General features: G+C 71.9%; 51 protein-coding genes (1 of these 51 cut by a window edge). 22 read left to right on the top strand and 29 right to left on the bottom strand.

Annotated features, from left to right (window positions below; genetic code table 11):
* Positions 1 to 909: the 5' portion of a lipid-transfer protein gene (locus tag ABH928_RS22990; RefSeq protein WP_370069455.1), read on the bottom strand. It extends 285 nt beyond the left edge of the window; only the first 909 of its 1194 coding nucleotides appear in the window; the start codon lies at positions 907 to 909; its stop codon lies beyond the left edge, outside the window.
* The gene (locus tag ABH928_RS22985) at positions 906 to 3176 is read right to left on the bottom strand and encodes an acyl-CoA dehydrogenase family protein (protein WP_370069453.1); all 2271 of its coding nucleotides are present in this window, start codon (positions 3174 to 3176) and stop codon (positions 906 to 908) included. The genes ABH928_RS22990 and ABH928_RS22985 overlap by 4 nt, the downstream gene beginning before the upstream one ends.
* 129 nt (positions 3177 to 3305) lie before the next feature.
* Here ABH928_RS22985 and ABH928_RS22980 point away from each other — a divergent pair, with 129 nt between their 5' ends.
* The 6 genes from ABH928_RS22980 to ABH928_RS22955 all read left to right on the top strand — a co-directional run bounded on the left by ABH928_RS22980 (position 3306) and on the right by ABH928_RS22955 (position 10280).
* Positions 3306 to 4664 (top strand): M48 family metallopeptidase, encoded by a 1359-nt coding sequence (locus ABH928_RS22980; protein WP_370069451.1) that lies wholly within the window; start codon positions 3306 to 3308, stop codon positions 4662 to 4664.
* Positions 4665 to 4881: 217 nt separating this feature from the next.
* Positions 4882 to 5457 carry a class I SAM-dependent methyltransferase gene (locus tag ABH928_RS22975; RefSeq protein WP_370069632.1) on the top strand — a complete coding sequence of 192 codons (576 nt, stop codon included), beginning with the start codon at positions 4882 to 4884 and terminating at the stop codon, positions 5455 to 5457.
* A 206-nt stretch (positions 5458 to 5663) separates the two neighbouring features.
* Positions 5664 to 6926, top strand: a complete 1263-nt coding sequence (locus tag ABH928_RS22970) for a hypothetical protein (protein ID WP_370069449.1) — start codon at positions 5664 to 5666, stop codon at positions 6924 to 6926.
* On the top strand, positions 6916 to 7896 hold the full coding sequence (locus ABH928_RS22965) for an N-acetylmuramoyl-L-alanine amidase (RefSeq protein ID WP_370069447.1): 981 nt from the start codon (positions 6916 to 6918) through the stop codon (positions 7894 to 7896). Before ABH928_RS22970 ends, ABH928_RS22965 begins: the two co-directional genes overlap by 11 nt.
* An 84-nt stretch (positions 7897 to 7980) precedes the next feature.
* Positions 7981 to 9168 carry a hypothetical protein gene (locus tag ABH928_RS22960; RefSeq protein ID WP_370069445.1) on the top strand — a complete coding sequence of 396 codons (1188 nt, stop codon included), beginning with the start codon at positions 7981 to 7983 and terminating at the stop codon, positions 9166 to 9168.
* A gap of 101 nt (positions 9169 to 9269) precedes the next feature.
* Complete coding sequence (locus tag ABH928_RS22955; protein ID WP_370069443.1) at positions 9270 to 10280, top strand: LLM class F420-dependent oxidoreductase; 1011 nt, start codon at positions 9270 to 9272, stop codon at positions 10278 to 10280.
* A 17-nt stretch (positions 10281 to 10297) separates the two neighbouring features.
* On the opposite strand, the gene ABH928_RS22950 is transcribed toward ABH928_RS22955, so the two are convergent.
* The 4 genes from ABH928_RS22950 to ABH928_RS22935 form a co-directional block, all read right to left on the bottom strand.
* Positions 10298 to 11077 (bottom strand): maleylpyruvate isomerase family mycothiol-dependent enzyme, encoded by a 780-nt coding sequence (locus ABH928_RS22950; RefSeq protein WP_370069441.1) that lies wholly within the window; start codon positions 11075 to 11077, stop codon positions 10298 to 10300.
* A gap of 104 nt (positions 11078 to 11181) precedes the next feature.
* Positions 11182 to 12216, bottom strand: coding sequence for a prenyltransferase (locus tag ABH928_RS22945; protein ID WP_370069630.1), 1035 nt, complete (start codon positions 12214 to 12216; stop codon positions 11182 to 11184).
* A 20-nt stretch (positions 12217 to 12236) separates the two neighbouring features.
* On the bottom strand, positions 12237 to 12992 hold the full coding sequence (locus ABH928_RS22940) for a methyltransferase domain-containing protein (RefSeq protein WP_370069439.1): 756 nt from the start codon (positions 12990 to 12992) through the stop codon (positions 12237 to 12239).
* A 119-nt stretch (positions 12993 to 13111) separates the two neighbouring features.
* Positions 13112 to 14437, bottom strand: a complete 1326-nt coding sequence (locus ABH928_RS22935) for a glycosyltransferase family 4 protein (protein WP_370069437.1) — start codon at positions 14435 to 14437, stop codon at positions 13112 to 13114.
* Positions 14438 to 14658: 221 nt separating this feature from the next.
* Between ABH928_RS22935 and ABH928_RS22930 the strand changes: the two genes are divergently transcribed.
* Complete coding sequence (locus ABH928_RS22930; protein ID WP_196198070.1) at positions 14659 to 15255, top strand: TetR family transcriptional regulator; 597 nt, start codon at positions 14659 to 14661, stop codon at positions 15253 to 15255.
* A 79-nt stretch (positions 15256 to 15334) separates the two neighbouring features.
* Here the strand turns inward: ABH928_RS22930 and ABH928_RS22925 are convergent, their stop codons facing one another.
* Positions 15335 to 15562 carry a ferredoxin gene (locus ABH928_RS22925; RefSeq protein WP_370069435.1) on the bottom strand — a complete coding sequence of 76 codons (228 nt, stop codon included), beginning with the start codon at positions 15560 to 15562 and terminating at the stop codon, positions 15335 to 15337.
* A 6-nt stretch (positions 15563 to 15568) separates the two neighbouring features.
* Complete coding sequence (locus ABH928_RS22920; RefSeq protein WP_370069433.1) at positions 15569 to 17056, bottom strand: aldehyde dehydrogenase; 1488 nt, start codon at positions 17054 to 17056, stop codon at positions 15569 to 15571.
* Between the two features lie 171 nt (positions 17057 to 17227).
* Between ABH928_RS22920 and ABH928_RS22915 the strand changes: the two genes are divergently transcribed.
* Both ABH928_RS22915 and ABH928_RS22910 read left to right on the top strand, forming a co-directional pair.
* Positions 17228 to 18304, top strand: a complete 1077-nt coding sequence (locus tag ABH928_RS22915) for an MBL fold metallo-hydrolase (RefSeq protein WP_370069432.1) — start codon at positions 17228 to 17230, stop codon at positions 18302 to 18304.
* A gap of 79 nt (positions 18305 to 18383) precedes the next feature.
* Positions 18384 to 18794 (top strand): hypothetical protein, encoded by a 411-nt coding sequence (locus ABH928_RS22910; RefSeq protein ID WP_370069430.1) that lies wholly within the window; start codon positions 18384 to 18386, stop codon positions 18792 to 18794.
* A gap of 4 nt (positions 18795 to 18798) precedes the next feature.
* Here ABH928_RS22910 and ABH928_RS22905 read toward each other — a convergent pair whose 3' ends face one another.
* From ABH928_RS22905 to ABH928_RS22870, 8 genes are all read right to left on the bottom strand, one after another.
* The gene (locus ABH928_RS22905) at positions 18799 to 19347 is read right to left on the bottom strand and encodes a Uma2 family endonuclease (RefSeq protein ID WP_370069428.1); all 549 of its coding nucleotides are present in this window, start codon (positions 19345 to 19347) and stop codon (positions 18799 to 18801) included.
* A gap of 14 nt (positions 19348 to 19361) precedes the next feature.
* A complete protein-coding gene (locus tag ABH928_RS22900) occupies positions 19362 to 19934 on the bottom strand; it encodes a Uma2 family endonuclease (RefSeq protein WP_370069426.1) in 573 nt (190 codons plus the stop codon).
* A gap of 80 nt (positions 19935 to 20014) precedes the next feature.
* Positions 20015 to 20662, bottom strand: a complete 648-nt coding sequence (locus ABH928_RS22895) for a TetR/AcrR family transcriptional regulator (protein ID WP_370069424.1) — start codon at positions 20660 to 20662, stop codon at positions 20015 to 20017.
* 110 nt (positions 20663 to 20772) lie between these two features.
* On the bottom strand, positions 20773 to 21957 hold the full coding sequence (locus ABH928_RS22890) for an acyl-CoA dehydrogenase family protein (RefSeq protein WP_370069422.1): 1185 nt from the start codon (positions 21955 to 21957) through the stop codon (positions 20773 to 20775).
* Positions 21954 to 23993, bottom strand: a complete 2040-nt coding sequence (locus ABH928_RS22885) for a biotin carboxylase N-terminal domain-containing protein (protein WP_370069628.1) — start codon at positions 23991 to 23993, stop codon at positions 21954 to 21956. Before ABH928_RS22885 ends, ABH928_RS22890 begins: the two co-directional genes overlap by 4 nt.
* A 56-nt stretch (positions 23994 to 24049) precedes the next feature.
* Positions 24050 to 25672 (bottom strand): acyl-CoA carboxylase subunit beta, encoded by a 1623-nt coding sequence (locus tag ABH928_RS22880; RefSeq protein WP_370069420.1) that lies wholly within the window; start codon positions 25670 to 25672, stop codon positions 24050 to 24052.
* Entirely contained in the window at positions 25669 to 27408 is a 1740-nt protein-coding gene (locus ABH928_RS22875; RefSeq protein WP_370069418.1) for an acyclic terpene utilization AtuA family protein, read from the bottom strand. The genes ABH928_RS22880 and ABH928_RS22875 overlap by 4 nt, the downstream gene beginning before the upstream one ends.
* A 214-nt stretch (positions 27409 to 27622) precedes the next feature.
* Positions 27623 to 28792 carry a steroid 3-ketoacyl-CoA thiolase gene (locus tag ABH928_RS22870; protein WP_370069416.1) on the bottom strand — a complete coding sequence of 390 codons (1170 nt, stop codon included), beginning with the start codon at positions 28790 to 28792 and terminating at the stop codon, positions 27623 to 27625.
* 249 nt (positions 28793 to 29041) lie between these two features.
* Here ABH928_RS22870 and ABH928_RS22865 point away from each other — a divergent pair, with 249 nt between their 5' ends.
* From ABH928_RS22865 to ABH928_RS22855, 3 genes are all read left to right on the top strand, one after another.
* On the top strand, positions 29042 to 30274 hold the full coding sequence (locus tag ABH928_RS22865; protein WP_370069414.1) for a cytochrome P450: 1233 nt from the start codon (positions 29042 to 29044) through the stop codon (positions 30272 to 30274).
* A 148-nt stretch (positions 30275 to 30422) separates the two neighbouring features.
* Positions 30423 to 32453, top strand: a complete 2031-nt coding sequence (locus ABH928_RS22860; protein ID WP_370069412.1) for an MFS transporter — start codon at positions 30423 to 30425, stop codon at positions 32451 to 32453.
* Between the two features lie 174 nt (positions 32454 to 32627).
* On the top strand, positions 32628 to 33494 hold the full coding sequence (locus ABH928_RS22855) for a peptidoglycan-binding protein (protein WP_370069410.1): 867 nt from the start codon (positions 32628 to 32630) through the stop codon (positions 33492 to 33494).
* A 4-nt stretch (positions 33495 to 33498) separates the two neighbouring features.
* On the opposite strand, the gene ABH928_RS22850 is transcribed toward ABH928_RS22855, so the two are convergent.
* A complete protein-coding gene (locus ABH928_RS22850) occupies positions 33499 to 34086 on the bottom strand; it encodes a TMEM165/GDT1 family protein (RefSeq protein WP_370069408.1) in 588 nt (195 codons plus the stop codon).
* 341 nt (positions 34087 to 34427) lie between these two features.
* Here ABH928_RS22850 and ABH928_RS22845 point away from each other — a divergent pair, with 341 nt between their 5' ends.
* The 3 genes from ABH928_RS22845 (at position 34428) to ABH928_RS22835 (ending at position 36531) form a co-directional block, all read left to right on the top strand.
* A complete protein-coding gene (locus tag ABH928_RS22845) occupies positions 34428 to 34835 on the top strand; it encodes a hypothetical protein (protein WP_370069406.1) in 408 nt (135 codons plus the stop codon).
* A 90-nt stretch (positions 34836 to 34925) separates the two neighbouring features.
* On the top strand, positions 34926 to 35918 hold the full coding sequence (locus ABH928_RS22840; protein ID WP_370069404.1) for an aldo/keto reductase: 993 nt from the start codon (positions 34926 to 34928) through the stop codon (positions 35916 to 35918).
* A 49-nt stretch (positions 35919 to 35967) separates the two neighbouring features.
* Complete coding sequence (locus tag ABH928_RS22835; RefSeq protein WP_370069402.1) at positions 35968 to 36531, top strand: DUF1697 domain-containing protein; 564 nt, start codon at positions 35968 to 35970, stop codon at positions 36529 to 36531.
* Between the two features lie 4 nt (positions 36532 to 36535).
* On the opposite strand, the gene ABH928_RS22830 is transcribed toward ABH928_RS22835, so the two are convergent.
* From ABH928_RS22830 to ABH928_RS22820, 3 genes are read right to left on the bottom strand one after another with little or no spacing between them, the layout of a single operon-like run.
* Positions 36536 to 37078: a methylated-DNA--[protein]-cysteine S-methyltransferase gene (locus ABH928_RS22830; protein ID WP_370069400.1), complete on the bottom strand. Its 543-nt coding sequence runs from the start codon at positions 37076 to 37078 to the stop codon at positions 36536 to 36538.
* Between the two features lie 51 nt (positions 37079 to 37129).
* Entirely contained in the window at positions 37130 to 38077 is a 948-nt protein-coding gene (locus ABH928_RS22825) for an ROK family protein (RefSeq protein WP_370069398.1), read from the bottom strand.
* Positions 38078 to 38117: 40 nt separating this feature from the next.
* Positions 38118 to 38930 (bottom strand): class I SAM-dependent methyltransferase, encoded by an 813-nt coding sequence (locus tag ABH928_RS22820; protein ID WP_370069396.1) that lies wholly within the window; start codon positions 38928 to 38930, stop codon positions 38118 to 38120.
* Positions 38931 to 39136: 206 nt separating this feature from the next.
* On the opposite strand from ABH928_RS22820, the gene ABH928_RS22815 reads away from it, so the two are divergent.
* Complete coding sequence (locus ABH928_RS22815; protein ID WP_370069394.1) at positions 39137 to 39835, top strand: NADPH-dependent F420 reductase; 699 nt, start codon at positions 39137 to 39139, stop codon at positions 39833 to 39835.
* Position 39836: 1 nt separating this feature from the next.
* Here the strand turns inward: ABH928_RS22815 and ABH928_RS22810 are convergent, their stop codons facing one another.
* The 6 genes from ABH928_RS22810 to ABH928_RS22785 form a co-directional block, all read right to left on the bottom strand.
* A complete protein-coding gene (locus ABH928_RS22810; RefSeq protein ID WP_370069392.1) occupies positions 39837 to 40403 on the bottom strand; it encodes a PadR family transcriptional regulator in 567 nt (188 codons plus the stop codon).
* A gap of 89 nt (positions 40404 to 40492) precedes the next feature.
* Positions 40493 to 42748: an RICIN domain-containing protein gene (locus tag ABH928_RS22805; protein WP_370069390.1), complete on the bottom strand. Its 2256-nt coding sequence runs from the start codon at positions 42746 to 42748 to the stop codon at positions 40493 to 40495.
* A gap of 32 nt (positions 42749 to 42780) precedes the next feature.
* Entirely contained in the window at positions 42781 to 44850 is a 2070-nt protein-coding gene (locus ABH928_RS22800; protein ID WP_370069388.1) for a hypothetical protein, read from the bottom strand.
* A gap of 11 nt (positions 44851 to 44861) precedes the next feature.
* Complete coding sequence (locus tag ABH928_RS22795; protein ID WP_370069386.1) at positions 44862 to 45782, bottom strand: carbohydrate ABC transporter permease; 921 nt, start codon at positions 45780 to 45782, stop codon at positions 44862 to 44864.
* The gene (locus ABH928_RS22790; RefSeq protein WP_370069384.1) at positions 45779 to 46702 is read right to left on the bottom strand and encodes a carbohydrate ABC transporter permease; all 924 of its coding nucleotides are present in this window, start codon (positions 46700 to 46702) and stop codon (positions 45779 to 45781) included. The genes ABH928_RS22795 and ABH928_RS22790 overlap by 4 nt, the downstream gene beginning before the upstream one ends.
* Positions 46699 to 48009 (bottom strand): sugar ABC transporter substrate-binding protein, encoded by a 1311-nt coding sequence (locus tag ABH928_RS22785; protein ID WP_370069382.1) that lies wholly within the window; start codon positions 48007 to 48009, stop codon positions 46699 to 46701. Before ABH928_RS22785 ends, ABH928_RS22790 begins: the two co-directional genes overlap by 4 nt.
* 177 nt (positions 48010 to 48186) lie before the next feature.
* On the opposite strand from ABH928_RS22785, the gene ABH928_RS22780 reads away from it, so the two are divergent.
* Both ABH928_RS22780 and ABH928_RS22775 read left to right on the top strand, forming a co-directional pair.
* Positions 48187 to 49467: an ROK family protein gene (locus ABH928_RS22780; protein WP_370069380.1), complete on the top strand. Its 1281-nt coding sequence runs from the start codon at positions 48187 to 48189 to the stop codon at positions 49465 to 49467.
* Between the two features lie 64 nt (positions 49468 to 49531).
* Positions 49532 to 50245 carry a response regulator gene (locus tag ABH928_RS22775; protein ID WP_370069378.1) on the top strand — a complete coding sequence of 238 codons (714 nt, stop codon included), beginning with the start codon at positions 49532 to 49534 and terminating at the stop codon, positions 50243 to 50245.
* A gap of 43 nt (positions 50246 to 50288) precedes the next feature.
* On the opposite strand, the gene ligD (ABH928_RS22770) is transcribed toward ABH928_RS22775, so the two are convergent.
* Together ligD (ABH928_RS22770) and ABH928_RS22765 are read right to left on the bottom strand one after the other, a co-directional pair.
* Positions 50289 to 51281 (bottom strand): non-homologous end-joining DNA ligase, encoded by a 993-nt coding sequence (gene ligD, locus ABH928_RS22770; RefSeq protein ID WP_370069376.1) that lies wholly within the window; start codon positions 51279 to 51281, stop codon positions 50289 to 50291.
* A gap of 16 nt (positions 51282 to 51297) precedes the next feature.
* On the bottom strand, positions 51298 to 52368 hold the full coding sequence (locus ABH928_RS22765; RefSeq protein ID WP_370069374.1) for a Ku protein: 1071 nt from the start codon (positions 52366 to 52368) through the stop codon (positions 51298 to 51300).
* A gap of 32 nt (positions 52369 to 52400) precedes the next feature.
* On the opposite strand from ABH928_RS22765, the gene ligD (ABH928_RS22760) reads away from it, so the two are divergent.
* Both ligD (ABH928_RS22760) and ABH928_RS22755 read left to right on the top strand, forming a co-directional pair.
* The gene (ligD, locus tag ABH928_RS22760; protein ID WP_370069372.1) at positions 52401 to 53300 is read left to right on the top strand and encodes a non-homologous end-joining DNA ligase; all 900 of its coding nucleotides are present in this window, start codon (positions 52401 to 52403) and stop codon (positions 53298 to 53300) included.
* Positions 53301 to 53466: 166 nt separating this feature from the next.
* Complete coding sequence (locus ABH928_RS22755) at positions 53467 to 53859, top strand: hypothetical protein (RefSeq protein WP_370069370.1); 393 nt, start codon at positions 53467 to 53469, stop codon at positions 53857 to 53859.
* Here the strand turns inward: ABH928_RS22755 and ABH928_RS22750 are convergent, their stop codons facing one another.
* Positions 53860 to 54585: a FadR/GntR family transcriptional regulator gene (locus ABH928_RS22750; RefSeq protein ID WP_370069368.1), complete on the bottom strand. Its 726-nt coding sequence runs from the start codon at positions 54583 to 54585 to the stop codon at positions 53860 to 53862. It lies immediately after the preceding gene.
* Positions 54586 to 54888: 303 nt separating this feature from the next.
* On the opposite strand from ABH928_RS22750, the gene ABH928_RS22745 reads away from it, so the two are divergent.
* Both ABH928_RS22745 and ABH928_RS22740 read left to right on the top strand, forming a co-directional pair.
* Entirely contained in the window at positions 54889 to 55161 is a 273-nt protein-coding gene (locus tag ABH928_RS22745) for a hypothetical protein (RefSeq protein WP_370069366.1), read from the top strand.
* Positions 55162 to 55336: 175 nt separating this feature from the next.
* Positions 55337 to 56755, top strand: a complete 1419-nt coding sequence (locus tag ABH928_RS22740) for an SdrD B-like domain-containing protein (RefSeq protein ID WP_370069364.1) — start codon at positions 55337 to 55339, stop codon at positions 56753 to 56755.
* The last annotated feature ends 102 nt before the right edge of the window (positions 56756 to 56857 follow it).

Genomic DNA, 56857 nt, shown 5'->3' with positions numbered 1-56857 from the left:
GTTGACGGAGAAGCAGTCGTGCAGCTCGATCACGTCGACGTCCTCGATCCCGAGGCCCGACTGCTCGAAGACGGCCCGGCCCGCCTCCCGCGACATCGGCTTGCCGACCACGTCGATGCAGGAGCCGGAGGCGAAACTCTCCTCGGTGTCGGTGGTCATCGCCTGGGCGACGATCTCCACGGCCCGGTCCTCCAGTCCGTGCTCGCGCACGAACCGCCCGCTGGCCACGACGGCCGCGGCGGAGCCGTCGGAGGTCGGCGAGCACTGGTACTTGGTCAGCGGCTCGTGGATGGTGCGCGCCTCCAGCACCTGCTCCAGCGAGTAGGCGTCGCGGAACTGGGCGCGTGGATTGGCCGTCGAGTGACGGTGGTTCTTCACCCCGACCAGGGCGAGCTGTTCGGCGGTCGTGCCGTAGCGCTCCATGTGTTCGCGCGCGGCGTTACCGAAGATCTGCGCGGTGGGCGGAGTCCGCTCGAAGCCGTGCTTGGCGGCCATGATGCCGTAGTGCCGGGCGACCGGACTGACCGCGAAGCCGTCCGCGCCGCTGCCGCCGCCGAGCGCGCCCTTGCTCATCTTCTCGAAGCCGAGCGCCAGCACGCAGTCGTTGAGGCCGCCCGCCACGAACTGACGCGCCATCATCAGCGCGGTCGAGCCGGTGGCGCAGTTGTTGTTGACGTTGTAGACCGGGATACCGGTCAACCCCACCTCGTAGACAGCCCGTTGTCCGGCCGTGGACTGCTGGTGGCAGTAGCCGACGGCGGCCTGCTCGACCAGGTCGTAGCCGATGCCGGCGTCCGCGAGCGCGGCCTCGCCGGCCTCCTTGGCCATGTCCCAGTACTGCCAGTCCCGGGTCTCCGGTTTCTCGAAACGGGTCATGCCGACGCCGACGAGGAACACCTTCTCGGTCATGCGCCACTCCTGTTCTGGGAGACGTGGTGCGTGGGTGCGGGCCTGGGTGCCGGTGCCGGTGCGGATGCGGATGCGGGCACGGATGCGGGCACGGATACCGGTTCCGGGTCGCGTGGCAGGCCGAGGATCCGCTCGGCCACCACGTTGAGCTGGACCTGCGTGGTGCCGCCCGCGATGGTGAGGCAGCGCGCCATCAGCACCGCGTGCCCGGCCTCACGTCCGAGACCCTCGTACACGGCCCCCGACGCCCCGCACAGTTCCAGCGCGCACGCGGCGACGCGCTGCGCGTGCGGGGCCGACACCAGCTTGCGGACGCTGCCACCCGCGCCGGGGTCGAGGCCGTCCAGCGCGGTGAGCGCGGTCCGCAGGTCGATGCAGGTCAGCACGTGCTCGTCGGCGGCGATCCGACCGAGCGCGACCGGATCGGCGACCAGGTCGCCGCCGTGGGCGTGCAGCAGTCGCCGGACGGCGGGCCCGGTGGGGCTGGAGTCGGCCATGTGGACCCGCTCGTTGCCGAGCGTGTGCCGGGCGACCTTCCACCCCTCGTCGACCGCACCGACCACGGCGTCGGCGGGCAGCCGGACGTCGTCGAGGAAGATCTCGTTGAAGACCGCGTCGCCGGTCAGTTCGCGCAGCGGGCGGATCTCGATGCCCTGGGTACGGCGCAGGTCCACCACGAAGTAGGTGAGACCCTTGTGCTTCGGCTTCTCCGGCGAGGTACGGGCCAGCAGGATGCCGTAGTCGGCCGTGCGGGCGCTGGAGGTCCACACCTTCTGCCCGTCCACACGCCAACTCCCGTCCTCCTGGCGGACGGCGCGGGTGCGCAGCGAGGCGAGGTCGGATCCGGCCTCGGGTTCGGAGAAGAGCTGACACCAGGTGATGTCACCACGCAGGGTCGGCATCAGCAGGCGCTCGCGCTGGGCCTCGGTGCCGTGGGCGACGAGGGAGGGGACGATCCAGTTGCCGATGGTCAGGTCCGGCAGCCGGACGTCGGCCGCGCGCAGCTCCTGTTCGACGACGAGTTGGCGCAGCGGGCTCGCGCCGAGGCCGTAGGGCTGCGGCAGATGGGCCGCGGCCCAGCCTCCGGGGGCGAGGCGGCGGCGCTGCTCGGCCGGTTCGAGGCCCGCCACGGAGGCTGCGGCGGCGCGGGCCTCGGCGCGGAACTCCTCGGCCTCGGCCGGAAGTTCCAGCTCCGGCCGCCACTCCCCCGGCTGCGCTGCCCCAGCCTCGGTGACCGCTCGCCACAGCGCCGATTCGCCGCCCTGTAGTTGACGAAGCGTCAGAGCGCGACGCAGGCGCAGGTGGGCGTCGTGCTCCCAGGTGAAGCCGATACCGCCCAGGATCTGGATGCAGTCCTCGGCGTTGGCGCAGGCCGCGTCGACGGCGAGGGCGAGCGCCACGGCGGCGGTGAGCGGCGAGGGTTCGCGCGCCGCGGCCCAGGTCGCGGCGGCGGCCTTCTCGGCGCGGACCAGCAGCCCCGCACAGAGGTGCTTGACCGCCTGGAACTGGCCGATCGGGCGCCCGAACTGCTCACGCACCTTGGCATGTTCGACGGCGGTCTCCACCGCCCAGCGGGCCAGCCCGCAGGCCTCGGCGGCGAACAGGACGGACGCGACCGCGTCGGAGGCAACCGCGTCGGGCGCGACCACGTCGGAGGCAGCGGCGCCGGAGCCGTCGCCCACCGCCGCCACAGGCTCGGCGGCGGCGCCCTCGAAGTCCACCCGGGCCAGGCCGCGGGTGAGGTCGAGCGCCGTCAGCGGGGTGATCCGGACCTCGTCCGCATCGACCGTGTACCAGCCGCCCCCGGCACGGACGAGCAGCAGGTCGGCCTCCGCCGCGCCCAGCACGGGCGTGGCCGTGCCGCTGATCCGGCCGTCGGCCACGCGGAGCGGACCACCGCGGACCACGGCTGCGGTGAGCCCGCCTTCGGCAAGGGAGGCAAGGCGGGCGTCACCCGACGGGGCCAGCAGTGCGGACGCCAGCACGGTGGGCAGATACGCGCCGGGCAGCACCGCCCGGCCCGTCTCCTCCACCACGACCGCCAGGTCGAGCAGGCCGCCTCCACCTCCGCCGACCGACTCGGCGAGGTGGAGACCGAGCATCCCCTGCTCGGCCAACCCCTTCCACCACAAGGGCCGAACGGTCCCCACCGCACCCGGCCCCTCCGCCAGCGCGCCCCTGACCACCTCACCGGAGACATCCCGCTCCAGTCGGCGACGCACCGAGGCCCGTAGCTCCCGGTGCTCCTCGCTGATCCCGATGGCCATCCACGCCCCTTCCCGGAACTGACGTGCCGTCAGATTAGAACCTGTTCCAGTAATTGGGAAGAGCAGAGCGGGAAGGCTCCAGGGAGACCTCTTTCGCGCGGCCGTCGGCCTACGGCATGATCTGCCGCCGTGACCACCCCTGTGACCAGCACCGCTGCCGCCTGCCCGGACTGCGGCGGCACGCTCACCGACGACGAGCGGTTCACCCGCTGGTGTCCCGCCTGCCGCTGGAACGCCCTGCCGAGCACTGGGCAGCCCAAAGCCTCCGACGCTGCTCCGAGCAGTCGTCGGCGACTCACCGGCCGGCTCGACCGCAACGCGGAGGAACGGCTCTTCACCGAGGTCGGCACAGCCGCCGCCGAAGGCAGGACGCTGCGGCCCACCATGTCCGCAAACTGGTGCGCCGCCGCGGTGTTGGCCCTACCCGTACACCTGGTCACCTTCGCCCTGCTCGCCCTTGGTTGCTGGCTGCTGACCTTCGGCACCTGGATCGCCGACGCCTTCGGCGTCGCGGTGGTCCTGATCGCGGTCTTCCTCCGCCCCAGACTGGGCCGCTTCTCCCGCGTGCTGAAGAGCGCGCCGACGCCGGGCCGCGAACGGGCCCCGGAGCTCTGGGCGTTGGCCGACTCCGTCGCCGACCGGCTCGGAACACGGCGCGCCGACGCGATCCTGCTCAACGCCTCCTTCAACGCGAGCTACCGCCGCGCCGGGCTGCGACGCCGGGTGGTGCTGACGATCGGAGTGCCGCTCTGGTACTCGCTCGAACCGCAGGAGCGCGTCGCACTGTTGGCCCACGAGTTCGGCCACGGGGCCAACGGCGATGCCACCAGCGGATTCTGGCTCGGCACCGCGCTGGTCTCCCTCGCACAGTGGTACGAGATGCTGCTGCCCGGACGCCGGTTGAGCGGTGGCCGCAGCGCGGGAGGCGGTCTCGCCGTGGCCGGCGAGGCGCTCGCCCAGGTGGTGATGTTCGCGGTCCGCGGCCTGGTCGTGCTCTGGTTCCGGCTGCTGGAACGGTTCACCCTCGCGGACAGCCGCCGGGCGGAGTACCTGGCGGACGGCTTCGCGGTCCGCCTCGCCGGAGCGGACGGAGCAGCGGGACTGCTCGGGGCGCTCACGCTGCAGTCGGCGTACTGGCACGTCGTCCATCAGCGCACGGTCGCGGCTCGGTGGGTACCGAGTGGACGCGGCGCGAAGGCCCCGGCGAAGACGGAGACGCAGGAGGGCCCGGAGACCCTCTGGGCCGAACTCCAGGAGTACGTCCGGTCGATCCCCGAGACGGAGCGCACCCGGCGGATCGTCGCCGACGAGCTGAGCGACACCGTCGCGGACGGCAGCCACCCGCCGACCCACCTCCGGGTCGGGTACGTGCGCGCCTTCCCCGACGCTCCGGCAGAGCTGGCGCCGTCGGCCGAGACCTGGGACGCGATCGCGAGCGAGTTGCGGCCTTTTGCGAACCGGTTGGCCGCCCACGTCCTCGACAGCTGAGCTCGACCGCCGAGCAGGCCAACGCTGCGCACCGCCCGTATCCGGCGGAAGTGACCCGCCGGTAAGGTGACCCGCTATGGACGCGACCTCGCAGGCCACAGAGATGGCGCAGACGTCAACGACGGCCCCGACGGCGCCGCAGCTCGACCCGGCGCGGCCGATTGAGGCGGTGCCGGATGAGGCGGTGCTCGCCGCGTTCGAGGCGGCCACCGGGTTCATGCCGGTCGACGAGGGCCTCGCCCTCTACGCGGCGGCGGTGGACGCGGTGACCCGGACCGGGCTGCCGCTGCTGGAGGTCGGCACCTACTGCGGCCGGTCGACGATCCTGCTCGCCGAGGCGGCGCGGCTAGGGGGCGGCGTGGCCGTCACCGTCGACCATCACCGCGGGTCCGAGGAGCAGCAGCCGGGTTGGGAGTACCACGACGCGACGCTGGTCGACCCGGAGATCGGCCTGATGGACACCCTGCCCCGGTTCCGCCGCACCCTGCACGCGGCCGGGCTGGAGCCGTACGTCGTGGCCCTGGTCGGGCGGTCGCCGCAGCTGGCCGCGCTCTGGGGCAGGCCGCTCGGGCTGGTCTTCGTCGACGGCGGACACACCGACGAGCACGCGACCGGCGACTACGACGGGTGGGTCCCGCACCTGGCACCCGAGGGCCTGCTGGTGATCCACGACATCTTCCCGGACCCGGCCGACGGCGGTCAGGCGCCGTACCGGATCTACCTGCGCGCTCTTGCCGACGGCTTCGAGGAGATCTCCGTCACCGGCTCACTGCGCGTGCTGCGACGCGGCTGACAGGCCGAACCGGCTGGAGCGGCTGGATCGGCCGCACCGACCACGCACGCCACCCGGACAGAACGCCCTAAAGCGCACGGACCGTTCTGTTCCGGCGGACCCGTCCGGACCGGCCCAGAACGGGACCACGACCGTCGGGAAGATCCGCCGCGCCCACGAACCGGTTCGATACGGTGGCCGCCATCGAACCGGGAACGAGGTGGCGCGTGAGCGAGCAGGACAACCCCGCACCCGCGGTGTGGGACCCGACAGCGCGGGGCGGAGCGGGCGGCTGGGTCCGCCGCGGCAACGGCGGAACCGCACCGACGCAGCAACCCCAGCAGCCACCTCAGCCGTCCCAGCCTCCCCAGCCTCCCCAGCCACGTCAGCCGTCCCAGCCCCAGCAGTCCCCACTGCCGCCCCGGCCGCAGACGGCTGCCGCGAGCTCCTCGGCGGACGAGGAACCGACCGAACTGCTGCCGCCCGTTCGGGAGCTGGACCAGCCGATGGTCCGCCCCTACGCGCCGACCGCGGCCCCGTCGTACCCGCCGCCTCCACCCCAGGACCCGCCCCAGAACCCGGACCCGGGCGCGCATCCGGCGCCCCCGTCGTACCCGCCGCCCTACCCGCCTCAGCCCGCACAGCCGCCCACGTACCCGCCGTCCTACCCGACGACAGCGCCTCAGCAGCCGTACGCGCAGCACCACCAGCCCTTTCAGTCCCCCTACCGCCAGCCTGACCGCCGGCCCCACGACCCGCCGGGCTTCGAGCCCTACGGGACGACGGCCACCGACGACGGTCCCGCTCCCCGGTCGCGCATGCCGCTGCTGGTCGCGGCGGTCATCGTCGGCGCCGCCGTGCTCGGCGTCGGCGCGGTGTGGGCGCTCGGGCTCGGCTCGTCGTCGGGATCGAGCAGCCGGGCCGCCGGGTCCGCCTCGTCGGCCACGCCCGCCGGTTCCGGCCCGGCCGCCACCGGCGGGTCCGGGGCGGCGTCGCCGTCAGGAAGCGCCTCCGCGAGCGCGAGCGGGAACGCCCGGACGCAGGCGCAGGCCGTGGACGGGCTGTTGAACGAGAGCAACTCCGACCGCAACCAGGTGGTCTCCGCCGTGCAGTCGGTGGCGGCCTGCAGCAGCCCGGCGTCCGTCGCCGCCGCGCAGTCCTCGCTCCAGCAGGCCGCCGCCGACCGGCAGAACCTGATCAGCAAGCTCGGGCAGCTCAACGTCTCCGCCCTCCCCAACGGGACCGCGTTGCAGCAGCTGCTCACCAAGGCCGAGAACGAGTCGCTCAGCGCGGACCAGGGCTACGCCTCCTGGGCCGGCGCGATGGCCAATGGCGGCTGCCAGCCCAACAAGGTGACGCAGACCTCGGACTATCAGGCCGCGGGCGCCAGCAGCGCCCAGGCCACGACCGACAAGAAGGCGTTCGTGTTGCAATGGGACCCGATCGCCAGCCAGTACGGACTCCACCCCTGGACCGAGAATGAACTCTGACCATCACGACGACGACCCCGCGCCGCTCCGGCGGCGCTCCAAGGCCACCACGCTCGTGCTGGTGCTCTCCGCACTGGTGCCGCTCTGCTTCGCGGGGTGGCTGGGATGGCAGGCCGTCGCCGGGGAGCGCGGCACCGCTGCCACGTCCGGAGCGAAGCCGACGGCGGGCGCGAACGGCGGGAAGCCGTCCAGCGACGGGGCCACGAAGAGCAGTTCCTCCTCCCCGACTTCCACCTCGGCAGGAACCGCGGCGTCCACCGCGGCAGGCAGCACGGGCAAGCCGCTGGCCGGCAAGGTGATCGTGATCGACCCGGGCCACAACCCGAACAACGTGAACCACCCCGACGAGATCAACAGCCTGGTCTTCGTGGGCAACGGCAGCAAGGCCTGCGACACCACCGGCGCCTCGACGGACGCGGGCTACCCCGAGGCGGACTTCACCCTCGACGTGGCCCGCCGGGTCCGCACGCTGCTGGAGGCCGAGGGCGCCAAGGTGATCTTCACCCAGGACGGGAACACCCCGTGGGGCCCGTGCGTGACGCAGCGTGCCGCCGTCGGCAACCAGGCGCACGCGAACGCGGCCATCTCGATCCACGCGGACGGCGCGGGACCGACCGACTACGGCTTCCACGTGATCATGCCCGCCCCGGTCGACCAGGGCAGCGTGGACAACCAGGCCATCGTCGCGCCGTCGCACACCCTGGGCATGGACGTCCGTTCGGCGTTCGCTACGGCGACCGGCGAGCACTACGCCACCTACATCAACGGTGGTCAGGGCTATGACATCCGCAGCGACCTCGGCGGCCTCAACCTCTCCACCGTGCCGAAGGTCTTCATCGAGTGCGCGAACATGCGGGACGCCGCCGACGCCGCCAAGGTCACCTCGGCGAGTTGGCGTCAGCTGGCCGCTCAGGGCATCGCCGACGGACTCAGCGAGTTCGTCCTGCACGAAGGCAACACGTCGGGCTGATACGGTCCTAAACGGTCATGGGTGGTCCGCCCGTATCATCCGTTCGCCGCACCGTACTCGACGACTCACGAGAGGCCTGACTCGGTGAATCTGCGAAGCGTCACCCGGGGAGATGCCGCGCTGGCGGCCTCGGCGCTGCTGCTGTTCGTCTCCTCCTTCTTCACCTTCTACAAGGCGGACGCAGGGCTGTGCCAGACGGCGCCCGGGGGCGGTGGCGTTTGCTCCACCAACGCCTGGAGCGTCGCGCTCTTCCCGCTGCTCCCCAGCGTCTTCCTGCTCGGCGTGGGCGGCGCGGTGCTGGTCCTGTTGGACCGTCTGATCGCGCAGCCGCCACAGGTGTTGAACATTCCGCTGCGCGTCTGGGGCACGGTGCTGACGGTGGCGTCGGCCTGGTCCGCGCTCTGGGCGCTGTTCGGCGGCCCGACGGGCGCGCTGTGGGGGGAGCCGGCGGCGACGTCCGGCCCGCAGCTCGGCGCGTTCCTCGCGCTGCTCTTCTCGCTGCTCACGGTGGTCTTCGCGGTCTCCGGTCCGGTGCTGCCGGCGCTGGTCGTTCCGCTGCTGCCCGAGGCGAAGCCGACGACGCCGGGCGCACCGGGCGCGCCTGGTGCCCCGGGCATGCAGGGCTACGGCGCCCAGCAGCCGCACCTGGGCCACTTCGGCGGCCAGCCGGTCCAGCAGGCCCACCCGGGACAGCCGTTCCACGGCCCGGAGGCGACGCCGGGGCAGACCCCGCCGGCCGGCGCCGGGTACCCGTACGCGCAGCAGCAGCCCCCCGCGCCCTCGCCGCAGCCGGCGACGCTCCGCGAGGCCGCCCCGCACGACGCACCGCCGCCCCGTGAGCGCGGTGGCCGCACCTTCCGCCTCAAGCCGGAACCGGGCGCGCTCAAGCCGGAGCAGGGAGCGCAGGCCCAACCCGGCCCGCAGGGCCAGGCGTCCACCCCGGCACCGGCAGCCTCTGCTGCGCAGGCGCCCGGGCAGACGTCCGGGCAGGCGCACGGACAGGTCGGGGCTCCCGCTGCTGCCGCCGCCCCGGCGGGTGCTGTCGCCGCCGCCGCGACGCCTGCGCCGCCGTCCTTCTCGCCGTTCTGGTTCGCGGTCCCGGCTGCGCGTCCGCTGGCTCCCGAAGACCACCCGAGCGGCCCGTCGGTCGGCGAACTGGTGCCCGGCACCTGGTACCTGGCCATCGCCCAGCGCGGCGAGGCGCTGCTGACGCAGACCCAGGAGGGCAAGCGCGGCCTGCTCAAGGACACCTCGGGCATCCAGCGCGGCTGATCCCGGAGACCCGACCAGGGGCTGACAACTCAGCGCCCATTGTCACCTGCGGACCCCCACGTTAATCTGACGCTCCGTCAGTTTACCGTGGGGGTTTCGTCATGCGCCTCGGTCTGGTCCTCGGCTACTGGGGCGCAGCGCCCACGCCGGGCTTCGTCGAACTGGCCCAGGAGGCCGAACGGCTCGGCTTCGACTCGGTGTGGACCGCGGAGTCCTGGGGCTCGGACGTGTTCACCCCGCTCACCTGGATCGCCGCGCACACCAGCCGGATCCGGCTCGGCACCGGCATCGCCCAACTCGCCGCGCGCACGCCCACGGCCACCGCGATGCACGCGATGACCCTGGACCACCTCTCCGGCGGCCGGATGCTGCTCGGACTCGGCCTCTCCGGCCCGCAGGTCGTCGAGGGCTGGTACGGACGGCCGTTCCCGCGTTCGCCGCTCACGGCGGTGCGCGAGTACGTGGACGTGATCCGCCAAGTCCTGCGCCGCGAGAGGCCGGTGACGCTGGAGGGCCGCTACCACGCCCACCCCTACGCGGGCCCGGACGGCACCGGGCTGGGCAAGCCGCTCAAGCCGATCCTGCACCCGCTGCGGGCCGAACTCCTCATCCTGCTGGGCGCGGAGGGCCCCAAGAACATCGCCCAGACGGCCAGGATCGCCGACGGCTGGCTGCCGCTGTACTGGTCCCCCGAGCGCGCCGACCTCTACGCCGAGCCGCTGGCCGCGGCGCGGCCCGGTTTCATGGTGGCGCCGATGGTCCACGCACGCGTCTGCGAGGACGTCGAGGAGGGCCTGGCGCCGATCCGGGCCATGCTGGCCTTCTACGTCGGCGGGATGGGCGCGCAGTCGCGCAACTTCCATGCCGACCTGATGGCCCGGATGGGCTTCGAGGCGGAGGCCCGGCGGATCCAGGAGCTGTTCCTCTCGGGCCGCCGCGACGAGGCGATCGCGGCGGTCCCGACCGCGTTCGCGGACGAGATCAGCCTGGTCGGCCCGCGCGAGCGGATCGCCGACCGCCTCGCCGCTTGGCACGCCTCCCCGGTCACCGACCTGCTGGTCACCTCACGCGACCCGCTGACGCTGCGCACCCTGGCCGAACTGCTCCTCTGAACCTGAACCGCAGTGCGTCAGTCGAGCGTCAGGCCGGTGCGCCAGAGGGCGTGGACGCGCGGGTCGCCGAACCGTTCCGGGCCCGGAGTACCTTGCGGCAGACGGCCGTTGAGCCAGAGCATCACGTCCAGCGCGGTACCGCGGACGGCGGCGTCGGCCTTGGCGTGGCCGTGTTCGACGGTGAACCCCTCGGGCGTGCGCAGCAGTTGCCACTCCCCCGGCACGTCCGTGCAGTGCAGATGCAGGCTGTCGCCCTCCCCGCCCAGCGCCTCCCGGCCCTTGGCGGCGAGCACGGCGGGCGTGCCGGCGTTGGCGAGCAGCTCGTCGATGTTGTCGGCGGCCAGCTCCGGCTCGGCGACCGGGAGTTCGCCGACCGCCAGCTGGCCGTCGATGCCGTGCACCAGCGACTCGTGCGCGATCCGGCGGCCCCACCAGCAGGTGCTGCCGTTGCCTGCCCAGCCCCACAGCTCCACGCCCGGACCGGCGTCGCGCAGCCGGCCGACGCCGAGCTCGACGGCTGCGAGCAGCCACTGCGCCGCGGCGTCGTCCGACATCTCCCGGTCCGGGACCTCGCGCATCCGCACCGGTTCCTGGGCCTTGCGGCCGACGATCTCGCCGATCCAGCGGTAGACCATGCCCGTATGGAAGGCCAGGTCGCGCAGGGTCCACTCGGGGCAACTCGGCACGGGCGCGGTCAGCCCGTCCGGCCCGACGCGGGTGACGATCTCGGCCAGCCGACGGCCGTTGTCCTCGGCGGCGTCGAGGTAGCGCTCATGTGACAGCCAGTCCATTGCCATGGCACGGACGCTAACAGGCCCGCGGCTCACCGTCATGCGGGTAGTTCCGCGGGCCTGCTGGGGGCCATCCGAGCGCCCCAGGCCTGGTTGCCGGGTGCGTCGAGTCAGGCCTCGCGGACGGTCGCGCAGCAGTCGGCGGTCAGGCCGGAGGGGAGTTCCTCCCCGCCGAAGACCGAGACGGTCGCCTCGTCGCCGCCGAGGGCGGCGACGGCGAGCAGCAGCGCGCCGGCCGTCCAGGTGGTGCGCTCCTCCGGCCAGACGGCGTCGTCCTCGAAGACGTAGCCGGTCCAGTAGCCGCCGCTGTCGTGGCGCAGGTGCTGGATGGACTTGAGGATCTCCACCGCCCGCGTCGACTCGCCCACCGCCCAGAGCGCCAGCGCCAGTTCGGCGCTCTCGCCACCGGTCACCCACGGGCGGTCGGAGACGCAGCGGACGCCGAGTCCGGGGACGACGAAGCGGTTCCAGTCGCGGTCCAGCCGCTCGCGGGCCGCCTCGCCGCGCAGCGCCGTGCCGAGGACGGGGTAGTACCAGTCCATCGAGTAGCGGTCCTTGTCGAGGAACCGCTCCGGGTGACAGGCGACCGCGTGGCCGAGTTGACCTGCCGCCAGTTCCCAGTCGGGCTGCGGCTCTTCGAGGTACTCGGCGATGGCCAACGCGCAGCGCAGCGCGTGGTGGACGCTGGAACAACCGGTCAGCAGCGCCTCGTCGGGCGCACCCCCGTCCTCCTCGCGCCGCCAGGAGACGGTGCCGTCCGCACGGCCGAGACCGAGGACGAAGGTGACGGCCCGGATGACGGTGGGCCAGATCTCCTCCAGGAAGGCGTCGTCGCCCGTGGAGAGGTGGTGGTGCCAGGCCCCGACGGCGACGTAGGCGCAGAAGTTGGACTCCCGGCTGCGGTCGCTGGGTTCGCCCTCCCGGTAGGCGGAGAACCAGGAGCCGTCCGGATTCTGACTCCGCATCAGCCAGCGGTAGGCCGCTTCCGCCGCCGCCTGCTCGCCGGCGACGTCCAGCGCCATGGCGGCCTCGACGTGGTCCCACGGGTCCAGATGCCCTCCGGTGAACCACGGGATGGCCCCGTCCGGGCGCTGCTCGGCCAGGATGCTGCGGACGGTGACCTCGGCCTGCTCGGCCGTCAGCACACCGTCCAGGATCAGCGTCCTCACTCGCCCACCTCGAACGACGCACTTTCCCCGGTGCGGGGCTTGGTCGCGTAGGCGACGAAGCTCTTGCCGATCGCCGGGTTGAGCGCCTTCTCGGTCCAGCGGGTCAGCTTCCCGACGACCGGCGCGCCCACGATGTCCCACACCAGCAGCTGGTGGTAGGCGCGGACCGGCAGCGCCTTGTCGTTGTCGACGCCGACCGCGCACTTGATCCACCAGTACGGCGAGTGCAGCGCGTGGGCGTGGTGGGTGCCGTAGGGGTCGAGCCCCGCGCCGCGCATCTTCTCCAGCAGCTCGTCGCCGCGGTAGATGCGGATGTGGCCGCCCTCGACCTCGTGGTAGGCGTCGGAGAGCGCCCAGCAGATCTGCTCGGGCAGCCAGCGCGGCACCGTGATCGCGATCGAGCCGCCCGGCTTGAGCACGCGGACCATCTCGGCCAACACGCCCTTGTCGTCCGGGATGTGCTCCATCACCTCGGAGATGATGATCTTGTCGAAGCTGTCGTCGGGGAAGGGCAGCGAGAGCGCGTCGCCCTCCACCGCGATCGCGGACGCGCCGGGAGGAGCCTCGCCCTCCAGGTCCATCGCCGCGAACCAGCGCCGCACCTCGCGGATCTCCTCCGCGTTCTGGTCGAGCGCCACCACCCGGCCGCCGCGCCGGTAGACCTCGAAGGCGTGGCGTCCTCCGCCGCAGCCGAGGTCGAGCACCCGGTCGCCTGGCGCGATGGGGAAGCGGGAGAAGTCGACGGTCAGCACGGCCGGGGCTCCTTAGGGTTGCGGGAACTGCGAGCTGCGGTCCAGGAGTGGCGCACAGTGCAGAGAAGTGGCGGAGGAGTTCGGAAAGTTCAGGGAGCCGGAGCGGGCCGGCAGGAAGCTCAGACGTAGCGCCAGCCCGCACCCGCGCGGGCGTGCTGCCCGATACCGGTCGCGATCGCCTCGCGGTAGCGCTCGACGGTCAGTTCGGCCGCGCGGCGCCAGGTGAAGCGGGAGAGGACGCGGGCGCGTCCGGCCGCGCCGATCCGGGCGCGCAGCTCGGGCTCGTCCAGCAGCCGGCCGAGGGCGGCGGCCAGCGCGCCCGGGTCGCCCGGCGGAACGGCCAGGCAGGTCTCCCCGTCCGGACCGGCGACCTCCGGGATCGCGCCTCCGGTGGTGGCGACCAGCGGCGTGCCGGTGGCCATCGCCTCGGCGGCGGGCAGCGAGAAGCCCTCGTAGAGGGACGGCACGCAGGCCACCTGGGCGCTGCGGACCAGGTCGACGAAGGCCGCGTCGTCGATGCCGCCGCGGAACTCGACCGCGCCCTCGAGACCGAGCCGCTTGATCGCCTCGGCGACCGGGCCCTCCTCGGGCCGCTTGCCGACCACGACCAGGTGCGCCTCGCGCTCGGTGCGGACCTTGGCCAGCGCCTCGACCAGGTACACCAGGCCCTTGAGTGGCACGTTGGCGCTGGCCGTAGTGACGATCCGCCCCGGAACCTCGGCGACCGACGCGTCCGGCGACCACAGCTCCACGTCCGCGCCGATCGGCACCACGTGGACGCGCTGCGGCGCGACGTCCAGGTGCTCGACTATCTCGCGGGCGGAGCTCTCGGACACCGTCAGCACCGAGTCCAACCGGGCGGCGACGCGGCGCTGCATGCTCGCGAACCGGTACCAGCGCCGGACCGAGAGCCTGCGCGCCCAGCTCGGCGCCGCGGCCAGGTCGAGCTTGCGGTCCACGGTGATCGGGTGGTGGATGGTGGTGACCAGCGGGAAGCCGATCCGGTCCAGACCGAGCAGGCCGTAGCCGAGGGTCTGGTTGTCGTGCACGACGTCGTATCGGCCGCGGTGCAGCGCGAGGTGGCGCCGAGCGCGAAGACTGAAGGTCAGCGGCTCGGGAAAGCCGCCGGTGCGCATGATCGCGGTCTCCAGCACGTCCACCGGCCCGCGGTATTCGGAGAGTCCCGGCGTGCGGAACGGGTCCGGCTCGCGGTAGAGGTCCAGGCTGGCGATCTCGCCGAAGGCCAGCCTGCCCGGACCGGCCGGGTCGATCGCGTCGACATCCAGCACGGGGTAGGGCTGCCCACCGAGCACCCGGACGTCGTGCCCCAGCCGGGCCAGCTCGCGCGAGAGGTGACGGACGTAGACGCCCTGGCCGCCGCAGAACGGGTTGCCCTTGTACGAGAGCAGGGCGATGCGCAGCGGCTCGTCGTGGCTCGCGGTCAACTGGGACCCCTCTCCTGGGTCTCTTGCTTCTCTCCCGTGCCCTCCCCGGGCCGCCTTGGCCAGGGTAATCTAGAACACGTTCCAGCGTGACAGCATGGAGAGAGCACGAAGATTACCGGCCCGTAGCTTTTCCCGGTTTCGCGGGGTGGGGTGATTCGCGCCACGCCTGCCCTGTGCGCCATCATGCGTGGGATCCAGTGGTAGGTACGTAGGAGCTCCCGATGACGACCAGCCCACGGCCGGCGGCGCCACCGCTCACCGAGCGGCAGGAGGCGCGTCGCCGCCGCATCCTGCACACTGCCGCCCAACTGGCGTCGCGCGGCGGGTTCGAGGCGGTTCAGATGCGCGAGGTAGCGGACACGGCGGGCGTCGCGCTGGGGACGCTCTACCGCTACTTCCCCTCCAAGGTGCATCTGCTGGTCGCGACCATGCAGGACCAGCTCCAGCTCTTCCAGGACCAGACGCGCAAGCACCCTGCGGCCGGGGAGGACCCCGGCACGCGGGTCGCGGAGACGCTGATGCGGACCTTCCGCGGGCTCCAGCGGGAACCGCAGCTCGCGGAGGCGATGGTCCGCGCCCTCACCTTCGCGGACCGCTCGGTCAGCGCGGAGGTCGACCAGGTCTCCCGGATCACGGGAGCACTCATTCTCGACGCGATGGGGTTGGACCAGCCGCCCACTCGCGAGCAGTTGGCCGCGGTGCGGGTGATCGAGCACACGTGGCACTCGGCGCTGGTGACCTGGCTGTCGGGGCGGGCGTCGATCGCGCAGGTGCGGATCGACCTTGAGACGGCATGCAAGCTGTTGACGATGGAGTAGACGGATCCCTTGGGCACGCGGGGAAGTTGCACCTCCAGGGGCGCGGGGCCCTGCTTGGCGCCCCTGAGGCATCTGCAACTCAATCCGGGAAGACAGGGTCTCCGGTCTCTGCCAGCTGAATGAGGATCGCCTCCACCGGGCAGCTCTCCGCAGCCGCCAACACCGCCTCGGAAGCGTCGAGCTCGTCCTCCCTGGGGTGCGACTGACGCGCAGCGTCCAAGCGGAACGCTTCCGGCGCGCTGTTCGCGCAGAACCCGCTGCTGATGCAGACGCCGCGGTCGACCTCGACGTGCCACCGATCGCCCATCCGCGCTCAGCCCTCCTCGGGAATCGCGTAGCCCTGCGGCAGGTTGATGGTCTTCTCCTCCAGGAAGCCCGCCAGGCCCTCGGGGCCGAACTCCCGGCCCAGGCCGGAGTTCTTGAAGCCGCCGAACGGGCCGTTGAAGTCCAGGCTGAAGCTGTTGACCGAGAAGGTCCCGGTACGGACCTGCCGCGCGATGTCGACGCCGTGTTCCGCGTCGGCCGCCCAGACACTGCCGGAGAGGCCGTACTCGGAGTCGTTGGCGATCCGGATCGCGTCCGCCTCGTCCTCGTAGGGCAGCAGGCAGACGACCGGGCCGAAGATCTCCTCGCGGGCCACCCGCATCCGGTTGTCGACGGACCCGAGCAGCGTCGGTTCGACGTACCAGCCGCGGGGCTGGGACTCCGGGACGCCGCCGCCGGCGAGGACCTTCGCGCCCTCGTCCTGGCCGATGCGGATGTAGTCGAGGTTGCGCTGCTGCTGTCGCCTCGCGACCAGCGGGCCGATCTGCGTCTCCGCGGCGAGCGGGTCGCCGACGACCAACTCCCCCACCGCCGCCGCCATCTTGTCCGCGATCTCGTCGTAGCGGGAGCGCGGCGCGAGGACGCGGGTCAGGGCGACGCAGGCCTGGCCGTTGTTCATGTAGGAGGAGCCCATGAGGTTGGCGACCGCCGCGTCCAGGTCCGCGTCCGGGAGCAGGATGGCGGCCGACTTGCCGCCCAGCTCCAGGGTGACGCGGGTGAGGTTGCGCGAGGCGACCTCCATGATCCGCTTGCCGGCCGGGACCGAACCGGTGAAGGAGATCTTGTCGATGCCCGGGTGCCCGACCAGGTACTCGCTGACCTCGCGGTCGGCCGGGAGGATGCTGAGCACGCCGTCGGGCAGCCCGGCCTCGGTGGCGATCTCGGCGAGGATGTAGGAGTCCAGTGGGGTCTCCGGCGACGGCTTGAGCACCACCGTGCAGCCCGTGAGCAGCGCGGGCGCCAGCTTCGCCGCCGCGACGAACTGCGGGACGTTCCACGGCACCACGGCCGCGACCACCCCGGCCGGTTCGCGTCGGACGAGGAGCGGGCTGAGCACGCCGCTGCGGTACTCCTCGAACCGGAAGTTCCGGGCGGCGGCGATGGCCGCGTCCCAGATCATCATCGGGCCGTAGGCCTGGGCCAGGATGCTCCACGAGTACGGCGAGCCGTTCTCGGAGCTGATCACGCGGGCGATCTCGTCTGCACGGGCGGCGATGCCGTCCTTGATCCGCTCGCAGACGGCGATCCGCTCGGCCAGGCTCATCCGCGGCCACGGTCCCTCGTCGAACGCCGTCCGGGCGGCGTCGACCGCGCGGTCCACGTCCTCGCGGGAGGCGTGCGGGACCCGGCCGATGACCTCCTCCGTGTGCGGGGAGATCACCTCGATCACCTCGGACCCGGCCGGGGCGACCAGCACGCCGCCGATGTAGAGCTCGCCGTACTCGGTGACGCCACCGGACGCAGCGCTTTCGGTCATCGACCTCTCCCTCCGGAACCCTGTCCCACTCAATGAGAACTGATACCAGTTCTACTTATGGGCAGCAATGGCCATGCAGTAACCTCCCGGATTGGATGCATGGCACAAGGAACCTGTTCCAGTCTCTTGCGCCCGTCCGCCGTTCCGGTGCGTCGAACGAGGAGGCTGCAAGTGCCGCAGGAGCCGCCGCAGGAGAACCCCGACCGCGTGGCCTGGCGCGACCGCGTCCTCCCGCCCGCGCAGGACCTGGGCGGCGGGGTGTGGAGCATCCCCGTACCGATCCCGGACAACCCGCTGCGGTACACGCTCGTCTACCTGCTGGAGAGCGACCGCGGTCCGGTCCTGGTCGACACCGGCTGGGACGACCCGTCCGGACGCGAGATCCTCGCCGCCGGGGTCGCGGCCGCCGGGCACGCGATGTCCGACATCCACGGCATGCTGATCACCCATCACCACCCCGACCACCACGGGCTCTCCGCGCACGTGCGCGAGCTCTCCGGGGCCTGGATCGGCATGCACGCGGCGGAGGCCGCGGTGGTCCGGGCGGTCCGCGACATCCCCTCGGAGGTCTGGATCGGACGGATGACCCGGAGCATGAGGGCGGCTGGGATCCCGCAGGAGCATCTCGACGGCCTGTCCTCCTGGGGCGACGACTCCGAGGGCGGCCCGGCGACGCTCGGCGCGGCCGTCCCCGACCGGGAGCTCGTGCACGGCGAGAGCGCGGGCGTCCCGGGGCGTGAGCTGCGGGTGATGTGGACGCCCGGCCACACGCCGGGCCACGTCTGCCTCTTCCTGGACGAGAAGCCGCGCACCCGGCTGCTCAGCGGCGACCATCTGCTGCCCACGATCACCCCGGTGGTCAGCCTCTATCCGGAGAACCCGCAGGACGAGCCGACCGATCCCCTCGGCGATTTCCTCGACTCCCTGGAGCGGATCGCCGCACTCGCTCCCGAGGAGGTCCTGCCCGCGCACCAGTACCGCTTCACGGACGCGCCGGGCCGGGTCCGCCAGTTGCTCGACCACCACGCCACGCGGCTGGCCGACCTGCACAGCCAGCTGCGCGACGAACCGCTGACGCTCTGGCAGGCGGCGCAAGGCATGCACTGGAACCGCCCCTGGGAGGAGCTGGGCTTCCTGGCCCGGCACCTGGCCGTCTCGGAGGCGGCGGCGCATTTGCGCAGACTGGTCAAGACGGGCCTGGCGGAAGCGGTCACGGACGAGGAGCCGATCCGCTACCACGCACGGTGAGCGCTAGGGTGTGGCTCGCGGCGTTGCTCCGCGCCGCGATCGGTGCCGCGTTCCATGCTCAGCGAAAGGCCTCACCCGCATGCACTCCGCCCTCCGCCCCGTCGTGACGGCGGCATGTGGTGTCGCCCTGTCGGCGTCCGTCGTGCTCGGCATCGCCGGGCCCGCGCTGGCCGCGCCGATGAACGGCTCGCCGATCTCCCCGACAACCGCCCCTGCGGCTGCGCCCACCACCGCGTCACCGTCCGCTGCGGCCTCCGCGCCCGCTGCGTCCTCCGCCTCCTCTTCGGCGCCGACCGCCACCGCCGGAACCGCCACCAGCCACCCCACCGCGCCGCAGAGCCCGAGCGCCCCCGCGTCGGCGTCCTCCGCCTCCCCGGCCCCAAGCAAGGGCAGCAGCGGCACCTCCCCGTGGCTGTTCTTTGCCGTGGTGCTGATCGCCAGCGTCGGTGCCGGACTCTTCATCAGCTACAGCCGCAGCAAGCGCTCCTGACCCGTCAGAGCAGCTCGGCCGTCTCCAACGCGAAAGCGAACGGCTCGGGCAGTTGCAGCGGCTCCCCGAAGGCCACCGAGACTCCCGACGCGTAGTCCTCCCCGGCGGGGTCGCTGTAGAGCAGCACCCGCGACTCGTCCCGATCGATGATCAGGTACAGCGGGATCGCCGCGCGAGCGTAACAGTGGCGTTTGACCGTCCGGTCGTCGGAGGGCTTGGTGCTGGTCACCTCGACCACCATCGCCACCCCATCGGCATCCATCCAGGACGGCGCTCCACGGAAGATCCGCAGCTCGCGCGGAGCGAAGGTGATGTCGGGAATGACATGGTTCTTGGGGCAACCCCCACCGCTGGGCATGCGGAGCCCCTTCATGCCCGAGGCATCCATGCTCACCTTGGCGTAGGCCTGGATCTGCCGCATCACGGTGCTGATGCAGTCCTCGTGATCCCCGTCGGGCGTCGGAGACACAACGCAGGCGCCTTCGACGAGCTCGGCCTTGCAACCCTCCAGAGTCTCCAGAGCGAGCAAGCCGTCGAACGTCGCAACGCTCACGAGCTGCTGCCTTGTCACAGCAGCTCGCCAGTGTCCAGCACGAAGCCGAACGGCGCCGGCAGCGGCAGCGGCTCGCCGAAGTCGACCGCATAGCGGTCCACGTAGTCATCACCCTTGGGAAGGCTGTGCAGTACGACCTTGCCTTGTTCCCTGTCGACCAGCAGGTAAAGAGGGATGCCGCCACGGCCATAACAGTGGCGCTTCATCACCCGGTCCAGCGATGCTCTGAGGCTGGTGACCTCGACGACCATGGCCACCCCGTCGCAGCGCATCCACGAAGGCGCGCCTCGGAAGAGCCGAAGAGCCCGGGGCGCGAAGGTGATATCGGGAATCGCGTGGTTCTTTGGGCAGGGCCCGCCCCTCGGCAACAACAGCCCCGTGTTCCCGGACTGCTGCATCGGCACGTTCGAATCCCGGTAGACGCGGAACGCGATCTGGTCGATGGCGTCCTGGTGATCCCCGTCCGGCGCGGGCGACACGATGATCTCCCCCTCGATGAGCTCGGCCTTGAAGCCCTCCGGGGTTTCCAGAGCGAGGAAGCTCTCCAGCAGGAGCTCCTCAGGTGTCGGCATCGCCTCGTGCGCCATACAAGCCATGGTCCACCCCCTCGGTGTTCACGACCACCCTTACGCACTGTGGCGGGGCGTGCCGGAGAGTCAGGAAGTCTTCACTCGAACGAGTTCGAAGACAGCTGGGCGTCCAGGATCCGGGCCCAGTGACGCACGATGCGCGCACGGCGGGCGCCGTCGTCGCTGAGGATGTCGGCGAGGCCGAGGCCACGGGCCATGTCCAGGGTGGCCTGGACGGTTTCGCGGACGCCCGGGTGGGACTCGTCCGCGCCGAGGAGGGCGACGGCGGTGTGGTGGGTCTCACGGCCGACGCGGGACTCCAGTTCGAGGACGCGCGGGCGGAGCTGGTCGTCGGTGCTGACCGCGACCCAGAGCTGCAGGGCGGCGCGGAAGAGCGGGCCGGTGTAGAGGTCGACCAGCATCCGCACCACCGCCTCGGTGCGGTTCGGCCCCCGGGCCGGGAGCGCGGCGGCGGCCGACTCCAGCACGGCGTGACGCTGGACCGCGACGTGTTCGACAGCCGCGGTGAACAGGTCCTCGCGGGTCGGGAAGTGGTGCTGGGCCGCGCCCCGCGAGACCCCGGCGCGCTCGGCGACCACGGCCACCGTGCTACCGGTCCAGCCCACCTCGGCGAGGCAGTCGACGGCCGCCTCCAGCAGGCGCTGCCGGGTGACCCTGCTCCGGTCCTGCTTGGGGGCGCGGGCAGGGGTAGAGGCAGGGGCGGGGGCGACTGGTTGTGGCGACACGGCTGATTCCTTTCCGTGCAGAACTCTAGACGCCCCCGCCCGAGCGGACTCGCGGCGTCCGCTCAGTAGGACTGCCGCTCCGCAGGACTGCTGCTCCGCAGGGCTGCCGCTCAGTAGGACTTCGGCAGGCCGAGCGTGTGCTGGGCGACGTAGTTGAGGATCATCTCCCGGCTGACCGGCGCGATCCGCCCGACCCGGACCCCGGCGACCAGCGTCGCCAGGCCGTACTCGGACGTCAGGCCGTTGCCGCCCAGCGTCTGCACCGCCTGGTCCACGCTGCGGACCGCCGCCTCCGCAGCCGCGTACTTGGCCATGTTGGCGGCCTCGCCCGCGCCGAGGTCGTCGCCCGCGTCGTAGAGGAAGGCGGCCTTCTGCATCATCAGCCGGGCCAGCTCCAGCTCGATGCGGACCTGGGCCAGCGGGTGGGCCAGGCCCTGGTGCGCGCCGATGGGCGTCTTCCAGACGGTCCGCTCCTTGGCGTAGTCGACCGCGCGGTCCAGCGCGAACCGGGCCATGCCGGTCGAGTACGCGGCGGCCATGATCCGCTCCGGGTTGAGGCCCGCGAAGAGTTGCAGCAGGCCCGCGTCCTCGTCACCGATCAACGCGTCGGCGGGGAGCCGGACATCGTCCAGGAAGAGCTGGAACTGCCGCTCGGGCATGTGCAGTTCCATCTCGATCGGCCGGTACTCGAAGCCGGGCGCGTCACGCGGGACCACGAAGAGCGCCGGCTTGAGCTTGCCGGTACGGGCGTCCTCGGTGCGGCCGACGATCAGCGTCGCGTCGCTGGCGTCCACACCGGAGATGAAGACCTTGCGGCCGGTGAGCAGCCAGTCCGAGCCGTCGCGGCGCGCGGTGGTGGTCAGGCGGTGCGAGTTGGAGCCGGCGTCGGGCTCGGTGATGCCGAAGGCCATCCGGACGCTGCCGTCGGCGAAGCCGGGCAGCCAGCGCTGCTTCTGCTCCTCGGCGCCGAAGCGGGCGATGATGCTGCCGCAGATCGCCGGTGTGACCACCAACATCAGCAACGGGCAGCCCGCGGTGCCGAGTTCCTCCAAGACGATGGCGAGCTCCTGCATGCCCGCGCCGCCACCGCCGTACTCGGCGGGCAGGTTGACGCCGAGGAAGCCCAGCTTGCCCGCCTCGCGCCAGAGTTCCTCCGGGATGCGGTGCTCCTTGCCGCAGGAGAGCAGGTAGTCGAGGCCGTAGCGGGCGCCGAGCGCGCGCACCGCGGCGCGCAGGTCGCGGCGCTCCTCGGACTCGACGAAGGTGCTTTCGTAGGTGCTTGCCGACGCGGTCATGGCTGCGGGGTCCCCTCCTCCGGGGTCATGTCCGGGGTCTTGTTGCTGCCTGTGGATATCTGTTCCTCGCCCGACCCGCCGGGTTCGCCGATCACGGCGAGCAGCGCGCCGGTGTCGACCTGCTGGCCGACGACCGCGCGCAGTTCGGTGACCGTGCCGTCCGCCGGGGCGGTGACCTTGTGCTGCATCTTCATCGCCTCCAGCCAGAGCAGCGGCTGCCCGGCCGTGACACGGTCGCCGACGGCCGCCTCGACGCGGACGACCGTGCCCGGCATCGGCGCGAGCAGCGATCCGGCCGCCGCCTCCAGGCTCGGGTCCGGGAAGCGGGGAAGCTCGTTCAACGCGACCGCGCCGAGCGGCGAGTCGACGTGGACCAGCGCCTCGCCGTAGCGGGCGACGGCGAACGTCCGCCGCACGCCCTCGACTTCGAGCACGACGCGGTCCTGCGCCGAGGAGACGAGCGCGACGCCGGGGTGCGCCTCGGCGCGCAGGCCGTCCCGGGTCAGGCGGTAGCGGACCTCCTGCTCGCCGCCGTCCACCCCGGCCACGGCGTAGCGCTTGACCTGCGGATGCGCGGGCACGTTGCGCCAGCCCCCGGCGATCGGCGTGCGCCGTTCCGCCGCGTCGGCCAGCGCTGCCGCCAGCGCGGAGACCGCGACGGCGTCCTTGTCGGCAGCCGCGGGCCCGCCCTCGGGAGGGTTGCGGGTGAGGAACGCCGTGTCGACGCGACCGGCGAGGAACTCCGGGTGCCGCAGCACCCGGACCAGCAGGTCGCGGTTGGTGGTGAGCCCGTGGACGCGGGCGCGGCTCAGCGCTCCCGCCAGGCGACGCGCGGCCTCGGTGCGGGTCGGGGCCCAGGCGATGACCTTGGCGAGCATCGCGTCGTAGTGGACGCCGACGGCGCTGCCCGGCTCGATGCCCGCGTCCAGCCGCAGGCCGGCCTTCTCCCCGGCCCGCGGCGGAGCGAACCGGGCGCCCACGCCGGGCAGTTCGATGCGCTCGACGGTCCCGATCTGCGGCTGCCAGTCGCGCGCCGGGTCCTCGGCGTAGAGGCGCACCTCGATGGCGTGGCCCTGCGGTGCGGGCGGCTCGGCCGACGGCAGCTGCCCGCCCTCGGCGACCAGCAGCTGCAGCGCGACCAGGTCCAGCCCGGTGACGCACTCGGTGACCGGATGCTCCACCTGCAGCCGGGTGTTCATCTCCAGGAAGTAGAACCGCCCGTCCGGCGCGAGCAGGAACTCGGCCGTGCCCGCGCCGACGTAGCCGATGGCGCGGGCCGCCGCGCGGGCGGCCTCGTGCAGCCGGTCACGGGTGTCCTCGGCGAGCAGCGGAGCGGGGGCCTCCTCGACGACCTTCTGGTGGCGGCGCTGGATCGAGCAGTCGCGCTCACCGACCGCCCAGACGGTGCCGTGGGCGTCAGCAAGCAGCTGCACCTCGACATGGCGGCCGGTCTCGACATACGGCTCGCAGAACACCTCGTCGCTGCCGAAGGCGGCTGCCGCCTCGGCCCGCGCCGCCGCCAACTCCAATTCCAGCAGCCCCAGTTCGCGGACCACGCGCATGCCACGTCCGCCGCCGCCCGCCGCCGCCTTGACCAGCAGCGGCAGGTCCGCCTCCGTCAGCTCGCCCGGCGCGGCAGCCGTCAGCACGGGGACGCCGGCCGCGGCCATCAACTCCTTGGCGCGGGTCTTGACGCCCATCGCCGCGATCGCGGACGGCGCCGGGCCGATCCAGACCAGCCCGGCGTCCAGCACGGCCTGCGCGAACTCGGCGTTCTCGGACAGGAATCCGTAGCCGGGGTGGATCGCGTCCGCACCGGCGGCCCGGGCGGCGGCGATGACCAGGTCGCCGCGCAGATAGGTGTCGGCGGGCGCGGCGCCCGGCAGGCGGACGGCGGCGTCGGCCTCGCGGGCGTGCGGCGCGTCGGCGTCCGGGTCGGAGAAGACCGCGACCGTGGCGATGCCCAGATCGCGGCAGGTGCGGAAGATCCGCCGGGCGATCTCGCCCCGGTTGGCCACCAGCACGGAGCCGATCACGGCGTCCACGGTGTCCACAGCATTCCCTTTCGGTGCACGGTTGTCGGTCACGGGGCTCACATCCGGAAGACGCCGTAGCCGCCGCGTGCGCCCTGGATCGGCGCACTGTGCACGGCGGAGAGGCAGAGGCCGAGGACGGTCCGGGTGTCGCGCGGGTCGATCACGCCGTCGTCGTAAAGGCGGCCGGAGAGGAACATCGGCAGCGACTCCGACTCGATCTGCTGCTCCACCATGGCGCGCAGACCGGCGTCGGCCTCCTCGTCGTAGGCCTGGCCGCGCGACGTCGCCGCCGCTCGGGCGACGATCGAGAGCACCCCGGCCAGCTGCTGCGGCCCCATCACCGCCGACTTGGCACTGGGCCAGGCGAAGAGGAAGCGCGGGTCGTACGCCCGCCCGCACATCCCGTAGTGGCCCGCGCCGTAGGAGGCGCCGACCAGCACGGACAGGTGCGGGACGCGGGAGTTGGAGACCGCGTTGATCATCATCGCGCCGTGCTTGATGATGCCGCCCTGCTCGTACTCGCGCCCGACCATGTAGCCGGTGGTGTTGTGCAGGAACAGCAGCGGAATGTCCCGCTGGTTGGCCCACTGGATGAACTGGGCGGCCTTCTGGGCCTCCTGACTGAACAACACCCCCTGGGCGTTGGCCAGGATCCCGACCGGGTAGCCGTGGATCCGCGCCCAACCGGTCACCAGGCTCGGCCCGTAGAGCGGCTTGACCTCGTCGAACTCCGAGCCGTCCACGACGCGCGCGATCACCTCGCGCGGGTCGAACGGCTGCCGCAGGTCAGCGGGGACGATACCGAGCAGCTCCTCCTCGTCGTACTTCGGCGGCTCGACCAGGCCGTGGGAACCGTGCGCGTCGACCGACGGTCCCGGCCCCTGCTTGCGCCACTCCAGCCGGGCGACGATCTGCCGTGCGCGGTGCAGCGCGTCGGCCTCGTCGACGGCGAAGTGGTCGGCCAGTCCGGAGACGCGGGCGTGCATCCGCGCGCCGCCGAGCGACTCGTCGTCGCTCTCCTCGCCAGTCGCCATCTTGACCAGCGGCGGACCGCCGAGGAAGACCTTGGACCGCTCGTCGATCATCACCACGTGGTCCGACATCCCGGGCACGTACGCGCCGCCCGCCGTCGAGTTGCCGAAGACGACGGCGATGGAGGGGATCCCGGCGGCGGAGAGGCGGGTCAGGTCGCGGAAGAGCGCGCCACCCGGAATGAAGATCTCCTTCTGGCTGGGGAGATCCGCGCCGCCCGACTCGACCAGGTTGACCAGCGGCAACCGGTTCTCCAGCGCGATCTGGTGGCAGCGCAGCGCCTTCTTCAACGTCCACGGATTGCTGGCGCCGCCGCGCACGGTCGGGTCGTTGGCGGTGATCAGGCACTCGGTGCCGGAGATCCGCCCGATGCCGGTGACCATGCCCGCGCCGACCGGGTACTCGGTCCCCCAGGCAGCCAGCGTGGAGAGTTCGAGGAACGGCGTGTCCGGGTCCAGCAGCAGCTCGATCCGCTCGCGCGGCAGCATCTTGCCGCGCCTGCGGTGCCGCTCCACGTACTTTTGCCCGCCCCCGGCCACGGCCTTGGCCTGTTCGGCGTCGAGCTCGGCCAACTTGTCGAGCATCGCCGCTCGGTGCGCGGCGAACTCCGCGCTGCTCGGGTCGACGCTGGTCGAGAGAACGGTCACAGGAGGACCTCCGGGATGTCCAGGTGCCGCGAGCGGAGCCACTCGCCGAGCGCCTTGGCCTGCGGGTCGAATCGGGCACGGGAGGCGACGCCGTCGCCGAGGATGCCCTCGACGGTGAAGTTGAGCGCGCGCAAGTTCGGCAGCACGGTCCGGGACACGGCCAACCCGGAGGTCTCGGGCAGCAGTTCCTTCAACCGCTCGACGGTGAGGGTGTGCGCGAGCCAGCGCCACCCGTCGTCGGTGCGGGCCCAGACGCCGATGTTGGCACTGCCACCCTTGTCGCCGCTGCGCGCGCCGACGACGTGGCCGAGCGGCGCGCGCCGGTTCGCCGCGCGGACGGCGGGATCCAGCGGCGTCGGCAGCCCGCACTCGGGCACCGGCTCCAATGCTCGTGCGGCGGCCGCGGGTTCGACGGCGATGCGACTGCCGTCCGGCAGCGCGGCCGTGTGCGCGACCTCGGCCGGATCGGCGGTCAGCGCCTCGAAGATGCCGTAGGGCGTGCCCTTGTCCGGCGGCGCGGTGAGGTGGAAGCCGGGGTATCCGGCCAGCGCCAGCTCGACGGGCGCGGCGGCGACCGCACGGGAGACGAGCTTGGCGTCCGGATCGCGAACGGTCAGCCGCAGCAGCGCACTTGCCTGCTCCTCCGTGGCGGCGTCGGCGTGGTCGGTGCGGGCGAGGGTCCAACGCAGATGCTCGGGCTGCTGCTTGCCGAGCGAGTCGAGCGTGTCCGCAAGTTGACTCCTCATCAGCTCGGCCTTGGCGTCGATGTCCAGGCCGGTCAGCACGAAGACCGCCTCACCGATCCAGCCGCCGAGCCGGTTGACGCCGACCTTGAGCGTGGGCGGCGGGGCCTCGCCCCGCACGCCGGAGATCCGGACCCGGTCGGGGCCGTCGGCGGCCAGGGCCACGGTGTCCAGGCGCGCGGTGACGTCGGGTCCCGCGTAGCGGGCGGGGCCGGTCTCGTAAAGGAGTTGGGCGGTGACGGTCTCGGGCGTGACCGCACCACCGGTGCCGGGATGCTTGGTGACGACCGCCGATCCGTCGGCGTGGATCTCCGCCAACGGAAAGCCGGGACGTTCGCCGCCGCGCAGCACCTCCTGGAAGAAGGAGAAGTTACCGCCGGTCGCCTGCGTCCCGCACTCCAGCACATGCCCGGCGACCACCGCACCGGCGAGCCGGTCCCAGTCCTCCCGCGCCCACCCGAAGTGCGCCGCGGCCGATCCGCTGACCAGCGCGGCGTCGGTGACCCGGCCGGTGACCACGACGTCCGCGCCCGCGTTCAGGCAGGCGGTGATCCCCCACCCGCCGAGGTAGGCGTTGGCCGCCAGTGCGTCCGGCCGTTCGGCACGGACGGTGGCGAGGACGTCGTCGCCCTCGACGTGCGCGATCCGCGCCTGCGACAGCCCGAGCCGCTCGGCGAGTTCACGCATCCGGTCGGCCAGTCCGGCGGGGTTGAGGCCGCCGGCGTTGACGACGATGCGGACGCCCCGGTCGAGGGCCAGGCCGAGGCACTCCTCCATCTGCCGCAGAAAGGTCCGGGCGTAGCCGAGGGAGGGGTCCTTTTGCCGGTCCCGGCCGAGGATCAGCATGGTCAACTCGGCGAGATAGTCCCCGGTCAGCACGTCCAGCGGCCCACCGGTCAGCATCTCCCGCACGGCGTCGAACCGGTCCCCGTAGAACCCGGACGCGTTCCCGACGCGCAGGATCGAATCGGACACCTCATGCCCCTTCCGCATTCCGCCTCCGCGGCGGCACCGAACGCGACGGAGCCAGCCTGGCAGGCGGGCAAGAAACAATCAAGCATGATTGCTTTATTCGGTCCGCAGAAAACGGGCGGCGCCCCGCACGCGCGGGACACCGCCCAGAACAAGCCCTACCGAGCCGCGCCAAGCCCTGCCAAGGCCCGCCAAGCCCTGCAAGCCCTGCCAAGTCCTGACGAGCAGGCGGCCTTCAGAGCCGCTGGATGATCGTCCCCGTCGCCAGCGCGCCGCCCGCGCACATCGTCACCAGGGCGAACTCCTTGCCGCTGCGCTCCAGTTCGTGCAGGGCCGTGGTGATCAGCCGGGCGCCGGTACAGCCGACGGGGTGGCCGAGGGCGATGGCGCCGCCGTTTACGTTGACCTTCTCCATGTCGGCCTTCATCACCTGGGCCCAGGACAGCACAACGGACGCGAAGGCCTCGTTGATCTCGACGATGTCGATGTCCTTGAGCGACATCCCCGCCTTGCCCAGCACCGCGCGCGTCGCGTCGATCGGGCCGTCGAGGTGGTAGTGCGGGTCGGAGCCGACCAGCGCCTGGGCGATGATCCGCGCCCGGGGCGTGAGCCCGAGCGCCCGCGCCGCACGTCGTGACGCCCACATCACGGCGGCCGAACCGTCGGATATCTGCGAGGAGTTGCCCGCCGTGTGGATCGCGTTCGGCAGTACGGACTTGAGGCCGCCCAGACCTTCCATCGACGTGTCGCGCAGGCCCTCGTCGTGGTCGAAGAGACGCCACATGCCCTGGCCCGCGGCCTGCTCCGCCTCCGTGGTCGGGACCTGGACCGCGTAGGTCTCGCGCTTGAACCGCTCCTCCGCCCAGGCCTGCGCGGCGCGCCGCTGGGAGAGGACGCCCAGCGCGTCCACGTCCGCCCGGGTCAACCCGCGGTGGCGGGCGATGCGTTCGGCGGCCTCGAACTGGTTGGGCAGGTCGACGTTCCACTCCTCGGGGAACGGCCTCCCGTTGCCGCCCGCCGAGCCCGAGCCCAGCGGGACGCGGGACATGGACTCGACTCCGCAGGCCACGCCGACGTCGACGGCGCCTGCCGCGATCATGTTGTGGACCATGTGGTTGGCCTGCTGCGAGGAGCCGCACTGGCAGTCCACCGTGGTCGCCGGAACCTCGTACGGCAGTCCCATGGCCAGCCACGCGTTGCGGGCCGGGTTCATCGACTGCTCGCCGGCGTGGGTCACCGTTCCGCTGACGATCTGCTCGACCACGTCCGGCTGCACGCCGGTACGGGCCAGCAGTTCACGGAAGGTCTCGCCGAGTAGATAGGCGGGGTGCAGATTGGCGAGTGCGCCTCCCCGCTTCCCTATAGGGGTCCGTACTGCCTCGACGATGACGGGCTCAGCGGCCATGAGCAGTCCCTCCCGACTGGGCCAAGAACTGATACTCGTTCTAGTTCTGTCGACCTTTCTATTCGCCCCGGAGCCCCCGCGCAAGGCCCTTGCATCCACTAGAACGTGTTACTACCGTCGAGTGGAGATCTGACGGTACGTCAGAGCTCGGTTCAGCATTGACCGCACCGTTCGTCCCGTTTCAGACCCCGCCCCGTTTCGGACCCCCCGTTTCGGACGGTGCGTCAGGCCCAGCCCAGGAGGCCCGAGATGTCCTGCCCGGCCCTGCACGACGGATTCGACCCCACCGATCCGGAAGTCAACCAGGCGGCCGTGCCGCTGCCGGAGTTCGCGGAGCTGCGCCGCACCGCGCCCGTCCGCTGGATCCCGCAGGCCGACGGGACGGCCGGTTTCGACGACGGCGGCTACTGGGCGGTGACCCGGCACGCCGACGTCAAGGAGGTCTCTACCCACCCCGAAACCTTCTCCTCCAGCACCAATACCGCGATCATCCGCTTCCACCCGTCGATCCAGCGCGACGCGATCGACAGCCAGCGGCTGATCATGCTGAACATGGACCCGCCCGAGCACACCCGGCTCCGCTCGATCGTCCAGCGCGGCTTCACCCCGCGCGCCATCAACGCGCTCCAGGACACGCTGCGGGACCGTGCCGAGCGGATCGTCCACAGCGCGGTCAAGGAGGGGACCGGCGACTTCGTCGCCGACGTGGCCTGCGAGCTGCCGCTGCAGGCGATCGCCGAACTGATCGGCGTGCCGCAGCAGGACCGGGGCAAGATCTTCCACTGGACCAACACCATGGTCGGCTACGACGACCCCGAGCTCGCCATCTCCACGGAGAAGGGGATGGAGTCCGCCGCCGAGCTGATGATGTACGCGATGGGCATGGCCGAGGAACGCAAGGGCTGTCCGGCAGACGACATCGTCACCAAGCTGGTCAACGCCTCCGGCCAGGGCAACCTCAGCTCCGACGAGTTCGGCTTCTTCGTCCTGGTGCTGGCGGTGGCCGGGAACGAGACCACCCGAAACGCCACCAGCCACGGCATGCACGCGATGCTGACCCACCCCGACCAGTGGGAGCTCTACAAGGAGCGCCGTCCGCAGACCGCCGCCGACGAGATCGTCCGCTGGGCGACCCCGGTCATCTCCTTCCAGCGCACCGCCACCCAGGACACCGAACTGGGCGGGCAGCAGATCCGCGCCGGACGGCGGGTCGGCATCTTCTACGCCTCGGCCAACAACGACGAGGAGGTCTTCGCCGACCCGCGGACCTTCGACATCCTGCGCGACCCCAACCCGCACCTGGGCTTCGGCGGTGGCGGTCCGCACTTCTGCCTCGGCGCCAACCTGGCCCGGCTGGAGATCGACCTGATCTTCAACGCCATCGCGGACGCCATGCCGAACATCCGGCTCACCGGCGAACCGCGCCGGCTGCGCTCGCCGTGGCTGAACGGGATCAAGCGGCTCGACGTCCAGTACGCGTGACCGCTCGCGCGGCCGCACCAGCCCCGAACCCGCCCCGCACCAGCCCCGAACCAGCCCCGAACCAGCCCCGAACGGGTGAGCGCCCCGGCCCTCACCCGTTCGGGGCAGCCAGGGCGCAGCGCGGACGGCGCGCTGGTACGTCTTGGGCATGGCCCAGCAGCAGGCAACAGACGCCGTCCAGGGTGGTCCCGCGCCGATCGACGAGAGTCCGCGGCGGGTACGGCTGGTGTTCCTCGGCGTGATGCTGGGCATGTTCCTGGCCGCGCTCGACCAGACCATCGTCTCCACCGCACTGCCGACCATCGTCGGCGACCTCGGCGGCGCCAACCACCTCTCCTGGGTGGTCACCGCCTACATGCTGGCGGCCACCGCCACCACGCCGCTCTGGGGGAAGCTCGGCGACCTCTTCGGGCGCAAGGGCGTCTTCATCATCTGCATCGTCATCTTCCTGATCGGCTCGGCGCTGTGCGGACAGTCCCGCAACATGACCGAGCTGATCGCGTTCCGCGCCCTCCAGGGCCTGGGCGGCGGCGGGCTGATGGTGCTGGCCATGGCCGTCATCGCCGACGTCGTCCCGCCACGCGAACGCGGGCGCTACCAGGGCGTGATCGGCGCGGTCTTCGGGGTCTCGTCGGTGGTCGGACCGCTGCTGGGCGGGTTCCTGGTCGACAACCTCAACTGGCGCTGGGTCTTCTACGTCAACCTGCCGGTCGGCGTGGTCGCGCTCTTCGTCATCGCGACCGCGCTGCACGCCAAGAAGCCGGAGGGCCGGCCCAGCATCGACTACGTCGGCACGGTGCTGCTGGCCGCCGCGTCCACCTGCCTGGTGCTGATCACCAGCCTGGGCGGGCAGACCTGGGCGTGGAACTCGGTGGAGGTCTGGGGCCTCGGCATCGGCGCGGTCGTGCTGATCGGGGCGTTCATCCTGGTCGAGCAGCGGGTGACGGAGCCGGTGCTGCCGCTGCGGCTGTTCCGGAACCGGATCTTCACCGTCTGCTCGGGGATGGGCTTCATCATCGGCCTGTGCATGTTCGGGGCGCTGTCGTACATCCCGCTGTACATGCAGGTCGTCAACGGCAACTCGCCCACGCAGTCCGGGCTGCGGCTGCTGCCGATGATGGCGGGCGTGCTGATCACCTCGATCGGCACCGGACAGCTGATCAGCAGGACCGGGCGCTACAAGCTCTACCCGATCCTGGGTACCGCGCTGACCTGCGTCTCCCTGGTGCTGCTCGCGCAGGTGGACGAGAAGACCAGCGCGACCGTGATGGGCGCCTACATGCTGATCCTCGGCCTCGGCCTGGGCCTGGTGATGCAGGTGCTGATCATCGCGGTGCAGAACTCGACCGACTTCGCCGACCTGGGCACGGCCACCTCGGGCGTGACCTACTTCCGGTCCATCGGCGGCTCGTTCGGCGCGTCGATCTTCGGGACGGTGCTCAACAACCAGCTGAACTCGAAGATCACCCACGCGCTCGCCGACGGGACGCTCTCGCCGCGGTTCCCGGTGAAGCAGGTGCTGGCCGACCCGACGCTCGTGCAGAAGGCGACACCCGCGCAGAAGGCGATCTACGACCCGTTCCTGCACCTGTTCGCGATTTCGCTGCAGACCGTCTACCTGGTCGCGGCCGGGATCGCGGTGATCGGCTTCGTGCTGTCGCTGTTCCTGCGCGAGGTGCCGCTGCGCACCGCGACCCGCACCGGCGGGCAGGGCGAGGCCGCCGGGCCGCCCACGTTCCGCACCTCGGCCGAGGAGATCGAGGGCATGATCACCCGGCTCTCCAGCCGGGAGAACATCTGGGAACGCTACGGCCGCGCCATCGACCGGGCCGGTGTCGACATCTCCGTCCCGCAGGCCTACGGCCTGTTCCGGCTCCACCACGCGGGCCCGATCACCCAGGACCAGATCTGCGCCCGGCTCAAGATCACCCCTGACGAGATCCGGCCCAAGCTGGACGCGATGGTCGCCTCCGGCCGCGTCCAGGAGGACCAGAACGGAGTGCTGACGCTGACCGCGAGCGGCAGGGACGTCATCGACAAACTCTGCACCGCGCGAGTGGCCCAGCTCAGCAAGAAGCTCGAGGGCTACTCCCCCGAGCAGCACGCGGAGCTGGCCTCGATGCTCCGGGTGCTGGCCGACGACTCCCTCGACGCACCGGGTCGGATGCTGAGCGACTGACGGCGCATCCGCACGAGCGGCTTCTGGCATTCGTCCCGGTATCGCCTGCGGACCCGGCTAAGTGGATGCTTTTCGGCCACTTTCCCGGGTTCGCAGCGTCCGAATGATGCTGCATAATCGGCGCGACCGACGCGCGGGCCGGTGCGTCAGGGTGGGTGGCGAGCTGGGGGTGTGATGACGTTTCCGCCGCACGACGGGAACAACGGGAGCAACGACGAGACGACGGTGCTGCCGCCGATCGACGGTGCCCCTGAGCTGGTGCGCCCTTACGTCCAGGCGGTGGAGTCGGAGTCGGCGGCGCAGTGGGAGCCGACACCGGAGCCCGAGCCGGAGCCGGAGACCGCACCGGAACCCGAGACCGCCCCGGATCCGGTTGCTGCCGAGCTCGAGCCGGTTGCTGCCGAGCCGGGCGGCGCGACGGCGGTGCTGCCCGCACCCGACGCCCGCCCCCGCGAGGCGCGGGGCGGTGGCCGCAAGGGCTGGGCCCTGGCCGGTGGGGCGTTGCTGCTGATCGTCGCCGGAACCGGCGCCGCGCTGCTGACCCAGCCGTCCGGCAGCAGTCCGACCGCGAGCACGTCGCCGAGCCGGACGGTCGCCTCGCCGTCCGTCACCGCCTCCGTGTCGGCGTCGGCGTCCGTCTCCGCGAGCCCGACACCCTCGCACAGCGCGAGCCCCGGCCCGAGTGCCAAGCCCAGCCCGACGGTCCCGCCGACGCCGAAGCCCTCCCCGTCCACGACGCGGCCGAGCCCCTCGCCCAGCCCCTCCAAGACGCCGGGCGTGGGCGCCACCCTCCAACTGGGTTCGACCGGGCCCGCCGTGGTGACGCTCCAGCAGGACCTGCGCGCACTGTGGATCGACCGCGGCCTGAACGCCAGCGGCGACTACGACCAGCGCACGGAGCAGGACGTCGCGTCGTTCCAGGTCTGGTACGGCGTGCAGGGCGACCCGTCCGGTGTCTACGGGCCCAACTCGCAGGCAAAGATGGCCCAGTTGATGGCGTCGAGGGGCAACAAGAGCGGGGGCCGGACCAACGGCGGTTAGCCGGTCAGCCGGTGATCGCCCCGGCGATGCTGATGCCGGCCAGGACCAGCATGATCACCGCGGCGACGCGGGTGATCACGCTCAGCGGGACGTGCTTCATCAGCTTCTGCCCGCCGACGATCGCGAGGCCGCCGACCGCGCAGAGGGCGAGCCAGGAGCCGAGGCCGACGGCGAGCCAATCGGTGTACTTGGCGGCCAGGTTGGCGGTCATGATCTGGGTCAGGTCGCCGAACTCCGCGAGCGCGACGATCGCGAAGCTCGTGCCTGCGACACGCCAGAAGCTGTCCGACTTCGGGTCACGTCCGGAACCCTCGTCCTCCTCCTCGTCCTTGTGGAACAGCAGCATCGCGGCGCCGAGCACGAAGAGACCGCCGACCACGCCCTCCAGCGCGCGGTGCGGCAGCAGCGACAGCAGCCGACCGGCGACCAGGGCCAGGCTGACTTGAACGGCCATCGCCGCCGCGACCCCGGCGAAGACGTAGGAGGCACGGAAGCGGGTGCCGAGCACCAGGCTGGCCAGGGCGGTCTTGTCGGGGAGCTCGGCCAGGAAGATCACACCGAAGGTGATACCGGCGACGGCGATGCTGCTCACGGAGGACGTCCTCGGGTTGGTTCGGCGCCGGGCCTCCGGCCCACGGCTGCGGGGACGCTTCGGCTCGGCAGCGCGCATGGGTATGACGGGCTGCGGCCGAAGGTCTCGCCGACGCGTCCACCCGCGCGAACTGCGCGACGAACATGTCCCGGGCGCCGGGCGAGCGGTGAGGCTCGCCAGTATGTCGACGGTCCGGCGGAAGGCTACTCCCCTTCGAACGGGGTCGAGTCTACCTGGAGCGCCGTGCGCCGAGGGAACGGCTTAGCCGTGTCCTGCGTCCCGGTCTGTGTAAGGTCTGAATAAGTCTCATTGTCGGACTGCAATCTCAACGGGGGATAACGATGGCTGCCACCACTCACCGCGTCCGCTCCGCCGCCCTCCTCGCCGTCGGCTCGGCCGTGCTGGCGGGCTCGGTGCTCGCCGGGACGGGCACCGCCTACGCGAAGTCCGGGGCGTACGTCTCCGCCGGGACCCCGGTGCTGCGGATCGGGCAGAGCGCGCAGGTCACCGCGAGCGGCGGGGACGACGCGGTCCGGTACACCTACCTCTGCCTGGACGAGCGGGCCGGCGGCAGCGGGTGGCACGTGCTCGGGTGCGCCGCACAGCCGTGGCACGACTACACCCGGTCGGTCCGCGCCACGTCGCGCGGAGCGGAGCAGTTCCGCGCCCGCCTGCTGGCCCGCCGCACCCCGACGGGTCCGCTCTGGGTGGACCGCGTCTCGGGCACGGTCACCGTCCTGGTGCACTGAGCCCGCCGCACATCAGAGCCTTCTCGACGCGGGACCTTCCCGGCGCGGGACCTTCTCGACAACGGGGGCCTGCCGGTAGAGGGTTGCCTCATGGACTACACGTCGCTCGGCCGCACCGGCCTCTCCGTCTCCCGACTGTGCCTGGGCACCATGAACTTCGGCCCGCACACCGAGGAAGCCGACGCGCACCGGATCATGGACAACGCCCTGGACGAGGGCATCAACTTCTTCGACACCGCCAACGTCTACGGCTGGGGCGAGAACAAGGGCCGTACCGAGAGCATCATCGGCAGTTGGTTCGCCAAGGACGGCGCCCGCCGCGAGCGGACCGTGCTGGCCACCAAGCTCAACGGTGAGATGCCGATCCCGGGCTACGCGGGGAGCGGCTGGCCCAACACGAACAAGCTGTCCGCGCTCAACATCCGCCGCGCCTGCGACGCCAGTCTGAAGCGGCTCGGCACCGACCACATCGACGTCTACCAGATGCACCACGTCGACCGGGCCACGCCGTGGGACGAGATCTGGCAGGCGATGGAGGTGCTGGTCCAGCAGGGCAAGATCCTCTACGTCGGCAGCAGCAACTTCGCGGGCTGGCACATCGCCACCGCCCAGGGCGCGGCGGCCCGGCGGAACTACCTCGGGCTGATCGCCGAGCAGTCCCTCTACAACCTGATGGCCCGCACGGTGGAGCTGGAGGTGCTGCCGTCCGCGCAGTACCACGGGCTCGGCGTGATCCCGTGGTCGCCGCTCCAGGGCGGCCTGCTGGGCGGTGTGCTGCGCAAGGCCGAGAACGAGGGCGTGCGCGGCGCGGAGCGGCTGGCCCGCCTCGACGAGGCCCAGATCGCACAGCTGCGGCAGTGGGAGGAGTTCTGCGACAAGCTCGGCGCGGAGCCGGGCACGGTGGCGCTGGCCTGGCTGCTGCACCAGCCCGCCGTGACCGCGCCGATCATCGGCCCGCGCACCGACGCCCAGCTCACCACGGCTCTGGCCGCGCTGGAGCTGTCCCTGGACGCGGACGCGCTGGCCGAGCTGGACCGGATCTTCCCCGGCCACAAGCCCGCGCCCGAGGACTACGCCTGGTAGTCCACCGCTGGTCCACCCCGGACGGCGTGGCGCCGCCTACGATCGGCGTATGAGCGCGGATCAGATCACGTACGTCGCCTTCCTCCGGGCCGTCAACGTCGGCGGCCGGAAGGTGGAGATGGCCCGGCTCCGGGCCGAGCTGGACCAGCTCGGTCTGGGGCCGGCCCGTACCTACATCGCCAGCGGGAACGCCTTCTTCGCCGCGCCGCGCACCAGCGGCGCGAAGCGGGCGGCGCTGCGCGCGCGGATCGAGGCGCGGCTGCAGACGGCCTTCGGCTTCGAGATCCCGACCGCCCTCTACACCCTGGACGAGGTCGAGGAGGCGTACGCCGCCGCGCCGTTCGCGGCCATGGGACCGGTCGCCTCCCACGAGCGGTACTCGATGCTCTTCACCACCGGCCCGCTCGATCCGTCCGTCCTGCCGCAGGCCGGGGCCCGCGGCGACTGGGAGGTGGTGGGCCTCCACGACGCGACCGCCTACCTCCGCTACCGCGTCGTCGAGGGCCGCGGACCGGCCAACCCGGTGCCGCGACTGGAGAAGGCGTTCGGCGTCCAGGGCACCGGGCGCTTCCACCACACCGTCGAGAAGATCATCGCCGCCGCGAAGAGTTGAGCACTCAGCTCGGTCCGTCCCAGTCGAGCGTCGGCGGGAGCACGCCCTCCAGCGTGAGCAGCCAGCGCTTCACGTCCATCCCCAGCTCTCCCCCGAAGAAGCCGCCCAACCCGTCGGCCGCGACCACGCGGTGACAGGGCACCAGCAGGAACAGCGGGTTCGACCCCATGATCTGCCCCACCGCGCGGGCGGCGAGGTGCGCCTCCAACTCGTTCTCGAACGCGCCGCTGCGGGCGGCGAGTTCGCCGTAGGTGACCGTCCGCCCGTACCCGACGGTGCGCTCCAGCGTCTGCAGCACCTGGCGCTGGACCCCGTCCGTCCAGCTCCAGTCCAACGGCAGTGAGAGTGTCCGGCGCGCCCCCGCGAAGTACTCCGCGAACCGGGCGGCCACCATCGCCGCCCGCTCGTCGTCCTCCGGACACGGCTCACCGGGCAGCCCGTCGTGCCAGAACGACGTGCTGACGACCCCGCGATCGGTCACCGCGACCTGTATCGGCCCGGTGGGCAGCGGCGACTGGACCGCGACCCAGCGGGCGTTCGTCTCCATGCAGAGGACTCTAGCGAGGGGTGTGACAATCCCGGCGGTGTGGGTTCCGGCTCAGGTCAGCGCCAGTGCCGCCGCGCCGATCAGGCCCGCGTCCGTGCCCAGTTCCGCCGCGCGGACCTGCAGGCCCTGAGTGAAGGGCAGCGCCGCGTAGGTCGTCAGGTGGTCACGCAGCGGCGCGAGCAGCAGCTCGCCCGCCCGCAGGACGCCGCCGCCGAGGACGGCCACGTCCAGCTCGACCAGCGTCGCGGTCGCCGCGATGCCCGCGGCCAGTGCCCGCGCGGCGCGGTCGAAGGCCGCCACGGCGACCGGGTCGCCCGCACGGGCCGACTCCGCCACCGCCGCCGCGTCCACCGCGCCGTCCGGGCCGTCAGGGGTGCGCCAGCCGTGGGCCACCGCCCAGGAGGCGATGGCGGTGCCGCTGGCCACCCGCTCCAGGCAGCCGCGTGAGCCGCACGGGCAGGGCTCGCCGTCGAAGTCGACGGTGATGTGGCCGAGATGACCCGCGTTGCCGGTCGGCCCCGGGTAGACCTTGCCGTCCAGGACCAGGCCCGCGCCGACTCCGGTCGAGACGACCAGGCAGAGCGCGTTGGCGTAGCCGCGCGCCGCGCCGCGCCAGTGCTCGGCGGCCGTCATGGCGACGGCGTCACCGCCCAGGACCGTGGGCAGACCGTCGACCTGCGGCAGCCCGCGCACCCGAGCGACGACGGGAAACCCGCGCCAGGCCGGGATGTTGACGGGGCTGACCGTCCCGAGCCCGATGTCCACCGGCCCCGCGCTGCCGACGCCGACCGCGGTGACACCGGCCCACCGCTCGTGCTCCGCCAGCACCGCGAGCACCTCGGCGACCGCCGCGAAGACCTCGTCCGGATCGGGGGCCTTGGCCTTGGTCGGACGCTCGACCCGGTGGAGGAGGACGCCGTCCGGGTCCACCAGGCCACCGGCGATCTTGGTACCGCCGATGTCGATCGCCGCGACGCAGGATGCAGGGGAAGTGCTCATGGTCAGCGAGTCTGCTGGCCTGCTCGTGCCGATGTCCACCTCAGGCGAGCCGGCCCACGTAGCGGATGCCGTTGGCTCGGATCGCTCCGGCGTCGATGGCCGCCTGCTCCTGCTCGGCGGTGACGCCGTCCAGTGCCAGGTGGAAGTAGGCGTCGAACTCCAGCAGCTCCGTCTCGAAGGGCGAGGCCTCCAGCGCGTGGAGCAGCGTCTCGCCGGTGAGCAGCCCCGCGGCGTCCGCCCAGCCGTTGAAGTACGCGGACCAGTCGCCGCCCTCCTCCTGCCAGGCCTGGCGGTACCGACGCAGCCACCAGCCCCGCTGCAGCTCCTCGCCCTCGCCCTCGCCCTCGGCCGGCTCGGGCGCGTCGGGCCCCAGCCGGTCGAAGCACCAGCGGGCGGTCGCCTCGTCGAACCGCTCCCGCGCCCACTCGCGCACGACCAGCCGCCCGCCGGGCTGCATCAGCTCGGCCACCCGGGCCAGCAGGGCGTCGATGTCGTCGACATGGTGGAGCGAGAGGCAGGCTACGGCCGCCTCGACGGGGAGGTCACCGGCCTCCGGCTGCCAGTCCTCGAAGCGGAGCCGCCGGTACGACGGACCCTCCGGCGCACTCGGGTCGACGCCGACGGCGTGGTGGCCCTTCGCGTGCAGCAGCGGGACGAAGCCGCCGAGCGGCCCGCACCCGATCTCCACCACGGCGCCCGGCCCGGGCGGCACCTGCTCCTTCACGAACGGCCACAGCGCGTCGATCCGCTCCCGGTCCCCCGGCAGGACCGGACGCGGGCCGTCGTGGTCGTGGCCGCTCCCGTGCTGGTGGCCGTGCCCGCCGTGACCGTGCCCGCCGTGCTCGTGCGCCATCCGCCACGCCTTCCGTCTCGTCGCCGTTCGTGCGTGCGCGCTCAGCTTGCCACGCGGGCCACACGGCACGACACAGCCGACACCGACTATTGGAAGGAAGCGTTCCGGCCGAATCCGGGTTGGATGGCCGATGAGGAGTTGTCGGCCACCGGCCGAGCGCGCGTGTGCTGCGCGTCAACGCCCTCGCTGCGGAAGGACTTCAGCTCATGCGCTTTGCTGTCCTGGGTACCGGCATCGTCGGTCGTACGATCGCCGGAAAGCTGTCCTCACTCGGCCACGACGTGGTGATCGGCACCCGCGACCCGGAGGCGACGCTCGCCCGTCAGGACAAGGACCGCGCCGGGAACCCACCGATCTCCGCGTGGCTCTCGGAACACCCGCAGGTCCGGCTCCTCCCCTACCCCGAGGTGGGCGCGTTCGCCGACCACGTCGTCAACGCGACCTCCGGAGAGGGCAGCCTGCCCGCGCTGGAGGCGGTCGGCGCGGACCACCTGGTCGGGAAGATCGTCATCGATGTCGCCAACCCGCTCGACTTCTCCCAGGGCTTCCCGCCCTCGCTCAGCCCGGTCAACACCGACAGCCTGGCCGAGCAGATCCAGCGGGCCTTCCCCGAGGCCCACGTCGTCAAGACGCTCAACACCATGAGCGCGCTGGTCATGGTCGAGCCGACGCGCGTCCCCGGACCGCACTCGGTCTTCGTCTGCGGCAACGACGCCGAGGCGAAGAAGACGGTGACCGCGCTGCTGGAGTCCATCGGCTGGCCCGCCGACGAGATCTACGACCTCGGTGACGTCACCGGCGCGCGCGGGACCGAGATGGTGCTCCCGATCTGGCTCCGCCTCTACGGGTCCTTCGGGGACGGGGACTTCAACTTCCACATCCAGCGGGCCACCCGCTCCGCCTGACCTACGACCGCCCGTCGGCTTCCCCGACATCGCCCAGTTCGGAGACAACGGCGTCGACCTCGGTCAGCCACCCGGTCCAGAACCGCTCCATCTCGATGCCCGCGGTCAGCACCAGGTGCTGCAGCTTGGCCTCGGCGGTCTGCCGGGCCTCCTTGTCGGGGAAGTCGCGGGTCTCCATCACCCGGTAGGCGTCCAGTTGCGCGGTGTGGAGCGCCAGATGACGGCGGACCTCCGCGCCGAGGTCCCCGACGCCGACCATGGCCGCCGCGCGCAGCCGCAGGGCGAGCGGGTCGCGCAGCGCACGCGGCTCGTCGCTGCGGGAGACCCAGGCGGCCAGCTCGTCCCGGCCGCGGGGCAGCACCTCGTACTCCTTGCGGCGGCCCTGGGCCGGCGGGCCGGGGATGGCCCGGATCAGCCCGGCCTCCTCCAACTTGCCGAGCTCGCGGTAGATCTGCTGGTGGGTGGCGGCCCAGAAGAAGCCGATCGACTTGTCGAAGCGCCGCGTCAGCTCCAGCCCGGAGGACGGCTTCTCCAGCAGGGCGGTGAGGATGGCGTGCGGCAGCGACATGCCCCAGATCCTAGGCCGAAGCAGGCCCGCAGGGTCCGGGGCGGCCGCGTGCCGCACGCCCTCACACTCGCCGCGCCACCCTCACGGCACTAGCTGATCGTCCACTGCTGGAGCGCGGAGCCGGTGTCCGTCTCCTGGGTCACCAGCGAGCCGTCGGCGGCCCCGGCCGTGGTGAGCAGCAGCCCGCTGTGGACGTTGGTCACCGTGTCCTGGCCGGAGGCCAGCCGGGCGACCGTCCAGTGCTGGTTGCTGTTGCCGGTGCAGGTCCACTGGATGACGGCGTCGCCGGGTGTGGTGGCGCCGCCGTTGTCGTCCATGCAGAGGCCGGACTGGGCGTTGACGATCTGGTACGACCCGTCCGGCTGCTGGGTGAACTGCCAGCTCTGGTTGGCGCCGCCGTTGGCCGTCCAGGTGATCAGCTGGGTGCCCGCCTTGGTGCTGTGGTTGGGGTCGTCCAGCGCCTTGCCTCCGCCGCCCGCGCCGAGGACCAGGGAGTGGGTGCCGTTGAGGTTGCTCGGCGCGGTGCCCACGGCGGTCATCGTCAGCGTCTGCTGCGCCGCCGTCCGGCCCCCGCCGACGCTGCTGCCCGAGGTGTCGGTCCAGTACCGGGCCGGAGTGGTCTCGGCGACGCCGCCGCCTGCGGCGGACAGCCCCAGCACCAGGCCGCTGTAGCGGTTGACCAGTCGGTACGTGCCGCTGCCGTCGGCGTCCGGGATGACGAACCACTGCTGACCGACCGTCGGGCCGCCGCTGCCCTCGGCGGTGACCGTCGGACTGGTACCCCAGGCGCGACCGGCGGTCGTGCCGGAGTCCACGCCGAGCAGCTGCCCGGTGGACGCGTTGGTGATCCGGTAGGAGCCGTCGCCGTCGCTCGCGAAGGACCAGTCCGCAAGCGTCGACCCGGTGGTGGCGGACTCGGAGGCGGTGGCGCTGCCGCCGGCGACCTGGGTCAGCACCCGGCCGTCACCGCTGGCGACGGTGTAGGTCTTCGTCGGGTCGAACGGGGAGGCGGCCGGCGCCGAGGAGTCCACGGTCACGTTGGCGTACTCGCCGTCCGAGCTGTGGCAGGAGATGGCGCAGTAGGCCCGGAACGACTTGCCGACGATGCTGGAGCTGGTCAGGTTGGCACTGTCCAGGAACCAGCGGTACCAGGACTGGTCGGTGTAGCTGCCGGAGGTGCCCGCCAGGTACCACTTCTGCGTGGCCAGGTTGTCGGTGACGTAGTACTGCTGCGCCGCCGCCGAGGTGGTCGCGTTCTCCGGCTCGCCGATGTAGAGGCCCAGGTAGGCGTCGTAGGTGATGTTCATGATGAACAGTTGCGACTTGGCCGGCAGCACTCCGGCCGCGACCTGCTGGTCGACGTCGCCGGTGTTGGCCGGGCTGTAGTCGCTCGACGGATCCGTGTAGCCCGTCGGGGTGGACGAGGTGACCGGGACCATGTTGCTCTCCAGGCCGCCGATGCCGGGCTGGGACCAGGAGCCGTCGTACCACTTCTGCCAGGTGCCGCTCGCCATCCTGCCGGAGATGGGCGCGCGGGCGACGTGCGCGAGGCCGCCGTTGCTGCCGCCGACGCCGCCCTTGGGGATGATCCGCGAGCCGTAGTAGACGTAGAAGTACCCGGACGCGGTGTCGACGAAGAGACGCGGGTCGCCGTCACCGTAGTCGTAGGTCTGGTTGGGGAAGGCCGTGGTGTCCCCGCGCGTGGTGCTGTACGGGGACGTGATCGCGTGGCCCTCGATGCTCCAGGTGTGGCCCTGGTCCGTCGACTTGGCGTAGTCGATCGAGTCGTAGTGCAGCCCGTCGCCGAACGGCTGCGGGGTGAACTCGTTGTGGACCAGGCCGTACCAGTCACCGGTGTCCGGGTCGACCCAGACTCCGACCAGGTCGCAGTAGTTGGGCTGGGCGTAGCCGGACCCGGAGGGCGCGGAGGTGGCGGTCAGGCCGGTCGGGCTGTTGTTGCAGCGCCAGGTGGTGTCGGCGTTGCCGTCCTTCGAGTTGGCGGGGTTGACCGCGTTGTCGAGGGACGAGTCGGCGGTAGCGGTGTCGAAGTTGCTGCCGCTGTAGAAGCTCCACGCCCGGGGGTCGGTCGCGCCGTAGAGCGAGTGCGACTCCTGGAAGTAGAACGTCCCGTCCTTGTCGATGTAGCTGCTGGCCGGGGTGTCGTCGGCGTAGTTGTACGTACCGGTCGAGCCGATGGTCACGGTGTAGCTCGCGGCGGACGGGTCGTGGGACGAGCCGTGTGCGGACGCCGAGGCGGCGCCGACGACGTTGCCGCCGACCAGGGCCAGGGCGAGGGCCGCAACGGCGGCTGGAAGCTTTAACGTGCGAGCGGAGCGAAACACCACGGGGGACTCCTGTCTCGGTTGTCTCGGTGTTGCTAATCGGTGGGGGCTGCCGCTTCGAGGACCAGCCACGCGCGGTGCGGGAGGTCCTCGGCGGCCCGCGGGCCCTGCGGGTCCGCGGTGATCGGGGTGGGCCGCGGCTCCGCGAGCGGGAGCAGCAGCGTGGCGTCGACGCGACGGAGTGCGGTCGCGGGCCAGTCGACGACCGGCCGGGTCGGATCGGCGCTGCCGTTGGCGATCGCCAGCCGCAGTACGCCGTCGGCCGCCCGGATGTGATGTGGCATCAGATATGGTCCGCCGCTGACCAGCGGCAGCCGCGGGGTGTCGCCCTCCAGGAAGCGGACCGCACGGTGGACCAGCCGCTGTCCGGCGTCGTCGTAGGGCAGCACCGTGGCGTCGGTCGCCGCCAGGACGACGACGCGTCCGCCGAGCTGGTTGCGGAACGCCGTACGGCCCGCGCCCCACGGCGGGCCGTACGGCGTCCGGATCCGGGACCAGACCTCCGCGCCCGAGGCCGGGGTCAGTCGGGCCAGCGCGGGCTGCATGTTGACGCTGAGCACCTCGCCGCTGGTGAGGTGCTCCTCCGCGTACGGTCCGGTCGCGTCCGGCTCCTCACGGCCGACGAGCTCGACCGCGTCGAGGCCGAGCAACCGGCCGAAGCCGCGCCGCAGCAGCGCTTCCGCCGCGACACCGTCGAGCAGCAGGCCGCCGTGGAGCAGCCTGCGCACCTCCGCGTCGTCGAGAGCCTCGACCAGTTGCCCGAAGACCGCCTGCACCGGCGCGTCGGCGGCCGTGGTGACCGGGACGCCGTAGCGGAGCAGCAGGTCGGCCGCCGGCGCGGGATCGACGGCCAGCGCGCCCAGGGCCGTTGCCGGATCGGTCGACTGCTCCGGGCGCAGCCGGACGTGTGCGGCGGCGTCCTGCCGGAAGGGCAGCCCGACGCCGAGCCGGGGCTGGTCCCGGTCGTAGCGCTCGGCCAGCCAGTCCAGCCCGGCGCGTGAGCGACTCAGCAGGTCGGTGACGCGCGGGAATCGGTCCGCGCGGCGGCCGTGCATGGGATGGACGTTGAGCAACAGCGCGTCCGATCCCGCCAGTTGGGCGGCGGCCAGCTCGGACCAGGTCTGCGTGTCGGACTTGGACCAGGCGGTGTGCGGCCAGTTCTCGACCTCCGGCGCGCTCTCGACGAACTCCGGGCGCAGCGACCGCTGAAGTTCCAATGACCACAGTGGGCGGCTCAACTCCCGTCCGGGGGCGTCGGAGTAGGGCGCGAAGTGCGGACGGTGCGCGGCCCGGGCCGCACCGGGGCCGCCGCTCGACATGGCCGCGAAGAGCGCCCGCCAGTCGCGCCCCTCGACGGACGCGACATCAAGACCGGAGCTCATCAGCCCCAACTGCGCCTGCCCGCCCGAGCGTTGCGCGACCTCGGCGGCGACCGCCCGGGCGACCTCCAGCTGCGCCTCGCGCCAGACCTGCTGCAGCAGCACCCGCCACGGGTGCGGCTCCCCCGGCGCGGTGACGGCCGCGACCAGTTCCTCCCGGCCGACGACCGTGCCCGCCCGCTCGGCGAACCGCTCCAGCATCAGCGGTTCGAAGCCGCCACCCCAGCGCAGCGGCGCGTGGTTGTGGTAGCGGAAGTCGTCCTCCAACCAGAGGACCCGGAAGCCGAGTTCGGCGAATCGGCCGTAGTGCCCGACGATCCACGCTCGCCAGCGCGGGCAGGCGAACGACGCCTGAGCGGCGGCGACCTCGCCGTAGGGCGAGACCATCGGCGCGAAGCCCGGGCCCGGTCCGGGGCGTTCCATCCGCCCGCGCCGTCCCCGGTCGGCATGCCCCACGGTCACCCAGGGGTTGAGGCTGACGGTCAGCCCCGCGTCGACGAGAACCTCCCGGGCCAGCCGGGTCGCGGTCAGCCAGGACTCCTCCTCCGGCCCGGTCAGGTGGCCGGGGAAGGCCTCCTCGGCGGCGGTCAGCAGCACCACCTCCTCGACGCCCGCCTCCGCGCAGACCTTGGCCAGCGCGGTCGCGTCCGCCGTGACCACGGCGGGGGCGGCGTCGGCGTGGATCTGGAACCGCAGGTGGTAACGCGTCGGGTACCGCGCGGGCATGCCGCTCCCCCTCACTTGAGGCTCCCGGCCACCAGGCCGGAGCGCCAGAACCGTTGCAACGACAGGAACATCACGACCAGCGGGACCACCGACACCGCCGCCGCGGTGATCACCACGTTGAACGGCACCGCGTCGCCGATGCCGCGCTGCGCCTGCCAGCCGACCAGGCCCACGGTGACCGGCTGGAGCCGGTCCGAGGCCAGCATCAGCGCGGGCAGCAGGTAGTTGGACCAGATGGAGACGAACTGGAAGAGGAAGACGGTGACCAGCGCGGGCGACATCAACCGCAGCGCGATGGTGGTGAAGATCCGCACCTCGCCCGCGCCGTCCATCCGTCCGGCCTCGATCAGCTCGTCCGGCACCGAGGCCGCCGCGTAGATCCGGGACAGGTAGACGCCGAACGGGCTGACCACGCTGGGGATGAGAACGGCCCAGTAGGTGTTGACCAGATGGACCGGTGAGAAGAGCAGGTAGAGCGGGATCGCCAGCAGCGGCTGCGGCACCAGCACCGCCGCCAGCACCACGTTGAACGCGAACTCCCGTCCCCGGAACGCGTACTTGGCCAGCGCGTACCCAGCCAGCGCCGAGACCGCCGTGCTCACCAAGGCGCCGCCGCCCGCGTAGAGGGCGGTGTTGAGCAACCAGCGGACGTAGATGCCGCCCTGGCGGGTGAACGCGTCGTGCAGGTTGGAGAAGAGCGCGAAGTGACCGCCGAACCAGAAGCCGTCGGTGGTGAACAGCGCGCTGTTGGTCTTGGTCGCGGAGACCACCAGCCACCACACCGGCGCGAGGAAGTAGACCGACGCCACGCCGAGCACGCCCAGGGTGACCCAGCGGCCGGGGCTGGCCGCCGACCGGTCGGCCCCCGTCCGGGACCTGCTGTCGTCCGACTCCGCAACCGGTCGCTCGACCGGAAGTTGGGAGACCGTCATGACGCCGCCTCCGCCCCGCGCCGCTGGACCAGCTTGAGGAAGCCGAACGACAGCACGAAGGCCAGCAACGCCAGCAGCACCGACTCCGTCGCCGCATAGCCGAAGTTGTTGTCGTCGACCGCGTTGTACGCCGCGAAGATGGGCGTGTAACTGCTGCTCAGATTGGGCGCGACATGCTGCAGCACGGCCGGCTCGTTGTAGAGCTGGGCGGTGCCGATGATGGAGAAGACCGTGGTCAGCACCAGTGCCGGGCGCACGATCGGAATCTTGACGTGCCAGGCGATCCGGAACGCGCCGCAGCCGTCCATCCGCGCGGCCTCGCTCAACTCGGGCGGGATGGCCTGCAGCGCGGAGTAGATGATCAGCATGTTGTAGCCGGTCCAGCCCCAGGTCAGCATGTTGCCGATGGTCGGGGCGAGCATGGCGTTCGAGGTCAGGTCGAGATGGAGCCCGACTGCCTTGCCCAGGGCGGTGATCGGGCTCAGTCCGGGCGCGACGAGGTAGGACCACATCAGCGCGCCGACCACACCCGGCACCGCGTACGGCAGGAAGAACGCGAGCCGGAAGAACCGCTTGAACAGCGTCGAGCGCGCGTCCAGCAACAGCGCCAGCAGCAGCGCGAGCCCGAGCATCACCGGCACCTGCACCACGCCGATCAGCAGCACCCGCAGCAGCGAGGCACGGAAGTCGGCGTCGTGCAGCGCGTCCACGTAGTTGCCCAGCCCGGCGAAGACCTTCGTCGGTGCGGACAGTCCGAGGCCGTCGCGGTGCAGCTTGAACAGGCTCTGGTAGACGGTGTAGCCGATCGGCGCCACGTAGACGACGGCGAAGAGCAGCGCGAACGGCGCCAGGAAAGCGGCGGCGGTGCGCACCCGGCGCCGCGCGTGCGGCGAGACTGCGAGGGAGGTTGCGACGCTCATCCGGAGACCGTCATCCCCTGCTGCTTCATCTCCGCAACGGTCTTGCCCTGCACGGTGGCGAGCGTGCCGGGGAGTGTGGTGGACCCGGTGGCGCTGGTACCGAGGCCGTCGGCGAGGTCGGTGGAGGTCTGGGTCATGGTCGGACCCCAGAGCCAGCTGGTGTCGATGTGCGCGGTCTCGGCCTTGAAGACGTTGAAGACGACCTGGTTGCCGTAGAACGGGTCGGGCCGGTTCAGTGCGGGGTTGCTCAACCCGGCGGTGGCGGCCGGGTAGATGCCGGTGACGTTGATCAGGTTGGTCAGGCTGGACGGGTCGGTGCTCATCCAGGTGGCGAACTCGGCCGCCTCCTTGGGGTGGGCACAGCCCTTGAGCACGGCTGTCGCCGACCCGCCGTCGTTCCCGTAGACGGGGTTGCCCGCGTCCCAGACCGGCATCGGCGCGACGGCCCAGTCGCCGCTGGTGCCCTGGACGCTGGAGGAGAGGATCGGCGTGTCCCAGACGGCGTTGACGTCGGAGAGGATCTTCCCGGCGGCCATGTCCTTGTAGAGGCTGGGGTCGAAGCTGGGGTCGGTCTTGAGCAGCTTGTTGTTCAGCAGGCCCTGCCAGTAGTTCGCCACCTTCTGGTTGGCGGCGCTGTCGATGCCCACCTGCCACGAACCGCCGCTCGTCCCGAACCACGGCGCGCCCGCCTGCCAGGCCAGGCCCGCGTAGTTGTACGCGTCGTTGCCGAAGTCGCCGAGGTAGACGGAGGGATCGGCGGCGTGCACCTTGGCCGCGTCGGCGGCGTACTGGGCCCAGGTCGCGGGCGGCTGCGTGATGCCGTACTTGGCGAACAGGTCCTTGCGGTAGATCAGCGCCATCGGCGCGATGTCGACGGGCGCGCCGAAGGTCTTCCCCTCGATGGTCACCTGGTTCCAGGTCCACGGTGCGAACTGGCTCTGCGCCGGGGCCATGTACTGCGTGACGTCCATCAGCGCACCGGCGGCGGCGAAGCTGGGCATGGTCTCGTAGCCGACCATGCCCAGGCAGGGCGCGTTGCCCGCCTGAGCGGCCGTCAGCATCTTGGTGTAGCCGCCCTTGGCGCCGGAGGGGATCTTGTCGAAGGTCACCTGGATGTCCGGGTGCGACTTGTTCCACAGCGCGACCGACTTGTCGTAACCGGGCGCCCAGCCCCAGAAGTCGAGCTTCACCGGCCCAGAGGCGCTGGAACCGCCGCTGCTCCCACCGCTGTTGCCGCTTCCACCGGAGGAGCCGCAACCCGCCAGTGCCGTGACGACGGTGGCTGCGGCCGTGAGTGCGATGGCCACGCGTATCTGACGACTTCTCATCCGACTGTCTCCCATGATGTCGTTGCTGTGGAGGTGCGGCTGGATCTCTTGCGTTCGAGGTGATTAGTTAAAGTAGGATCAGAATTAACTGAGCTACTGTCAACACCCGCGCCGAACTTCTTGCCGGGGTCGAACCGTGAGAGGTAGGGAGGATCCGTGAAGGCAGACCTGCGCGGAAGCGCGGCCCACCAGGTGGTGATGATGACCGGCCCGTCCAAGCCCAGCGACCGGGCGTCGATCCGGCGCACCAACCTGGGCCTGGTGCTGCGCCTGCTCCGCGACTCCGGCCCGCGCTCCCGCGCCCGGATCGCCGCGGACACCGGCCTGCCCCGCCCCACCGTCACCAACCTGATCGCCGAACTCGTCGAGTTGGGCCTGGTCGAGGAGGGCGAGTCCGAGCGCGACGGCTCGGTCGGCCGTCCGGGCCTCTCCGTGGCCATCGACGGACGGTCGATCTGCGGCGTCGGCCTGGAGATCAACGTCGACTACCTCGCCGCCGTGGCGCTGACCCTGCGCGGCGACGTGGCCTTCGAACGCCGGATCGCCTTCGACGTCCGCGCGGCAGGCGCGGAGGCGGTGCTCGACGCGGCGGCGGCGCTGATCCGCGAGGCGGACGCGGCGGTGCGCGCCCAGAACGCCCGCATCGTCGGCGCGGCGCTGGCCGCACCCGGCAACGTCGACATCACGACCGGCACGGTCGCCTTCGCCAGCAACATCGACTGGCGCGGCATCCCCGCGCTGGACGCGCTCCGCGCCCGACTCGGCCCAGGCGCACCGCCGTTGCGTCTGGAGAACGACGCCAAGTTGGGCGCGATCGCCGAGTACCTGGTCGCCGCGGCGTCCGACATCCACGACCTGATCTACGTCACCGGTGAGACCGGCGTCGGCGGCGGAATCATCACCGGCGGCCAACTCATGCGCGGCGCCCGCGGTTTCGCGGGCGAGATCGGCCACATGCCGCTCACCCCCGGCCCGGAGGGCCTCCCCTGCCCCTGCGGCCGCCGCGGCTGCTGGGAGACCATGGTCGGCCTCGGCGCGCTGCTGCGCCACGCGGCCGACCCGGACGACCCGGTCCACGACCCGTCGTTGGACGTCGAGTCCCGCCTCGCCGACCTCCGCGCCCGGGCGGACGGCGGCGACGAGCGGACGCTGGCCGCGTTGACGCGCATCGCGCAGGACCTGAGCGTGGGGCTGGCGCTGCTGGTCGACATCCTCAACCCACGGGCGGTGGTCCTGGGCGGCTACTTCGCGGTCTTCGCGGAGCACCTGCTGGGCCCCGTGCGCGAGGGTGTCGCGCAGCGGGTCATGGCGGCGGACTCAGGCGGCTGCGAGGTCCTGCCGTCGACGCTGGGCTTCACCGCGCCGGCACGCGGAGGCGCGTTTCTGGCCCTGGACGCGGTGTACCAGGACCCGAGCGCAGTCGCCGTCGGCGGGTGACCCGCCCGTGGGCGTAGTCCCGCGGGTCGATGCCGACCCCGCGGAGCGCCGATACGCTCGGCGCATGAGCGAGATGATCAGCACCCCGGACGCGCCGGACCTGCCGGCCAGGATCCGCGTCGTCCTGGCGGACGACCAGCCGTTGGTGCGGTCCGGGCTTAGGGTGCTGATCAACGACAATCCGGACCTGGAGGTCGTCGGCGAGGCCGGCTCGGGCGACGAGGCGATCACGCTGGTCGGCCAAGTACGGCCGGACGTGGTGGTGATGGACATCCGGATGCCTGGCATGGACGGCATCGAGGCCACCCGCCGGATCGCCGCCGGGCCGGAGTCGGCACACGTCATCATGCTGACCACCTTCGACGACGACGACTACGTCTACGGCGCGCTGCGCGCGGGCGCGAGCGGCTTCCTGGTCAAGGACATGGCCCTGGACGAGATCCTCTCCGCCATCCGCGTCGTCGCGGCAGGCGAGGCCCTGATCGCCCCGAGCATCACCCGCCGCCTCATCGCCGAGTTCGCCAACCGCCCGTCGTCCAGGGCCTCTTCACCCCGGGCCCCGCACCGCGTCCGGGAGAGCATCACCGACCGCGAGTTCGAGGTCCTCACCCTGGTCGGCCGCGGCCTGAGCAACAGCGAGATCGCGGAACAGCTCTTCATCAGCGTCGCCACGGCCAAGTCCCATGTCGCCCGCCTGCTCTCCAAGTTGGACGCCCGCGACCGCGTCCACCTGGTCATCCTCGCCTACGAGGCGGGACTGGTCTCCGCCCAGGGCTGAGCGCGCCACGCGAGGTGACCCCGCCACACAAGATGACTGAGCGTCAGAACCTGGGCTCGTCCGGGAGTTCCGCGGGAGGCGTGATCTCGCGCAGGCCCTTCCAGACCGGTTGACGGAGGATCCCGCCTGCCGTCAGTTCCGCGTACTCGACCTCCGCGGCCAGGGCCGGGGAGGCCCAGTGGACGGTGGAGTCGGGGCGGCCGAGGTCGGTCGGTGTGGCGACGAAGGGAGAGCGGTCGAGTTCCAGGCTGCGCAGGACTTCCGCCAGGTCGGCGGCCTCGTTGACGCCCATGCCGGAGCCGACCGCGCCGAGGTAGCGCAGGCCGCGCGGTTCCGGCAGGCCGACCAGGACGCTGCGCAGCTCGCCGCGCTCGTTGGCCAGCCAGCCGCCGACGCGGACGTCGACGTGTCGGCGGTGCTTGTGCTTGATCCACGCCCGCGAGCGGTGTCCCGGCTGGTAGAGGGAGTCGAGCCGCTTGGCCACGATGCCCTCGATGCCGTAGGCCTCGGTCCACTCCACCGCCGCGCCCAGGTCGCCGATCCAGGACGGCGGGGTGCGCACCGGGCCCTCGTCCAGGCCGAGTTCGGTGAGCAGCGTGCGGCGTCGGGTGTAGGGCTCGTGGGTGAGGTCGTGGCCGCCCGCGTTCAGCAGGTCGAAGGCCATCAGCGTGACCGGGGTGTCATGCCGGGCCACCTGGATCTGCGCCGGGCGGCGCAGGCTCATCCGCTCCTGCAGCGCGCCGAAGCTGGGCGCGCCGTCCGCGCCGAGCGCGACCACCTCGCCGTCCAGCACCGCCGCGCGGTCGCCGAGCAGTTCGGCGACGCCGGTCAGCTCCGGGTAGCGCTCGGTGGCGTCTCCGCCGGTGCGCGAGCGGACGGTGACCGTGCCGTCGCCGGGGACGTAGACGAGCACCCGCATCCCGTCCCACTTCACCTCGGCGGCCCAGTGCGACACGTCGCGGGGCAGCGGCGCGGTGGTCGCCAGCATGGGCGTGTAGGCGGGCAGCGCGACGGGGGTGCGGGGGCGGGCAGCCATGAGAGGACCGGTCCGATCAGGACGCGCGCCTGGGCGCGCTCTTCTTGGCAGACTCTGTGGACTTGGCCGTGGACTTGGCCGCGGTCTTCTTCGTCGCCGTCCTCGCCGCCGTCGTCTTCGTCGCCTTCGCCGACGACGAAGGCGTCCTGCTGCTGGTCCGGGTGCCGGAGACCGACTTCTTCGCGTTCGCGTCCTTGCTGGTCCTGGCCGTGCCGGACGACGCCGTGGCCTTGCGCGCGGGGACGGTCTTGCGGGCCGCCGACGCGTCGTCCTCCGCCGCGTCGTCGTCCGCAGCGGACTCGCCGCGCTGCGCCTTGGCCGCCGCCACGCTGGACTTGAGCGCGGCCATCAGGTCGATCACCTCCGCGCCGCCCTCGGCGACGGGGACGTGGACCGGGGTCGCACCCTCCGCCTTGGCCTTGATCAACTCGGCCAGTGCGACGACGTAGGAGTCCTTCTCCGCGTCCAGGTCGAAGCCCTCGGAGAGGGTCTCCATCAGCGAGCGGGCCATGGCCAGCTCCTGCGGGCGCAGGTCGACGTCCTCCTCGGGCCCGAGGCCCTCGGTCGAGCGGATCTCGTCGGCCCAGCGGATGGTCTGCAGCACCATGAGCTCGTCCTGGACCCGGAGGATCGCCAGCGACTCGCGCGAGCGCATGGTGATCTTCGTGACCGCCACCTGCCCGGACGCGCGCAGCGCCTCGCGCAGCAGCGCGTACGGCTTGGCCGGGGCCTTGTCGCCGAGACCCACGTAATAGGGGCTGTCCCAGCGCAGCGGGTCGATCTCCTCGGCGGGGAGGAAGGCGACCACATCGATGATCTTCTTGCTGGGCACGGGCAGTTCGGCCATGTCCGCGTCGGTGAGGACGACGACGCGTCCGTCCGAGGCGTCCCAGCCCTTGGCGATCTCGCCGTACTCGACCTCGCGGTCCTCGGCCTCGCAGAAACGCTTCAGCCGAACGCGTGAACCGTCCTCCTGGTGGACCTGATGGAGGACGGGGCCGGAATGCGTGTCGGTGGCGGGATAGAGCTTGACCGGCACCGACACCAGCCCGAACGTGATGCTGCCCGTCCACACACTGCGAGGCATGACCTGCACCTTTCCCGGGGTATTCACACGTTATGCCCGGAAAGGTACCCGTGCAGGTCGACGGGCGCGCGATCCTCCTGTCCCATCTGGACAAGGTGCTCTGGCCCGCCTGGTCGAAGGCCGAGATGATCGACTACTACGCCCGCGTGGCCGGGGCGATGGTCCCGCACCTGCGCGACCGCCCGGCCTCCTTCCTGCGCGGACCGGAGGGGATGACCGGCCCGCTCTTCGTGGCGAAGAACGTGCCGCCGGGCAGCCCGTCCTGGCTGCGGGTGGTGGACGTGATCGGCAAGGAGGGGCCGCGCCAGCACCTGGTCCTGGACGACACGCCCAGCCTGATCGCCGCGGCCAACATGTACTGCCTGGAGATCCACGTCCCGCAGTGGACCGTGACCGGCGGCCGGGACGCCCACGACCGTCTCGTCATCGACCTCGACCCGGGCGAGGGCGCGACGATCACCGAGTGCTGCCGGGTCGCCCTGCTGATCCGCGAGGAGCTCGCCGCCGACGGCCTCGCCTGCGTGCCGGTCACCTCCGGCGTCAAGGGCCTGCACCTGTACGCACCGCTGCGGCCCAGCCCCGAGGCGGTGGTCGTCGCCTACGCCAAGGCCCTCGCGGAGCGGCTGGCGGCGGCGTATCCGTCGCTGGTGGTGGCCCGGATGACCAAGTCGCTGCGGCGCGGCAAGGTCTTCCTGGACTGGTCCCAGAACTCCACCTCCAAGACCACCTCCGCGCCCTACACGCTGCGTGCCACCCACACCGACCTCCCGGGCGCCTCCGCCCCGCTCACCTGGCCCGAGGTCGACGGCTGCACCTCCCCGGCCGACCTCGCCTTCACCCCGGAGTCCGTGGCCGCCCGCGTCGCCTCGGCCGGGGACCACGCGGCCGTCCTGTACGACGCGGCAGCGGCGGCTGAGCTGCCGGACAGCTAAGACGCGGCGTGGTCCACATCACGTCACCGGACGGGTGACGCGGGCGGATTCAACTCGCGTCGAGCGCCGGTGAGATGAAAAGGTGACGGATGTACGGACAAGCGCCGTACCGAACACGCACTGCATCGCACAGCGCACACGTGCGGTACAACCAACGGGGGATCACATGCGCACCACCACTGTCGTCATGGCCGGAATCGCCGCCGCAGCCACGCTCTGCCTCACCGCCTGCGGCGGCAGTTCCAGCGGCGGGGGCACGCCGAGCGCGGCGAGCACCTCGTCCTGCGAGGCCGCGCTGGTACAGCAGTTGAAGGACGATCAGAGCAGCGGCGCGAGCGCCACCGTGAACTCCGGGATCTCCGCGTGCGTGGGGCTCTCCCCCGCCACGATCGCCCAGCTCTCCCAGGAGGCCACGAAGACCGTGCTGAAGGGCATCCTCCCGAGCGGCTTCCCGTCCGCGCTGCCGACGGGGCTCCCGACGGACCTGCCGTCCGGCCTGCCGACGGACGTCTCGACCAGCGACCTGCCCACCAGCCTGCCCAGCGGCCTGCCCAGCTGATCAGCCCTGCTCGGACGGCACCTGCTCGGACCGGTTCTGCTCGTCGCGGTCCTCGCGCAGGCTCTCGGCGAGCCACTGCTCGACCGCCGCGACGTGCACGGCCGAGGCCGAGGCGGCCAGTTGCGCGTCGCGGGCCTGCAGGGCCGCGAGGATCGACTCGTGCTCGCGGTGGACGTGCTCGATCGCACGGCCGACGCGGGTGCCGCGCAGGATGCGGACCCGCTGGGTCTGGGTGGAGAGGATCTCCAGCAGCATCGACAGGACCGGGTTCTCCACCAGCGCGACCAGCGCGCGGTGGAACTCCATGTCGCACTCGATGAACGCCTCCACGTCCACCGCCGCGCGGCTGCGGTCCAGGATCCCGCGCAGCGCGGCCAGGTCCGCGTCCGTCACCCGGGTCGCCGCCAGCGCGGTGGCGGACGGCTCCAACAGGCGTCGCACCTGGAGCAGTTGGAGTGCCGACTCGCCCTGGGAGACGTCGGAGGCGAACGACAGCGTCCGCAGCAGCAGGTGCGGCTCCAGGCTGGAGACGTAGGTGCCGTCGCCCTGCTTGGTGACCAGGATCTGCATGGCCGTCAGCGCGCGCACCGCCTCGCGCAGGGAGCTGCGCGACAGGCCGAGCCGCTGGGCCAGGTCGTCCTCCTTGGGGAGGCGCGCGCCCGCCTGCAGCTCGCCCGAGATGATCATGGACTTGATCTTCTCGATCGCGTCATCGGTCAATGCCATGTGCGGCTGCTCCTGCGGGGCCGTCGGGGTTCGGATGGGCCGGGCGGCCCATCGGTCGCCCATGCGGACGAGCGAGGGGCCACCCGGCCAGGGTAGGGCGTCGGACGGAGGGTACGCCGTCGCCCGACCCAGCTGATGCCGGCCAGCGGATCCACGGGCCCTGACCGCCGCTGACCCCCTCCGCCCCCTCCCATCCCCTCTACCCCCTCCGACCGGCTCTGAGCGCAGGACCGAAGGCCGTGTAGGGTCCCGCGCATGCGTTCCGGTATCTGCCCGAAGTGCGGGTCGTCCGAGGTACACACCATGTTCGGCGGGATTTACCGCGGTCAGGCTCCGGTGATCCGGATCAGCGGGCTGCTCTCCACCCGGGCCGATTCGGACGACTACGTCTGCACCGACTGCGGGTACTTCGAGCAGTACTTCGTCCCCGGTCCGGCGCTGGGGAAGATCGCCAGGAAGTGGCCCCTCGCCAGCGATTTCAACGAGGACGAGTTCGAAGTCGAGGAGGACGCCGGGCCCGAGGACGCCGCACCCGAGGACACCCCGCCGGACGGCTTCAGCCAGTCGTGGTCCTGACCGGCCACGCGTCCGATCGGGTGAATCGGCTGGGCCGCGCCGGTTCACTCCGATGGCAGGCGGCATAGCGCGACGCACGGCGTGACACGACGTCAGATGCGCTGCACGCGCCCGGTCGCCGCCGGGACGCTGCGGCGCACGTGTCCCTGCCGCCGCCCGAAAGGCTGATCCCACTGTGCGTTCCCGCGCCCGGACCCTCCGCAGGCACCTCCACACCACCGCGGCCACCGCTGTCGCCGCCGCCGCCGTTCTCGCCGTCGGCCCCGGCCTCGCGGCGGCCGCAAGCGGCAGCGGCTACGGGCAGTGGCACGTCAGTGGCGGCACCGGGGATCTGGTGCTGCCTCAGACCGGGTTCCCCGTCGTAAAGGTGACGACCGACGGCTCGCCCGCCAAGGTGATCAACGGCGCGAGCACCTTCCTCAACGCGGCCACGCCCTTCGGCCAGGTCTACGGCTCCTCCCGCGGCGAGGACTACCTGCTCGACTACACCGCGGCCGGCCGCACGCCCTCGGTCACCACCCTGCGGTTCCACTCCTCCACCCCGCTCGGCTGGGGCTTCACCCTCGGCGACGTGGACGCCGACAGCGTGCACATCACCGCCACCGGCGCGGGCGGCGTCCCGCTCTCCGCCGACGAACTCGGCTGGCAGGGGGCCTTCAACTACTGCAACGCCGTCTCGCCCGTCCCGAGCGTCTGCGCGGGCAAGATCGACGGCGACCTGCCGGTGTGGCATCCGGACACTTTGACGCTGCGCGGCAACTCCGTCGATACCAACGGCGCCTCGGGCTGGTTCCGGCCGACCGTGCCGGTGGAGTCGATCAGCTTCACCTTCGCCCGCCAGTCCGGCAACCCGGTCTACCAGATCTGGGTGGCCAACACCGGCCACGACCTGGGCGGTCACGTCCACATCGACTGCCCGGACGGCCGACCGGTGACGCTGGAGCTCCGTCATCCGGACGGCACGCCCGTCCTCGACAGCCACGGCCGGCACGTCGTCACCACGACCGACGCCAACGGCGACTACAGCTTCCCCGACGTCGCCGCCGGTGACTACAAGGTCCACCTGGACACCCCGACCGGCCTCAATGCGCAGACCACCGACCACACCGCCGACGTCACCGACCACGACGTGACCGACGCGGACTTCTCCCTCACCTGCCCGCCCGAGGTCACCGCCCCACCGGAGACCGGCCAACAAGGCGCCCCGATCCCGGTGCCGGACTCGCCCGCGATCGTCGAGGTGCTCGTCCCCCCAAAGCACGGCCGGGTCGAGGACACGCCCAGTGGCTGGGTCTACATCCCCCACCCGGGCTTCAGCGGCCACGACTCCGTCACCGTGCTGACCGAGCACAACGGCCGCTACGGCCGCCGCGTCATCCCCGTCCACGTCGAGGGCGAGCCCGTCGGCCACCGCCACCACCGCCCGTCCGACGACAACGTCGAGCACGGTGAGCACGGCGGCCCGCAGCTGGCCGCGACCGGCGGCGGCATCGACCCGACGGAGGCCGTCGAGGCCTCACTCCTGCTGCTCGCCGCAGGCACCGGCCTCCGACTCTCCCTCGGCGCCGCCCGCCGACGCCGGAGCCGTCGCTGATCGCGTAGCGCGGCCTGCTGCTGGCCTACTGCCTGGCCAAGACCGCCGGCAGCCTCGGTGTGACCCCGGGCGGCGTCGGCATCGTCGAGGCAACCCTGGCGA

This window comes from Streptacidiphilus sp. MAP5-3, assembly GCF_041262505.1.
Classification (GTDB): domain Bacteria; phylum Actinomycetota; class Actinomycetes; order Streptomycetales; family Streptomycetaceae; genus Streptacidiphilus.
This window is presented reverse-complemented; position numbering and strand designations above follow the sequence as displayed.

What these genes read in the sequence shown, in the direction of transcription:
- ABH928_RS22985 (WP_370069453.1), bottom strand. Translation starts at nt 3,176, where the DNA reads ATGGCCATCGGGATCAGCGAGGAGCACCGGGAGCTACGGGCCTCGGTG.
- ABH928_RS22975 (WP_370069632.1), top strand. Translation starts at nt 4,882, where the DNA reads ATGCCGGTCGACGAGGGCCTCGCCCTCTACGCGGCGGCGGTGGACGCG.
- ABH928_RS22965 (WP_370069447.1), top strand. Translation starts at nt 6,916, where the DNA reads ATGAACTCTGACCATCACGACGACGACCCCGCGCCGCTCCGGCGGCGC.
- ABH928_RS22955 (WP_370069443.1), top strand. Translation starts at nt 9,270, where the DNA reads ATGCGCCTCGGTCTGGTCCTCGGCTACTGGGGCGCAGCGCCCACGCCG.
- ABH928_RS22950 (WP_370069441.1), bottom strand. Translation starts at nt 11,077, where the DNA reads ATGGCAATGGACTGGCTGTCACATGAGCGCTACCTCGACGCCGCCGAG.
- ABH928_RS22930 (WP_196198070.1), top strand. Translation starts at nt 14,659, where the DNA reads ATGACGACCAGCCCACGGCCGGCGGCGCCACCGCTCACCGAGCGGCAG.
- ABH928_RS22925 (WP_370069435.1), bottom strand. Translation starts at nt 15,562, where the DNA reads ATGGGCGATCGGTGGCACGTCGAGGTCGACCGCGGCGTCTGCATCAGC.
- ABH928_RS22920 (WP_370069433.1), bottom strand. Translation starts at nt 17,056, where the DNA reads ATGACCGAAAGCGCTGCGTCCGGTGGCGTCACCGAGTACGGCGAGCTC.
- ABH928_RS22910 (WP_370069430.1), top strand. Translation starts at nt 18,384, where the DNA reads ATGCACTCCGCCCTCCGCCCCGTCGTGACGGCGGCATGTGGTGTCGCC.
- ABH928_RS22900 (WP_370069426.1), bottom strand. Translation starts at nt 19,934, where the DNA reads ATGGCGCACGAGGCGATGCCGACACCTGAGGAGCTCCTGCTGGAGAGC.
- ABH928_RS22890 (WP_370069422.1), bottom strand. Translation starts at nt 21,957, where the DNA reads ATGACCGCGTCGGCAAGCACCTACGAAAGCACCTTCGTCGAGTCCGAG.
- ABH928_RS22875 (WP_370069418.1), bottom strand. Translation starts at nt 27,408, where the DNA reads ATGCGGAAGGGGCATGAGGTGTCCGATTCGATCCTGCGCGTCGGGAAC.
- ABH928_RS22870 (WP_370069416.1), bottom strand. Translation starts at nt 28,792, where the DNA reads ATGGCCGCTGAGCCCGTCATCGTCGAGGCAGTACGGACCCCTATAGGG.
- ABH928_RS22865 (WP_370069414.1), top strand. Translation starts at nt 29,042, where the DNA reads ATGTCCTGCCCGGCCCTGCACGACGGATTCGACCCCACCGATCCGGAA.
- ABH928_RS22860 (WP_370069412.1), top strand. Translation starts at nt 30,423, where the DNA reads ATGGCCCAGCAGCAGGCAACAGACGCCGTCCAGGGTGGTCCCGCGCCG.
- ABH928_RS22855 (WP_370069410.1), top strand. Translation starts at nt 32,628, where the DNA reads ATGACGTTTCCGCCGCACGACGGGAACAACGGGAGCAACGACGAGACG.
- ABH928_RS22845 (WP_370069406.1), top strand. Translation starts at nt 34,428, where the DNA reads ATGGCTGCCACCACTCACCGCGTCCGCTCCGCCGCCCTCCTCGCCGTC.
- ABH928_RS22840 (WP_370069404.1), top strand. Translation starts at nt 34,926, where the DNA reads ATGGACTACACGTCGCTCGGCCGCACCGGCCTCTCCGTCTCCCGACTG.
- ABH928_RS22835 (WP_370069402.1), top strand. Translation starts at nt 35,968, where the DNA reads ATGAGCGCGGATCAGATCACGTACGTCGCCTTCCTCCGGGCCGTCAAC.
- ABH928_RS22830 (WP_370069400.1), bottom strand. Translation starts at nt 37,078, where the DNA reads ATGGAGACGAACGCCCGCTGGGTCGCGGTCCAGTCGCCGCTGCCCACC.
- ABH928_RS22825 (WP_370069398.1), bottom strand. Translation starts at nt 38,077, where the DNA reads ATGAGCACTTCCCCTGCATCCTGCGTCGCGGCGATCGACATCGGCGGT.
- ABH928_RS22820 (WP_370069396.1), bottom strand. Translation starts at nt 38,930, where the DNA reads ATGGCGCACGAGCACGGCGGGCACGGTCACGGCGGGCACGGCCACCAG.
- ABH928_RS22815 (WP_370069394.1), top strand. Translation starts at nt 39,137, where the DNA reads ATGCGCTTTGCTGTCCTGGGTACCGGCATCGTCGGTCGTACGATCGCC.
- ABH928_RS22810 (WP_370069392.1), bottom strand. Translation starts at nt 40,403, where the DNA reads ATGTCGCTGCCGCACGCCATCCTCACCGCCCTGCTGGAGAAGCCGTCC.
- ABH928_RS22800 (WP_370069388.1), bottom strand. Translation starts at nt 44,850, where the DNA reads ATGCCCGCGCGGTACCCGACGCGTTACCACCTGCGGTTCCAGATCCAC.
- ABH928_RS22795 (WP_370069386.1), bottom strand. Translation starts at nt 45,782, where the DNA reads ATGACGGTCTCCCAACTTCCGGTCGAGCGACCGGTTGCGGAGTCGGAC.
- ABH928_RS22790 (WP_370069384.1), bottom strand. Translation starts at nt 46,702, where the DNA reads ATGAGCGTCGCAACCTCCCTCGCAGTCTCGCCGCACGCGCGGCGCCGG.
- ABH928_RS22775 (WP_370069378.1), top strand. Translation starts at nt 49,532, where the DNA reads ATGAGCGAGATGATCAGCACCCCGGACGCGCCGGACCTGCCGGCCAGG.
- ligD (WP_370069376.1), bottom strand. Translation starts at nt 51,281, where the DNA reads ATGGCTGCCCGCCCCCGCACCCCCGTCGCGCTGCCCGCCTACACGCCC.
- ABH928_RS22765 (WP_370069374.1), bottom strand. Translation starts at nt 52,368, where the DNA reads ATGCCTCGCAGTGTGTGGACGGGCAGCATCACGTTCGGGCTGGTGTCG.
- ligD (WP_370069372.1), top strand. Translation starts at nt 52,401, where the DNA reads ATGCCCGGAAAGGTACCCGTGCAGGTCGACGGGCGCGCGATCCTCCTG.
- ABH928_RS22755 (WP_370069370.1), top strand. Translation starts at nt 53,467, where the DNA reads ATGCGCACCACCACTGTCGTCATGGCCGGAATCGCCGCCGCAGCCACG.
- ABH928_RS22750 (WP_370069368.1), bottom strand. Translation starts at nt 54,585, where the DNA reads ATGGCATTGACCGATGACGCGATCGAGAAGATCAAGTCCATGATCATC.
- ABH928_RS22745 (WP_370069366.1), top strand. Translation starts at nt 54,889, where the DNA reads ATGTTCGGCGGGATTTACCGCGGTCAGGCTCCGGTGATCCGGATCAGC.